Origin of the sequence: Nocardioides allogilvus (genome assembly GCF_003047285.1) — a bacterium.
GTDB classification, from domain to species: domain Bacteria; phylum Actinomycetota; class Actinomycetes; order Propionibacteriales; family Nocardioidaceae; genus Nocardioides; species Nocardioides allogilvus.
Genome location: NZ_PZYX01000015.1, coordinates 1 through 55,194, shown reverse-complemented (window position 1 = coordinate 55,194; position 55,194 = coordinate 1). Strand labels below are relative to the sequence as shown.

Sequence of the window (55,194 nt, the reverse complement as noted above, 5' to 3'; positions counted from 1 at the left end):
GGTGGCCGACGTCGCGCTCGACCTCGTCGCCACCCTGCTGCGCGACCTGCAACGGCGCAGCGAGCGGACCAGCCCGCCCGCGGATCCGCCCACGCGCCGGGAGCGCCTGCGCCAGGCGATCAAGGGCGTGTGACAACTCTCATGTGGGACGCCGACGTCTCGGCGAGCCACCCCGCCTAAACTCCCGCGAGTAACCCCCAGCCTCGACGAACACGAACGAAGGGACGCCCCATGGGTCGCCTGTGCCAGACCGACGGACTCAACGAGGACCAGACGGAGATCCTCAAGGCGGTGCGTCAGTTCGTCGACGAGCAGATCATCCCCGTCGCCCAGGAGCTCGAGCACGCTGACGAGTACCCCACCGACATCATCGAGGGGCTCAAGGAGCTCGGCGTCTTCGGCCTCACGATCCCGGAGGAGTTCGGTGGCCTCGGCGAGTCGCTGCTGACCTACGCGCTCGTGGTCGAGGAGATCGCGCGCGGCTGGATGAGCGTCTCGGGCGTCATCAACACGCACTTCATCGTGGCCTACCTGCTGATGCAGCACGGCACCGACGAGCAGAAGCAGAAGTACCTCCCGCGGATGGCGACCGGCGACGTGCGCGGCGCCTTCTCGATGTCCGAGCCGGGCCTCGGCTCCGACGTCTCGGCCGTGTCCACCAAGGGCACCAAGCTCGACGACGGCTCCTACTCCATCACCGGCCAGAAGATGTGGCTGACGAACGGCGCGACGAGCACGCTGGTCGCCGTGCTCACCAAGACCGACGAGGGTGCCGAGTCGGTCTACAAGAACATGACCACCTTCCTGGTCGAGAAGGAAGCCGGCTTCGGCGAGACCGCCCAGGGCATCAACGTGCCCGGCAAGATCGACAAGATGGGCTACAAGGGCGTCGAGACGACCGAGCTCATCCTCGAGGACCACAAGATCTCCGCGGACCAGATCCTCGGCGGGGAGCCCGGCAAGGGCTTCTTCCAGATGATGGACGGCGTCGAGGTCGGTCGCGTCAACGTCGCGGCCCGCGCCTGCGGCCTGGCCTGGCGCGGCTTCGAGCTCGGTGTGGCCTACGCCCAGCAGCGCAAGACCTTCGGCAAGATCATCGCCGAGCACCAGGCGGTGCTGTTCCGCCTCGCCGACATGGCGACCAAGGTCGAGACCGCCCACACGATGATGGTGCGCGCTGCCCGCCTCAAGGACACCGGCGGTCGCGTGGACGTCGAGGCCGGCATGGCCAAGATGCTCGCCTCCGAGTTCGCCAACGAGGTCGTCGAGGACTCCTTCCGGATCCACGGCGGCTACGGCTACTCCAAGGAGTACGAGATCGAGCGCCTGATGCGCGAGGTCAAGTTCATGCTGATCGGTGAGGGCACCTCCGACATCCAGAAGATGATCATCGGTCGCAGCCTGCTCAAGGACTACAAGCTCAAGGGCTGAGGTCCTTGTACCTTCCGAGCACCCTTCGACGACGGCTCGAGGCCCGCGACGCGCGGGCCCGGGCCGACGGCGTGCGTGAGGGCCTGGAGCTGGCGCGGGCGCGGCGTGCGCGCGAGCGCCACTCCTACGTCTTCGTGGTGACCTTCGGACGGTCCGGATCGACCCTGGTCCAGGGCCTGCTCAACACGCTGCCGCGGACCCTGGTGCGGGGCGAGAACGACCTCTACCTGCTGCACTTCTACCGCGGCCTGGCCGCGCTGCGCGCGTTCCGCGAGGAGCACAAAGCACACGGGTCGTACGACGACGCGTCGGCCTTCTACGGCCTCAAGCAGATCCGTCGCAGCGCGTTCATGCAGGCGATGAACGACGTGGTGACCACCGGCGTCCTCGGCGGCGTCGAAGCGGACGACTACGACGTCGTGGGCTTCAAGGAAGTGACGTGGCACCGCATCGCGCCCGAGGAGACCGAGGACTTCTTCGCGGTGATGGACAAGGCCTTCCCGGGGGTGCGCTACGTCCTGAACACCCGCGACCCCGACCGGGCACTGGCGTCGGGCTTCTGGCGCCAGGAGGACGAGGCGGCAGCCCGGCAGAAGATCGCGCGCACCCTCGACATCCAGCAGCACCTGCGAGCCACCCGCCCGGACCGCGTGCTCGACGTCAGCTACGAGCAGCTGACGGGCGACGACGACGGCGTGCGTGACGCGCTCCTGGCCTCCCTCGGCGCGTTCGTGACCGGTCGGCCGGTCGATGAGTCGCTGATGGCCGACCTGCACCACACGCTGGCCCGGGGTTTCGGTCCCAACCCGTTCGGCGGCACCTCGTGAGTCGCTAGGGTGACGCGCATGTCGCGCCGCCTCGTGCTCCACGTCGGAGCCATGAAGTCGGGCACCTCGTTCATCCAGTCGCGGCTGTTCGCCAACAAGCGGATGCTGCTCACCGAGCGCGACATCCTCGTTCCCGGCATGAACTGGCTCTCGCAGGTGATGGCAGCCCGCGACGTCCTCGGGTCGGGCGAGCAGCAGTGGGCCAAGATGGCCGGCAAGGTGCACGCCCACGAGGGCACCTCGGTGATCTCGATGGAATACCTCGGCCCGGTGCGTCCGGTCGTGGCGCAACGGGTCGCCGCCACGTTCCCCGACCACGCGATCGAGGTCGTGGTCACCGCACGCGACCTCAACCGCACGATCGCCGCGATGTGGCAGGAGACGGTGCAGAACGGCCGCACCTGGACGTTCGCCGACTACCTCGCCGGCATCGAGGCCTGGCGCCCCGGCCACCGCGATGCCATCGAACCTCCCGAGGCCGGCCGGACCTTCTGGCGCCAGCAGAACCTCGTGCGCATCGCCCGGACCTGGGGCGAGCTCGCCCCGGTCACGGTCGTGACCGTGCCCCCGCCCGGCGCCCCGCGCGAGCTGTTGTGGGAACGCTTCTGCTCACTCCTGGGTACGGCGCCGACCGGCTTCGCCCCGGCCCGCATGGACAACGAGTCGGTCGGAGCGGCGTCGACCCTGGTCATCCGCCGGCTCAACGAGCTGCTCAACGAGGCCGGGCTGCCCTTCCCCGAGGGGACCGACCTGCGCAAGGGAGTGCTGGCCAAGCAGGTGCTCGCCGCCCGCAAGTCCGCAGAGCCGGCCATCGGGCTGCCGGTCGCTCCCTGGGTCGTCGCCCATGCCGCGCACCTCGTCTCGGCGTTGTCGGAGGCGGGCGTCTCCCTCGTGGGCTCGTGGGACGACCTGACGCCGGTGGACGTGCCGGGCGTCGATCCCGCGTCGCTGGACTCCGCCGAGGTGCTCGACGCCGCCATCGCGGGCCTGGCCGGGTTCCTGGCCGCGCAGATCCGGGAGTCGGCGTGAGCATCGTCGACCAGTCCCTGTCCCCGCGCGGTCCCTCGATGCTGCTGCAGATCGTGCGCGAGCTCGACCTCCGGCCGGACTCGGTCGCGCTCGACGTCGGGTGTGGCGCGGGCTCGACCTCCTTCCGGCTCGCCACCCACTTCGGGCTGCAGGTGCTCGGCGTCGACCCGTCGCAGCACAACCTCGACGCTGCTCGCGAGGCCCGGCGCGACCTCCCGGAGGAGATCGCCTCGCGCGTCACGTTCGGCCGTGGGAGCGCGATCGAGCTGCCCGTCGCGGACTCCTCGGTCGACCTGGTGTGGTGCAGCGACCGGCTCGCGCGCGTGCGTCATCTCGACAGCGCCTACGCCGAGATCGCGCGAGTCCTGCGACCGGGAGGCCGGGCCGTGATCCACCAGGTCGTGGCCACGCCGCTGCTCGCGCCCTTCGAGGCGGACGCCCTCTTCCCGGTGCTGGGGGTCGTGCAGTCCTCCCTCGACCCGGCCGTCACCGACGCCGCGGTCGCCGCCTCGGGGCTGGTCGTCGACGCGTCCTTGGACATCGGTTCGGAGTGGGGCGAGCACGCCGAGGAGGAGTCCGGCAGCGCCGGCCGCGCGCTGCTCCGCGCCTCCCGGCTCCAGCGGGCGCCGGAGCACTATCGCTCGGCGATGGGCGAGGCGGCGTACGACCAGGTGCTGGGGGACTCGCTGTGGCAGGTCTACCTGATGCTCGCCAAGCTGTCGGGCCGGATCCTGGTGCTGAGCCGCCGGTGAGCCGGCCGCACTGCGGCGGCACACCACCGCAGTGCGGTGCTGGTGTCGCTCCTGCGGTGTCCTGCCACCGCACCAGCGTCACCATCACCGCATAGGTCGCGCTCGACCCGAGGCGGCCGGGAGGGCTCCCGCAGGAGAACCCCCTCGACCGAGGGGCGGCCCTGCTGGCAGGGTGGGCACCTGACCCAGGAGGAGGACGAATGTCGAACGATGACCTCAAGGCCAAGATGCGCGAGGCCCTGGACAAGAAGAACAACAAGGAGAAGGGCGTCCACCAGGACGGCCCCGTTCCGGAGAAGGCCCACGGTGCCGAGGTGGAAGGTGGCGCGGCGCCGAAGATGCACCGCCGCAAGGCCGGTGGCGGCGGCAGCTGAGCCGGCCGTGAGAAGAGCCACGTGAGCACCCGCGCCCATCCGGGCGCGGGTGCGGCACGATATGCCCCATGAGTGGGACGAGCGCAGGCAAGACGAACGCGGGCAACTTCTTCGAGGACTTCACCGTCGGGCAGGTGATCGAGCACGCGACGCCGCGCACGATCACCGAGGGCGACCGAGCGCTCTACCAGGCGCTCTACCCGACCCGGTTCGCCCTGCCGAGCAGCGCGGAGTTCGCCAGGAGCGTCGGCCTGGCGCAGCACCCGGTCGAGGAGCTCATCGGCTTCCACGTCGCGTTCGGCAAGACCGTCCCCGACGTCTCCCTCAACGCCGTCGCCAACCTCGGCTACGCCGAGTGCCGCTTCCACCAGCCGGTAGCGCCGGGCGACACGCTGCGCACCAGCAGCGAGGTCATCGGCCTCAAGCAGAACTCCAACGGCAAGACGGGCGTCGTCTACGTCCGCTCCACCGCGACCAACCAGCGCGGCGAGGTCGCGATCGACTGGTGCCGCTGGGTGATGGTCCACAAGCGCGACACCGACGCACCCACGCCCGAGACGGTCGTGCCCGACCTCAAGGACGCGCTCGAGGCGCAGGACCTGAAGATCCCGGCCGGCCTCGACTTCACGGCCTACGACCAGGCGGCCGCGGGGGAGCAGCACCGACTCGGTGACTACGAGGTCGGCGAGAAGATCGACCACGTCGACGGTGTCACGCTGACCGATCCCGAGCACATGCTCGCGACGCGCCTGTGGCAGAACACCGCGAAGGTGCACTTCAACGCCGAGGCCCGCCCCGACGGCAACCGGCTGATCTACGGCGGCCACGTCATCTCCATGGCCCGCGCGCTGTCCTTCAACGGCCTGGCCAATGCCCAGCTGATCGCCGCGATCAACGCCGGCGCGCACACCTCCCCGGCCTTCGCGGGCGACACCGTCTATGCCTGGTCCGAGGTGCTCGACAAGGCCGAGACCGCTGCCCCCGGCGTCGGTGCGATGCGCCTGCGCCTCGTCGCCACCAAGGGTCGTGACGAGTCGATGACGCTGCGCGGCGAGGACGGCAAGTACGCCGACGGCGTGCTGCTCGACCTCGACTACTGGGTCCTCGTCCCGGCCTGAGCGACTCGGCGGACGACCTGTCCGACCTCGCGACGTGCGAAACTCGCAGCCATGTCCGCAGACGCGTCCCTGGCCAGTGAGCTCTGGCTCGTCCGACACGGGGAGACCGAGTGGAGCCGCGACGGGCGCCACACCTCGGTCACCGACCTCCCGCTGACCGACCACGGCGTCGAGGTCGCGCGCGGGCTGGCAGCGCGCCTCGCCGGCACCGAGTTCACCCAGGTCCTCACCAGTCCCCGCCAGCGTGCGCGGGTCACCGCCGAGCTCGTGGGCTTTGCGGACGCCGAGGTCGACGGCGACCTCGTCGAATGGGCGTACGGCGACTACGAGGGCGTCTCCACGGCAGTGATCCGCGAGACGGTGCCCGGCTGGACGGTGTGGTCACACCCCACGCCCGGCGGGGAGACGGCCGAGCAGGTCGGCGCCCGTCTCGACCGCGTGGTGGCACGGGCGCGAGCCTGCGCGGGCCGCACCCTCGTCTTCGGCCACGGGCACGCGCTGCGTGCGCTCACGGCCCGCTGGCTCGAGCAGCCGGTGACCGACGGCAAGCACTTCCGCCTCGACACCTCGACCCTGTCGGTGCTCGGCTGGGAGCGCGAGACGCCGGTGCTGCTGCGCTGGAACTCTTGACGGCTCCGGCGGCTCGGACCACCGTGGTCCCATGCTTCGCCCCGGCTGCCCGCGGTGCGGCCTCCCGCTGACGGAGACCGACGCGTCGTGGGCGTGTCCGGAGCACGGCCCCACGCCGCCCCTGTGGCGCCCGCAGGAGTCGACGTACGACGCCTTCGTGCGACACCTCGGCGCGGCGGCGGGCTTCCCGACCTACCTGCCCTGGCCGATGGGGCCGGGGTGGCGGGTGACCGACTTCGGGGTCGTCGTGCAGGAGGGTTCCGTGCCGCGCGCGACGATGAGCTGCGTGTCGGGGACGAGCGTGCTGGACGGGCCCGTGGACGTGCTCGTGGTGTCGGAGGAGCCGGGCACCGGCCTCGGGGCCCGCGCAGCGCGCCTGGCCAGTCCCGACCCTCGCGACATCGGCGAGGGACCGCCCGTGGTGAAGGTGCGGCTCGGGCACGGGCCGGTGTCGCTGTGGGCGGTCTCCACGAGCGACGCGGACGAGGAGTTCGACCGCTACGTCATGGTGGGGGAGGCGGCCGGGCGCTGGCTGTGGCTGGTGCTGCGACCGGCCTCGGCGATGCTGCTGATGCGCGACGAGTGGATCCTGCGGGACGTGGCGGAGGTGGGCGCCCCGCTGATCGAGATGCCGTTCGGCGGCCCGCCGCCGGCCTGGTGAGGCCTCGCCGAAGCCCCTCACACGCTCCGACCCCGTTAGCCTTCGAGGGTGCGCATCGACCTCCACACCCACTCGTCGGTCAGCGACGGGACGGATGATCCGACCACCCTCGTGCGCCACGCGGCCGCGTCGGGACTCGACGTCGTCGCCCTGACCGACCACGACACCGCCGAAGGCTGGTCGGAGGCCGCGGCGGCCGCGGCCGAGGTCGGCATCACCCTGGTCCGCGGCATGGAGATCAGCACGGCCCTGGGACACGCGAGCGTCCACCTGCTCGGCTATCTCCCCGACCCGACCTACCCGCCGCTCGCGACCGCCCTCGACAAGATCCTCGACGGCCGCAACTCCCGGGTGCCCGGGATCTGCGCCAGGCTGCAGGCCCTCGGCTTCGACGTGACTGCCGAGGACGTACGCCGCCGCGCGATCGACGCCGCGGCCACCGGCCGTCCGCACGTGGCGGACGTGATGGTCGCGGCCGGGATGGTCGCGAGCCGCGACGAGGCCTTCGAGCGGTTCCTCAACCCCGGGCGGCCGGCCTACGTCGACCGCTACGCCGTACCCCTGCACGAGGCGATCTCCCTCGTGGCCGCCTCGGGCGGCGTCAGCGTGCTCGCGCACCCGTGGGGGCGTGGCCGCGCAGTGGTGCTGCCGGAGGCGAGGCTCTCCGAGCTGCGTGACGCGGGACTGGTCGGCATCGAGGTCGACCACCAGGACCACCCACCGGCGGCCCGCGACGCGCTGCGCGCGATCGCCCGCAACCTCGACCTCGTCGTCACAGGTTCCAGCGACCACCACGGCACGGGCAAGACCGACCACGACCTCGGCTGCAACACGACGGCGCCCGAGGAATACGCGCGGCTCCTCGACCTGGCGGCGGAGTCGGCTCGCGCCAGCGGCCGTCCGGCGCCGGGCGTGCTCGCCTGACCCCTACTTGCGACCCATCGACTGGAACCGCTGCAGCACCCGGCTGGGTACGGCGCGGGTGAGGGCGACCACGGTCTTGTACTGCGCGCCGGGGATCGAGAAGGCGCGGCCCTTGTCGAAGTCGGCCAGCGCGGTCCGCACCAGGAACTCGACGTCGAGCCACATGAAGTTGTCGCCGCGCTTGACCTCCATGCGCTCGTGGAACTCGGTCTTGGTGAAGCCCGGGCACAGCGCCATGACGCTCACGCCCTGCGGCTTGTACTCGTGGTGCGCCCACTCGCTGAAGCTGTTCACCCAGGCCTTGGCCGCCGAGTAGGTGCCACGGGGCAGGAACGCCGCCACCGACGAAACGTTGATGATGCCGCCGCGGCCGCGCTCGGCCATGGGCCCGAGGGCGGCGTGCGAGAGCCGCAGCACCGAGGTCACGAGCACGTCCAGCATGCCCGCCTCCTGCTCGACGGTGTTGTCGAGGAAGCGCTGCTTGAGCCCGAAGCCGGCGTTGTTGACCAGCAGGTCGATCGGCCGGGAGCGGTCGGCGAGGCGGGCCTCCACCGTCGCGCACTGCGCCGGGTCGACGAGATCAGCGACCAGCACCTCGACCTCGACCCCGTGGGCCGCCCGGAGGTCGTCAGCCACGGCCTCGAGTCGGGCCTCGTTGCGGGCGACCAGCACGAGGCCGTGGCCACGGGCCGCGAGCTGACGGGCGAATTCCAGGCCGATGCCGGCGGTGGCGCCGGTGACGAGTGCGAAAGTCATGGGCACAGCAAACAGGTGTCGTCACGACGTGGGCAACCGGGGTCGGGCATGATGGGGCGCGATGACCACGACACTCGCGATCGCCAACCAGAAGGGCGGCGTCGCCAAGACCACCTCGGTGGCCTCGATCGGTGCTGCCCTCGTCGAGCTCGGCCACTCGGTGCTGCTCGTCGACCTGGACCCGCAGGCCTGCCTGACCTTCTCGCTCGGCATCGACCCGGAGGACCTCGACGTCTCGGTCCACCACGTCCTCACCAAGGGCCTCGACCCGAGTGAGGTCATCATCGCCACCGACGACGGCGTCGACCTGCTGCCGGCCACGATCGAGCTCGCCCGGGCCGAGGCCGACCTGCTCACCCGCACCGGCCGCGAACACGTCATCAAGACCGCGATCGAGGCCTTGGCCGAGGGCGACGTCCACTACGACTGGGTGCTGCTCGACTGCCCGCCCTCCCTGGGCGTGCTGACCGTGGCGGCGCTCACGGCGGCCGACGGTGTCCTGATCCCGTTGCAGTGCGAGACGCTCTCGCACCGCGGGGTCGGCCAGCTGCTCGACACCGTGCACGACGTGCGCCGCTTCACCAACCGCAAGCTCGAGGTCTGGGGAGTGCTGCCGACGCTCTACGACGGTCGCACCAACCACGCCCGCACCGTCCTGGAGACGATCAGCGACACCTACGACCTCGAGGTCGTCGAGCCGCCGATCCCCAAGACGATCAAGTTCGCCGAAGCACCGGCCGCCGGCCGGTCGATCCTCTCGACCAGCCGCAGCAGCAAGGGCGCCCAGGCCTACCGCGAGGTGGCCGCCAACCTCGTCAAGCGTGCCGAGCGGCCCAAGGCATCGCGGGGCACGAAGGCATCGAAGGCCTGACCCATGAGTCGTCACCGGTCCGCTCGTCCGCGCTACGGCCGGATCGTGGTGGCGATGGCGGCGGTGGTCGTCACCGGCCTGTCCGTGCTCGGGGGAGTGGGGGTCATCGCGTCCTCACCGTCCGCTGCGCGGGGCGACGGACTCGCAGCTGCGATCGAGCCGTCGCCGTCCCCCAGCGGGCTCGCACCGTCCGCGTCTGCCGCCGCTGAGCCGACGCTGCCCGGGCCCAGCGCTCCTGCCCAGGCGCGAGCCGAGATCGACGCCGAGGCACTGCCGGACGGTTCGGGGCAGGGACGGCGGGTGGTCTTCAGCGAGGAGGCCCAGCGGGTCTGGCTGGTGCGCAAGGACGGCAGCGTACGGCGCACCTATCTCGTCTCCGGCAGCCTCCTCGACAACCTCGACCCGGGCCGCTACTCCGTCTTCTCGACCTCGCGCTGGGCGGTCGGCGTCGACGACTCCGGGGTGATGGAGTACTTCGTCCGTTTCGCCCACGGCGAGAACGCGGCCATCGGCTTCCACACCATCCCGACCAAGCTCGGCACCGCCCTCCAGAGCCGTGCGCAGCTCGGGACGCCGCAGTCGCACGGCTGCATCCGGCAGGCCAGGGCCGACGCCATCGCACTGTGGAAGTTCGCCCCCGAGGGATCCAGCGTCGTTGTGATCTGAGCCGCTTGTACCACCGGCGACGATTTGGCGACGCGCGGGGGGTCTTGCCAAGGTGTCCGGATGGCACCCACCCCCAAGGCCTTCGCTGCCGCCTGCGCACTCACCGTCAGCCTCGCACTGACGCCCGTCATCGCGACCCCCGTAGCCGGGGCCGAGCCGACGAGCACGGAGACGACGACCGAGGCGCCGGCCGCCCCGGCCAAGCCGCGCAACGGCTACGGCCTGCGGCTGACGACCTTCAACATCTTGAGCAGCTCGATCGCCCGTGGTGGCATCGACCGCGCCACCCGCGCCGCTCGCTGGGTGCAGGACCAGGGCGCTGACGCGGCCGCCTTCCAGGAGGTCGCCAAGGACCAGCTGCGCCAGATGCAGTCGGTGATGCCGAAGTACAACTTCTTCCCGCGCCGCGGCCTCGGCACGCGCGGTTCGGCCATCCAGATCGCGTGGAACACCACGACCGTCAAGCAGCTCGAGACGGGCTACATCATGCGCCCGTTCCTCGGCTGGTCGCGGCCGATCCCCTACGTCCGCCTGCGCGACCGCGAGACCGGCCGTGGCTTCTGGGTCATCGCGATCCACAACGCCCCGGGTGGGCAGGAGCACGAGCGAGACGTGTCCACGGCGGCCGAGATCAAGCTGATCAAGAAGCTGCTCTCGCGCGGTGACCGCCCGGTGTTCGTCATCGGTGACGTCAACGAGCGCGAGGAGTTCTGCCAGAAGGTCGCGGCCGCGACCCCGCTGATCTCGATGAACGGCGGCACCGACAAGCGCCCGTGCCCGGTCCCGCGCTTCGGCGGGCCCGACTGGATGCTCGGCTCCGGCGCGGAGTTCTCGGACTTCGAGAAGGACTACAACGGCATCAGCGACCACCCCGCGCTGACCGCGCGAGCCTGGGTGCCCTCGAGCAACTGAGCGGGCACACAGACACAGCAAATCAGTCCGACCGGGCACAAAGTTCTTCGACTTTGTGCCCGGTCGGCGTTTGCACTGGGTGACTTCGTGCCCGCTCAGGGCACGTGTGGCTGACTCAGGCTTCGCTGGTCGTGGCCGCCGAGGCGGAGCCACCCCCGGAGCGGGTGCGGCGGCGACGGTTGGTGCGGGCGACGACCGGCTGGTCCCCGGTCGCGGCGGGCTCGGTCGCGGGTGCCTGGGTCGCGGCGCCCTGGGTCGTGGCGGCACCGTCCTTGGCCGCGGGAGCACCACTGCGGGTGCGGCTGCGGTTGCGCTCGCGGTTGCGGGCGGGACGCTCGGAGCCCTTGTCGTCGCGGCGACCCCGGTCACCGGACCGGTCCTCGCGCGGCTTGCGCTCGACCGGGGCGGCGTCGACGATGCGGCCCTTGGTGCCCGCCGGGATGCCCTGGTCGTGGAAGAGGTGCTCCGAGGTGGAGTAGGTCTCCGTCGGGTCCGGGAACGGCAGGTCGAGCGTCTTGTTGATCATCTTCCAGCGCGCGATGTCCGGCCAGTCGACCAGCGTGATCGCGGTGCCGGACGCGCCGGCGCGGCCCGTGCGGCCGATGCGGTGGACGTAGGTCTTGTCGTCCTCGGGGCAGGTGTAGTTGACGACGTGGGACACGCCGCGGACGTCGATGCCGCGGGCGGCGACGTCGGTGCACACCAGCACCTTGAGCTTGTCCTCACGGAACTTGGCGAGCGCCTTCTCGCGGGCGATCTGCGCCATGTCACCGTGCAGGGGAGCGGAGGCGAAGCCACGCTCTGCCAGGTCGTCGGCGATGCGCTGGGCCTGGCGCTTGGTGCGGGTGAAGACGATCATCTTCTCCGCGTCGTCGGCCTGCAGCACCCGGCCGATGATCTCCGGCTTGTCGAGGTCGTGGGCGAGGTAGATGAACTGCGCCGTCGCGGGCACGGTCGAGTTCTCGTAGGAGGACTCGGCGCGGATGTTCATCGGGTGGCGCATGTGGGTGCGCGCCAGCGCCACGATCGCGGCCGGCATGGTGGCCGAGAACAGCATCGTCTGCCGGGTCTCGGGGGTGAGGCTGAGCAGGCGCTCCACGTCGGGCAGGAAGCCGAGGTCGAGCATCTCGTCGGCCTCGTCCAGCACGAGGGCGTGGACGTGGGAGAGGTCGAGGGCCTTGCGGTTGGCCAGGTCGATCAGGCGACCGGGCGTGCCGACGACGACGTCGACGCCCGACTCGAGGGTGTCGAGCTGGGTGTCGTAGCCCACGCCGCCGTAGACGGTAAGGACGCGCAGGCCGAGGTCCTTGCTGGCGATCGCGAGGTCGCTGGAGACCTGGATCGCGAGCTCGCGGGTCGGGGCGACGATCAGGGCCTGCGGCTTGCCCTGCGGCAGGTCGGCGTAGGCCGGGTCGTCCTTGGTGACGCTGCGCTGCAGCACCGGGATGCCGAAGGCGAGCGTCTTGCCGGTGCCCGTGCGGGCCTGGCCGATCAGGTCGGTGCCCATCAGGGCGACCGAGAGGGTCATCTCCTGGATGGCGAAGGGGGTGGTGATGCCGGCGCGCTCAAGGGCGTCGCAGATCTCGGGGAGCACCCCGAGTTCACGGAACGTGGTCACGTCTATGTCGCTTTCTGTTCAATCCTCGTCGTGCGGCGGACTCGGAAGGAGAAAGCCAGCCGCGCACATGCGTCGGGGCCGGTTCAGAGCGTGTTCACAAACGGCTCAAGTCAAAACACGGCCCTCGATGGTGACAGTCTATCGCCTAGGGTTCGAGCATGACTGAATCGTCGGCCCCCACGTCGGCCCAGACGTCGACCCAGCCCCCGCAGGATCCCGCCTACACCGCGGCTGTGATCGACCTCCTCGGCGCGATCTCCTACGGCGAGCTCAGTGCCTTCGAGCGGCTGGCGGAGGACGCCAAGCTGGCCCCCACGCTCGAGGACAAGGTGGCGATCGGGTCGATGGCGGCCGCCGAGTTCTCCCACCTCGAGCGGCTGCACGTGCGGCTGCGCGAGCTGGGTGGAGACCCCTATGCCGCGATGGCTTCCTTCCAGGTGGGCTTCGACCAGTTCCACGCGCACACCCAGCCCGCCGACTGGTACGAAGGCCTGATCAAGGCCTACGTCGGCGAGGGCATCGCCGCCGACTTCTACCGCGAGATCGCCGCCTACCTCGACCCCGCCACCCGCGACCTGATCGTGGCGTCGCTGGCCGACACCGGGCAGTCCGCGTTCGTGGTCGACCGGGTGCGCGCCGGGATCGCCGACGACCACCGCCTCGGTGGCCGGCTGGCGCTGTGGGGCCGCCGGTTGATGGGGGAGGCGCTCACCCAGGCCCAGCGGGTCGCGGCTGAGCGGGACGCGCTGACGGCCCTGCTGGCCGGCGGAGTCGACCGTCCCGGGCTCGACCTCGCGGCCCTGGGCCGGATGTTCGCCCGGTTGACCGAGAACCACGCCCAGCGGATGGCCGACCTGGGCCTCGACGCCTGAGACGCACGCAGGGCCCCACACCGTCGGTGTGGGGCCCTGCGTGATGGGTCGTGGTCAGACGGTGCGCTTGCCGCGGCCCGTGACGGCGGCCGCGATGACGACCAGCACGGCTGCGGTCAGGATCTGCCACACGTGGCGCCACCAGTCGATGCCCTTGCTGGTGTCGTACATGTCGCCACCGGGGTTGTTGCCCGCGACGCCGAAGATCGCGAAGTAGATGTAGGAGCCGACGAAGGCGCCCACGATGCCGCAGACGATCGTGAGCCAGACCGGGATGTTGTCGCGGTCACCGGGAGCCACCGCCTTGCCCAAAAAGCCAATAATCGTTCCCACGATCAGCGTGACAATGATGGTTCCGAGCATCTTTGGATTCCTTTCAGGTGCCACGCCGGTATGGCGCGGTCTGGTCGAGCAGTGCCGACGTTCAACCCATCATGAGCCCCGGGGCGGCGTCGATCAATCACCGCCACCCGCGGGGTGTCAGCGGAAGCCGACCGTGCCGTGGCTGCCCGAGCCGATCTCGACGTAGGCGATCTTGCTGGCGGACACCGCGATCCGGCGGCCCCGGGTGTCGGTGAAGGCGAGGATGCCGCCGGAGCCGACGGCTTCGGTCAGCTGGGCCTCGAAGTCCTCGGGGCTGAGCTCGGTCTCCACGACCAGCTCGCGCGGGGCGTGCTGGACGCCGATCTTGACCTCCATGGGTCACTCCTTGTGTCTGTACGTCGATGGGTGGGTGGTGCTTCAGTGGTCTTCGGTCTTGGGGTAGCCCCGGATGCCGCGCCACGCCAGGCCGGACACGAGGGCGGCGGCGTCCGTGAGAGGGATCGCCCCGCTGCTCACGCCCGCCTCGGCCAGCCAGAACCGCGCACTGACCTGAGCCATTCCCACCAGCGACACCGCGAGCAGTCGCGAGGCCTCGTCGGGCAGGCCGGTGTCCTCGTGGATGACGTCGGTGATCATCGCCGCGCACTCGGTGGTGACGCGGTCGACGTGCTCGCGCACGGCGGGCTCGCTGGTCAGGTCGGACTCGAAGACCAGCCGGAAGGCGCCGGTCTCGGCCGAGACGTACTCGAAGAACGCCTGCATGGTCGCCTGCACGCGCAGCTTGTTGTCGGTGGTCGAGGCCAGTGCGACGCGACAGTTGTCGATGATCGTGTCGCACGAGGAGTCGAGCAGCGCGAGGTAGAGGTCGAGCTTGCCGGGGAAGTGCTGGTAGAGCACGGGCTTGGACACGCCGGCACGATCAGCGATGTCGTCCATCGCGGCGGAGTGGTAACCCTGCGCGACGAAGACCTCGAGGGCCGACTCCATCAGCTGGGCGCGACGCTCGCGCCGCGGCATCCGGGCACCGCGGGGACGGGGCTCGCCGGAGTCGAATCGATCAACGCTCACGTGTTGTTTCCTCCCAGGGATTCACTGAAGTCGCAGCCTACTCATAGTGAGCGCAAGGGCCCCGCGGCGACGCGGGGCCCTTGCGTTGTGGAGCTGCACCTCAGGCGCATCGATCAGGGCGTGACCGGCCCCGGGTTGGCGACGTCGACGGTCAGGAAGCCGTCGGTCTCACCGGTCACCGTCGCGGTGACGCCGGCACCGGCGACCTTGACGGAGTTCTGCGGCGCGGCTGCGTCGTAGTAGGCCAGCGGGTCGCTGTCGTCGAACGTCGCCGTGGACGGTACGCCGCCGGCGCACGCCTCCAGGGTCTCGACGGTCGGCGCCTGGCGGGTGCCTCCGGCGACCTCCTTGTGCAGGCAGACCCGGTCGACGGTGTCGACGTCGAACGTCGCGTCGAACGGCTCGCGACGGTTGCTGGGGCTGCTGCCGTCGGGGTAGGTCAGCGAGTTGGGCGAGGCGTCCACGACCATCGCGTAGCCAGCACCGGGGTGCGTGGCGACGTTGTTGTCGGTGTAGGAGTTGTCGACCAGCCAGACCAGCATGCCGTCCTGGACCGGGAAGAACTCGACCCAGTTGGGCTTGGTGACCCCCTGGGAGAACTGGTAGCCACCCTCCTGCAGGGTCGCGTCGAACCCGACGTACTGGCGGTTCTCCAGCAGGTAGTAGCGCGTCGCGTTGGTCGTCTCGGTGCCGGTCGAGATCGTCCAGCCGTCGGCCGTCCAGCCGTTGGCGCCGGACTCGGCGCCGTCGGTGAAGGTCGTGCCGGCCTTGATGGCGATGTCGTCGAGGAACGCGCCGGCCTCGTTGTAGCCGCCGTCGGTCTTGTAGAGGAAGCGGAACTGCGACTCGGCGCCACCGGCCTTGTAGTTGTAGCGCAGGCCGGTCCAGCGACCCCGCGAGGAGCCGTCGAGGGGCTGGCCGATCGTCGTCCAGTTGGCCCCGTTGTCGAGGGAGTACTGGGCGTAGAGGTAGTCGTAGCCGGCTTCGATCTCGTGCCAGGCCTTGGCCGTCACGGTCACCGACGCCGCGGCCGGGACGGTGCGGGTCAGCGAGCTGGACAGGTCGTCACCACGACCCGACCACCAGGCGTGGGTGCCCGCGACCGGGGTCGTGTAGGCGTGGGTGATCGAGGAGTTGGGCAGGTTGACCTTGAGCGCCTGGTCGGCGTCGGCGTAGGTGTGCTGCGAGGGGCCCAGCTTGTAGGTGCCGCTCTCGCCCGCGTCGACCTCGGTGTAGTCGAGCCAGCCGAGGTAGAGCTTCTCCTCAGGACCCATCAGGCCGGGGATCGTGCCGATGCCCTCCTCGCCGGGGGCGGCGTTGGTGCCGTGGCTGAGCCACGAGCCGCTCGACATCAGCGTCCAGAACGACGTGCCGTTCTCGCCGCCCGCGGTGTCGTAGAAGTCGGGCAGGCCGAGGTCGTGGCCGAACTCGTGGGCGAAGACGCCCAGGCCGCCGTTCTCGGGCTCGACGGTGTAGTCGCCGATGAAGTACTTGCTGCCACCGATCTGCGCGCCGCCACCCAGGTTGTTGGTGCCGCCGACCGCGGGGCCGGTGGTGCCGTAGCCCGAGCCGACGTACCAGCGGTGGGACCAGATGGCGTCCGCGTCGGCGCCGGCCTCCTCGCCCTCGCCGGCGTGCACGGCCTGGAAGTGGTCGATGTAGCCGTCGGCCTCGTTGAAGTTGCCGTTGCCGTTGAAGTCGTAGCGGTCCCACACGTCGAACTGCGCGAGGTAGTCGTCGATCTGCGCAGCCGTCTGCCCGGCCGCGAGCTGCGCGGCATACCAGGAGTCGGCGGAGTCGTCGATGAAGGCCCACGAGCCGCCGTCGTCCTCGACCGTGTTGTCGCCGTACGTCGATGCGTTGCCCGGCACCTTGACCCAGTCGGTCACGGTGTTGATCGCGGTGTAGCGACCCGAGGAGAGCTGCGAGTAGTAGTTCTTGAACGACTCGCCGTCGCCGTTGAACATCTCGTCGTAGTGCGCCTTGTCGAAGTCGGGCTGCCAGAACGTCGAGTTGTCGCTCGCCCGGTCGGGCTTCGGGATCTCGTTGTGCAGCGGGCCGGGAGTGGTGCCGAGCCGGCCCGAGCCGGTCGCGCCGAACTCGGAGAGGATGGTGAAGATCTTGTCGGTCTTCTCGACCGGGAACTCGACGTACTCACCGCCGCCGAGCGCGACGGTGGCGCCCTCGGAGCGCTGCTCGAGCTGGGCGGAGCCGTTGGCCAGCATGGCCAGCGCCTTCTCGCGCTTGCGCTGCATCTCCGCGGTGCGTGGGCCGGGACGGTTGTCCTCGCGGTGTGCGGACGCGACCCTGGGGGAGTCGCTGGAGGGGCCGGCCTGGGCCGAGGTGGCGGTGAGGGTGGCCGCCATGGTGGCCGACAGGGCCAGCGTGGTGCCTCCGGCGAGGAGGCGTCTGGTGACGGGCTTCAACGTGTGACCTTCCGGGAAAGTCCGGGAGATCTTGCGGTGGCGGGCGGACTGTGGTCCGACGATTGCCGCGCGAGCCCGCCCGGACGGGAAAATGCGAACCTGCCGACCCTCGCCCATCGGGTCCTGCCTGTAAAGGACCCGGGTCCAGGTTTTACCCGTCCGTGACGCGGCGGTCCGGATGGCGGGACGTGGTCGGGCGTCGTGGGACACGCGGGGAACATGGAGGAGGGCCCGGAGGTTGTGCCGGGACCGCCATTCTTCGAAGGAGTCCGCAGTGTCGTTCCCAGCGCTCGTCGAGCCAGCCGCCGAGCTCAGCATCGATGAGGTCCGCCGCTACAGCCGCCACCTGATCATCCCCGACGTCGGGATGACGGGGCAGAAGCGCCTCAAGAACGCCAAGGTGCTCGTGATCGGCGCCGGCGGCCTCGGCTCGCCCGCCCTGCTCTACCTCGCGGCTGCCGGTGTCGGCACCCTGGGGATCGCCGAGTTCGACACCGTCGACGAGTCCAACCTGCAGCGCCAGGTCATCCACGGCGTCAGCGACATCGACAAGCCCAAGGGCCAGTCGGCCAAGGAGTCGATCGCCGAGATCAACCCGTACGTCGAGGTGATCCTGCACCCCGAGCGCCTGGACAACGACAACGTGCTCGAGGTGTTCAAGGGCTACGACCTGATCGTCGACGGCACCGACAACTTCGCCACGCGCTACATGGTCAACGACGCGGCGTACTTCTTGAAGATCCCCTACGTCTGGGGCTCGATCTACCGCTTCGACGGCCAGGCCTCGGTCTTCGCGCCGATGCTGGGCGAGGACCTGCCCTGCTACCGCTGCCTCTACCCCGAGCCGCCGCCGCCGGGCATGGTCCCGAGCTGCGCCGAGGGCGGCGTCCTCGGCGTGCTCTGCGCGAGCATCGGTGCCATCCAGGTCAACGAGGCGATCAAGCTGCTGACCGGCATCGGCGACCCGATCGCGGGCAAGCTGATGATCTACGACGCGCTCGAGATGGAGTACCGCAAGCTCAAGGTGCGCAAGGACCCCAACTGCGTCCTGTGCGGTGAGAACGCGACGGTGTCCGAGCTGATCGACTACGACGCCTTCTGTGGCGCCGTGTCCGACGAGGCCGCCGAGGCTGCTGCCGGCTCGACCATCTCGGTCACCCAGCTCGAGCACATGCTCAAGGAGCGCGAGAACGGCGAGCGTGACTTCGTGCTCGTCGACGTGCGCGAGCCCAACGAGTACGAGATCAACAAGATCCCGGGCTCGGTGCTCATCCCCAAGGGTGAGTTCCTCAACGGCAACGCGCTGAGCCAGCTGCCGAGCGACAAGCAGATCGTCATGCACTGCAAGTCGGGCGTGCGCTCGGCCGAGACGCTCGCGATCGTCAAGGGCGCGGGCTACGCCGACGCGGTGCACGTCGGCGGCGGCGTCGTGGCCTGGGTCAGCCAGATCGACCCGAGCCAGCCGACCTACTGACGCAACCCGAGTGTGCCCGCATGGCCCCAACGGGCCATGCGGGCATAACTCGTTCGGGCCACTCTCGTTCAACCCAGTGAACGCCCGCGGCGCATCCTCAGCCGCGGGAACAACTGGGAGAGGAACCCTGTCGCATGCGACTCAACAAGACCCTGCTCGCTGTCGCCTCCAGTGCGGTGCTCGTCACCGCCGTCGCCACGAGCGCTCCGGCCGTCGCCGCCAAGGGCGGCAAGGGCAAGCCGACTGCTGCTCAGACCTGGGCGCCGGCTGCCACGGCCACGATCACCCCCGGTGTGCAGATGTACACCGACGGTGCCCAGTGCACCGCCAACTTCGTCTACACCGACGGCTCGGGCGCCACCTACGTCGGCTACGCCGCCCACTGCGCCGGTCTCGGTGCCGCGACCGACACCAACGGCTGTGACGCCGGCTCCCTGCCGCTCGGCACTCGGGTGCAGTTCGTGACCGGCGGCTCGCTGCTGACCGAGGGCACCGAGGTCGGCCAGGGCACCTTGGCCTACTCCTCGTGGCTGACCATGCAGAACAAGGACGAGTCCGACGAGAACGCCTGCGCCTACAACGACCTGGCCCTGGTCAAGGTCGACGCCGCGGACGTCGCCAAGGTGAACCCCTCGGTGCCCTTCTGGGGTGGCCCGGTCGGCATCAACACCGCTGGCACCGCCGCCGGTGACGACGTCTACTCCTACGGCAACTCCAGCCTCCGCGGCGGGATCACCGAGCTCTCGCCCAAGCAGGGCACGAGCGTCGGCACCGAGGGCGACGGCTGGTCGCACCCGGTCTACACCGTGAGCCCGGGCGTCCCCGGAGACTCGGGCAGCGCGTTCCTCGACGCCGAGGGCAACGCCCTGGGCACGCTGTCGACGCTCGCGATCGCGCCGCTCGCCGGCTCCAACGGTGTCGGTGACCTCAACCACGAGCTCACCTACGCCCAGCAGAACGGCGGCATCGCCGGCCTGAGCCTGGTGCCGGGCACGGAGCCGTTCAGCCCGCTCTTCTGAGCGAGCGCAACACCTGAGAATTCCGGCGGTGCCGTCTGTGGGGGACGGTGCCGCCGGTCTCATTTGAGCACCCGTCGCCGGGGCTAGGGTGGCGCCATGACTCCGGGGGCGAGGCAGGCATGGCGCGCTGTCGCGGCGACCGCCGGCGCGTGCCTGCTCGTCACCCTGGTCGGGTGGGCCGCCCTGGTCGGCCCGTCGCCCGTGCTCACCGGCCGCGGTCCCGTGATGAGCACCGAGACGACCAGCACGCCCCAGGCTCCTGTCGAGGAGCTCCCCGACCAGGAATTCGGCCCAGCCGAGCAGGACGCGGACGGCATCGCCGCCCGGATCGGGCAGGCCGTCGGGGTCGCCCTCACGGTGGTCGTCGCCGTCGTCATGGTGCTCGTCGTCCTCCTCGTCGGGCGCCGGGTCGTGACGCTCTGGCGGCTGCGTCGTCGCCACGAGCCGCCTCCTTCCGTCGACTTCGAGACCGTCGAGACGGGCGACGCTCAGCAGGTGCGCCGGTCGATGGCCACCGATGAGCGAGAACAGCTGCGGGTGCTGCTCGACGGCGCGCCGCGCAACGCGATCGTCGCGTGCTGGCACCGCTTCGAGCTGCAGGCCGTGGAGGCGGGACTCGTGCGCCACGCCTGGGAGACCTCCTCGGAGCTCGCCCTGCGGCTGCTCGAGCGCGCGGAGGTCGATCCCGTCGCGGTGACCCGGCTGCTCGAGCTCTACCGCGAGGCCCGCTTCTCCGAGCACGACCTGGGCGAGGACGCCCGGGAGGCGGCCGTGGCTGCTTTGCGCCGGATCCAGTCGGGGGTCGTCGACCGGTGATGCGCAGATGGCTGCCGCGGCTCGGCGCGCTCGCCCTGGTGGTCGCGGGCGGCGAGCTCGCCCTCAGCCTGATCGACTCCGACCCCCAGCTGCTCGAGTGGGCGCTGACCGCCACCGTCGTCGTGGTCCTGCTCTGGCTCGCCTCGGACGTCTTCGGGGTGGCCGACGCGCGCTGGGGCAAGCCGCTGGCGCCGTACACACGACCGGATGCCGCCGATGACAGCGTCCATCACCGCGTGCTGACCAACCACCTCGCCGCCCGCGAGCCCTCGCCGGCATTGGCCGAGCGGCTCCTCGACCTCGCCCGCCGCCGCGACCCGGACCTCACCGATCCCGTGCTGCGCTCCCTCGCGGACCAGCCGACGCGACGTCTCACCCCCACCGACATCGACCGCATCCTGACCCGCATCGAGGAGCCACGTGACCACGAGTGAAGCCACCCTGACCGCAGCCGAAGCCACCGCCGTCGCGCAGGGAGTGCTGGCGCAGGTCGGGCGTGCCGTCGTCGGCAAGCAGCAGCCCCTGAGCCTGGTGCTGGCGGCGATCCTGGCGAAGGGACACGTGCTGATCGAGGACTTCCCGGGGCTCGGCAAGACGCTGGCGGCGCGCACCTTCGCCCAGGCCCTCGGGCTCGACTTCTCGCGCGCGCAGTTCACCCCCGACCTGCTGCCGGCCGACCTGACCGGCTCCTACATCTACGACCAGCGGGTGGGCGAGTTCTCCTTCCGCCGCGGACCGCTGTTCGCCGGCCTGCTGCTCGCCGACGAGATCAACCGGACGCCGCCCAAGACGCAGGCCGCACTGCTCGAGGCCATGCAGGAGGGCCAGGTCACCGTCGAGGGCGAGACGCACCTGCTGCCGAAGCCCTTCCACGTGCTGGCGACCGCCAACCCGGTGGAGTACGAAGGCACCTACCCGCTGCCGGAGGCGCAGCTCGACCGCTTCCTGCTGCGGGTCGCCTTCGGCTACCCGACGGCGGACGAGGAGTACGACGTCGTCGCGCGTCGCCTCGAGCGGCAGCGCGAGGAGGTGTCGGTCGAGGCCGTCACCGACGCCGCCGGCCTGCGCGCGGTGCAGGCAGCCGTCGAGCGGGTCCAGGTCGACCAGAGCGTGGGGCGCTACTGCGTCGCCCTCGCCGAGGCGACCCGTGCCCACCCCGACGTGCTCATCGGCGCCTCCCCGCGCGGCAGCCTCGGCCTCGTCCTGGCCGCGCGCGGGTGGGCCCTGATCCGGGGGCGTGACTACGTCATCCCCGAGGACGTCAAGGCCGTCGCCGGCTCCGTGCTGGCGCACCGGATCACCGTGAAGCCCGAGCTCTGGATGACCCAGGCCTCGGGGTCGCGCGTCGTCGAGGCGGTGCTGTCGAGCGTGCCGGCGCCCGGAGCGCTGGAGCGCCGGTGACTCCCGCATGAGCAGCACCTGGGTGCCTACTCCGGCGCTCGGCCGAGCGACGCTGGTGGCGGCAGCAGGGCTCGTCGGCGCCGCGCTCGCAGGCTCCCCGGTGCTCCTGGTGCTGGCCGCGCCGTTCCTGGTGCCGGCCCTGCTCGGACTGCTCGGTCGGCCGACCTCCGATCCCCGCCTCGCCTTGGAGCTGGGCGGGATCCGGCTGCACGAGGGACAGGGCACCACCGCGACCCTGCAGGTCACGGGGACCGACCGGGTCGAGCAGGTCACCCGCGTCCTTCCGAGGGTGGCCCACGTGGCCACCAGACCGGCGTCGGGTGCGGTGAGCGTCCTCGCGGGGGCCGACGCCAGCGTGGTCGCGCTCGGGCCGCGCCGCTGGGGACGGCCGACCGTCGGGGACGAGCAGGTCGCGCTCACCAGCGCCTGGGCCGGCTACCGCCACGGCCCGGTCCGGCTGTCGCCACAGGTGCTGACGGTGTGGCCACAGGCTGCGCCGTACGACTCGACAGCGGAGGCGCCGCAGCCGGACGGACTCGTCGGCGCGCACCGATCGAGGAGGGTCGGCAGCGGCACCGAGTTCGCCGGGATCCGATCGTTCGCTCCCGGCGACCGGTTGCGCCGGATCAGCTGGCCGGTGTCACTGCGCACCCGTGAGCTGCAGGTGGTCACGACCCGGGCCGAGCAGGACACGTCGGTGCTCATCGTGGTCGATGCCCTGCGTGACATCGGCATCTCGGGCGGCATCGACGGCCGCGCCAGCAGCCTCGACCTGACGGTGCGCGCGGCCTCGGCGCTGGCGGACCACCACGTCCGGCGCGGTGACCGCGTCGGCATGCGGGTGGTCGGGCCCGGCGATGCGCGGGTGCCCTTCGGCAGCGGGCCGCGCCACCTGCACCGCATCACCGGCACCCTCACGCGGGTCGTGGCGGAGACCGCGTCGGTGCCCGACCAGACGCTGGAGCTGGGTGTCACCGGCGGCAGCGTGGTCTACGTGCTGTCCACCATGCTGCACGCCCCGATCGTCAACGCCGCCGCGCTGCTCTCGGCCCGAGGTGTCCCGGTCGTGGTCATCGACACCCTCGGCGAGCGCTCGCTCGACGAGCTGGGCGGGCGCGTCTCGCCGGCGGGACTCGCCTGGCGGATGCGCATGCTGGAGCGGTCCGCGCTGCTCCAGCAGCTGGCCGCCCTCGGCTGCCCGATCGTGCCGTGGCGCGGACGGGGGACCGTCGACGAGGTGCTGCGCCAGCAGAGCCGGCGCGGCCAGGTGCCACAGGTGCGGGTCCGATGACGTCCTGGCGCTCCTGGAGCCGCAGCCAGGTGGCCTGCCGCATCCTGCTGGCCGTCCTGCCGTCGGTCGCGTTCCTCGTCGCGCCGGTGCAGCCGCCGGTCCTGCTCGTGCTGCTGGTCGTGGGGGCGTCGTGCGCCTGGGCCGTCCTCCCTGAGCTGCCCGTCGGGCCGCTCGTGCTGCTGACGGTGATGGGGTGGTGGGCGCTCAAGGTGCCCGATCCGGTGCGGCCGGGCGTCCTCCTGGTCGCCCTGGCGCTGACCGGCGCCCACGTCGCCGGGCTGCTGGCGGCGTACGGGCCCGTGCGCGCAGCGCTGGACCGGAGGCTCGTGACGATGTGGGTACGCCGCGGGCTGCTCGCCTACGTGCCGGCCCCGGTCGCCTATGCCGTCGTCGTGGGACACGGCGAGGGCGTGCAGCCGCTGATGTGGCCGCTCGCCGTCGGGGTGCTGGCGGTGCTGGGGCTCGTCGTCGGCATGCAGTTCAGGGAGCCGTCCGACGCCGAGACGTCCTAGGTGACAATGGCGAGCATGTTCTTCGCCGCGGTCCACACGGTCGTCCCACCGATCGCCCGCGCGATCTGGCGTCCGACCATCACCGGCCTCGAGCACGTGCCCCGCTCGGGCGCCGTGATCCTGGCCAGCAACCACCTGAGCTTCATCGACAGCACGATGATCCCGATCGTGGTGCCGCGCAAGGTGGTGTTCCTGGCGAAGTCCGACTACTTCACCGGCCCGGGCATCAAGGGCGCGCTGGTGCGGGCCTGGTTCGAGGGCATGGGCATGCTGCCGGTGGACCGCGACGACAGCAAGGCGGCCATCGCCAGCCTGGACACGGCACTCGAGGTGCTCGGGCGTGGCGAGGCGTTCGGCATCTATCCCGAGGGCACCCGCTCCCGCGACGGGCGCCTCTACCGCGGACGCACCGGCGTCGCGCACCTCGCGCTGAGCGCGGGGGTGCCGGTCGTGCCGGTCGGCCTGACGGGCACCCAGGACGTGCAGCCCGTCGATGCCTCCCTGCCGCGGATCGCGCCGGTGAGCGTCGCGTTCGGGCCGCCGATCTCGCCCGCGGGGTACGGCGACCTGCCGCTGGGCAAGGCCCGCCGCCTGCTCACCGACGAGATCATGACCGCGATCGCCGGGCTGAGCGGGCAGGAAGAGGCCGGGACCTACAACGACCGCGGCGCCGAGGCGTGAGGCACTGAGGCCAGTGTCGGTGGCGTCTGTTTGAGTGCAGCCATGGCCGCGACCCCCACCCCGAGCACGCGCTATCGCCTCGTCCGGGCGACGGCGTCGGTCGTGGCACCGCCGACCCTCGACGAGCACCAGCAGGCGGTCGTCGACCACGCCGGGGGGCCGCTGCTCGTGCTGGCCGGTCCCGGCACCGGCAAGACGACCACGATGGTCGAGGCGATCGCGGAGCTGATCGAGCAGCGCGGCGTGCACCCCGACCAGGTCCTGGCCCTGACCTTCTCCCGCAAGGCGGCCGAGCAGCTGCGCGACCGGGTGATCGCCCGCGTCGGGCGCACCACCTCGGCGGCGACCTGCTCGACGTTCCACTCCTTCGCCTATGCGCTGATCCGGACCTACAGCCCGGCCGACCTCTACGACGCGCCCCTGCGGCTGCTGTCGGCGCCCGAGGCCGATGTCGTGCTCCGCGAGCTGCTGAGCGACAACCCCGAGGCCATCACCTGGCCCGAGTCCCTCACGAGCGCCCTCGGCACCCGCGGCTTCACCCGGGAGGTGCACGCCGTGCTCTCGCGCGCCCGGGAGAAGGGGCTGGACCCGGACGGGCTGGCGGCGCTGGGCGCGGCCAACGGTCTCCCGGAGTTCGTCGCGGCCGGCCACTTCCTCGAGCAATACCTGACGATCCTCGACAACCTCGGTGCGACCGACTACCCCGACCTGATCCGCCGCGCGGTCATCACCGCCGAGGCCCATCGCGACGAGCTGCGGGCGCGGTTCAGCCACGTGTTCGTCGACGAATACCAGGACACCGACCCCGGACAGGTCGCGCTGCTGCGTGCGCTGGCCGGGGACGGGCGCAACCTCACGGTGGTCGGTGATCCCCACCAGTCGATCTACGGCTTCCGCGGTACCGACGTGCGCGGCATCCTCGACTTCCCCGGCCAGTTCCCGACGGCGGCGGGGGAGCGGGCCCCGGTCCTGGTCCTGCGGCGCACGCGCCGGTTCGGGCCGCGCCTGCTGCTCGCGGCCGGCCGGATCGCGGCGAGGCTGCCGCTGACCGGCAGCATCGGTCCTGAGGCGCGCGAGGCGTTCCTGACCCCGGAGGCCGTGCCCGGGCCCCACGGCGACGGCCGGGTCGAGGTGCACACCTTCGACACCGACCGCGCCGAGTCCGAGCACCTCGCCGACCTGCTGCGCCGCGCTCACCTCGAGGACGGCATCGACTGGTCGCAGATGGCCGTCCTCGTCCGGTCCGGCCAGGCCTCCATCCCGCCGTTGCGCCGCGCCCTCGCCGCCGCCGGGGTGCCGGTCGAGGTCGCCTCCGACGACGTGCCGCTCGTGCGTGACCCGGCCGTGCTCCCGCTGCTCGACGGGCTCCGCGCGGTGGTCAACCTCGACAACACCGACCCCGACTCGCCCGACTTCCTCGACCCGGGACGCATCGAGTCCCTGTTGCTCTCCCCGCTCGGCGGGCTCGACGCGGGTGACCTGCGCGCGCTCGTGCGCCGCCTGCGTGCGCGCGACAAGGCCGGTGACGCGCCGCGCACGAGCCGCGAGCTGTTGCGGCTCGCGGTCGTCGCCGACGACTTCCTGTCCGGCCTCGACGGCCCGGAGGTCGAGCGCTGCCGTGCCCTGGCCGCCCTGCTGCGCTCGGGTTCGGCGCTGCTCGAGCAGCGCGCCGGCGTCGAGGACGTGCTCTGGCACCTCTGGTCGGGCACCGGCTGGCCGGAGCGGCTGCGCCGCCAGGTCGACCAGGGCGGTGCCGGCGCCCGCCGCGCCCACAAGGACCTCGACTCGATCTGCGCGCTCTTCGAGGTGGCGGCCCGCGCGGTCGAGCACCGCGACCACGTCGGCGTCGGAGCCTTCTTCGCCAACCTCATCGCCCAGCAGATCCCCGGCGACACGCTCGCCGAGCGCGGGGTGCGTGGCTCGGCGGTGCGGCTGCTGACAGCCCACCGGTCCAAGGGCCTCGAGTGGGAGCTCGTCGTCGTCGCCCACGTGCAGCAGGAGGGCTGGCCCGACCTGCGTCGTCGCTCCAGCCTGCTGGGTGCCGACCGCATCGGCCTCGACCCGTCGGGTGCGCCCGACCTCGTGCCTCCCGTCACCGCCCGGGCCCTGCTGATGGAGGAGCGCCGCCTCTTCTACGTCGCCTGCACCCGCGCCCGCAAGCGCCTGGTCGTCACGGCCGTGCGGTCGACCGATGACGAGGGCGAGCAGCCCTCACGCTTCCTGGCCGAGCTCGAGATCAGTCCGGTCCACCGCGACGGCCGCCCGCCCCGGCCGCTGTCCCTCGGCGGGCTGGTGGCCGAGCTGCGCCGGACCGCCGCCGACCCGGCCACCTCACCGCCGCTGCGCGAGGCCGCGGCGCGCCGGCTCGCGGCGCTGGCCGCCGAGGAGGTCGGCGGTCGCCAGCTCGTGCCGCAGGCCGACCCGGCCTCCTGGTGGGGCACCCGCTCCGCGACCAGGTCCCCACGACCGGTGCGCGACCCCGACCGGCCGGTGCCGGTCTCGGCGAGCATGCTCGAGTCCCTGTTGACGTGCCCCGCCCAGTGGTTCTTCGCCCGGGAGGCGGGGGGCGTCTCGGCCGCCCACCAGGCCGCCAACGTGGGGCAGATCGTGCACGCGCTCGCGGAGCGGGTGGCGACCCGGGAGCTCGCCGCCGACGTCGACGTCCTGATGCTCGAGGTCGACGCGGTCTGGGGACGGCTCGCGTTCCGCACGCCGTGGTCGCGCAAGCGCGAGCACGACCGCATCCGCAAGGCCCTGACCCGCTTCGTGGAGTGGCACCGCTCCAACCCGCGCGAGTTCGTCGACTCGGAGACGCGGTTCAAGACCGTGGTCGAGGTCGACGGGCAGGAGATTGCCCTCAACGGCACCGCCGACCGGCTCGAGCTCACCGCCGACGGCGAGGTCGTCGTGGTCGACTTCAAGACCAGTCGCGGGGCCCCGACCGCACCGGCGGTCAAGGGCAACCTCCAGCTCGCCCTCTACCAGTACGCCGTGGACGCCGGCGCCCTCGACGAGCGCCTCGGACGGCCCACGCGCTCCGGCGGCGCCGAGCTGGTCCAGCTCGGCCTCCAGGACGACACGACGACGGCCAAGGTCCAGGTCCAGGAGACGCATGCCGACGACGGACCCGAGCGTGCCGTGCTGCGAGCAGGGCTCGCCCGCGCAGCCACCCTCGTCCGCGAGGAGACGTTCCCCGCAGTGCCCGGCCAGCACTGCCGTGAGTGCACCTTCGTCTCGATCTGCCCGGCCAAGGGCGCAGGCTCGGTGACCGTCCAGTGAACGCCGCGACCCCGATCCGACTCGACACCCCCGCCGACCTGCAGGCCCTGATGGGCGGCCACGCCCCGAGCCCGGAGCAGTGGGAGGCGATCACCGCCGAGCTGCGACCCACCGTCGTGGTGGCCGGCGCCGGCAGCGGCAAGACCACCCTCATGGCCCAGCGCGTCGTCTACCTCGTCGCGACCGGCCTGGTCCGGCCCGAGGAGGTCCTCGGGCTCACCTTCACCACCAAGGCCGCCGCCGAGCTGCGCAGCCGGATCAACCTCGCCCTGACCAAGGCCGGCCTCCTCGACCAGTCGGTCGTCGACGACGGCGAGGACGTGCTCGAACCCGTGGTGGCGACCTACCACGCCTATGCCGGCAACCTGCTGACCGATCACGGCCTGCGCATCGGCCACGAGCCCGACACCCGCGTCGTCTCGGATGCATCGCGCTACCAGCTCGGTGCCCGGGTGATCGACCGCTTCACCGGTCGCATCGAGCTGCTCTCCGACCACCCGGCGACCGTCATCCAAAACCTGCTCGCCCTCGACGGGGCGATGAGTGAGCACCTCGTGGAGGCCGACGACGTGCGGCGGGTCGACGGCGAGGCCCGGCGCGGCTTCGAGCTCGCCCGGGCGGAGGAGATGCAGGGCAAGGCCCGCAAGACCTACCTCGACGCGATCGACAAGGCCGTCAACGCCCTCGACCGGCGCGCGGAGCTGCTCGAGCTCGTGGGCGGCTATCGCCGGCTCAAGGCCGACCTGGGCCTGATGGACTTCGGCGACCAGATCGCGCTGGCGGCCCGGCTGGTCGCCCAGCAGCCCGACGTCGGGGTGGTGGAGCGGTCCCGGTTCAAGGTCGTCCTGCTCGACGAATACCAGGACACCTCGGTGGCCCAGGCCACCATGCTCGCGCGGCTCTTCTCCGGCCCCGACCGTGAGTCCGGCCTCGGCCACCCGGTCATGGCCGTCGGCGACCCCAACCAGGCGATCTACGGCTGGCGTGGTGCCTCGGTCTCCAACATCCTCAACTTCGCGGAGACGTTCCCGGCCGCCGACGGCGAGCCCGGCCGGCTGCCGCTGACGGTCAACCGACGCTCCGATCGCCGCATCCTCGACGTCGCCAACCGTCTGGCCGAGCCGCTGCTGGCGACGTACGGCGACAAGGTGGCCAGGCTCCGGGCGCCGGACGGCACCCCCGACGGCGTGGTCGAGACGCACGTCTTCGAGCGTGCCGTCGACGAGCTCGAGTGGCTCGCCCGGGCCGTGCACGGCGTGCACGACGCCGGCACCCCGTGGGCCGAGATCGGGGTGCTCAGCCGCGACAACGCCCAGGCCGAGGAGGTCTACGACGCCCTGACCGGTGCGGGCATCCCGGTGGAGATCGTCGGCCTCTCCGGGCTGATCCGGCTGCCGGAGGTGGCCGAGGTCGTCGCGACCCTGTCGCTGCTCCACGACGTCACCGCCAACTCCGCGATGCTGACCCTGCTGGCCGGTCCCCGGTGGGCCATCGGGCCACGCGACCTGCGGTTGCTCGCCCAGCGCGCCGGCGAGATCGGCGGCGGTCGCAACCGTGGCGACGCAGCCTCGATCGCCCAGCAGCTGCTCCGGATCGCCGACGGCGTGGACGTCTCCGAGCTGCCGGCCCTCAGCGACGCCCTCGCCGACCCGGGTGACGCGCCCTACTCGCCCGAGGCCCGCGAGCGCTTCGAGCTGCTGGCCGGCGAGCTGCGGCGACTCCGCAGCCATGTCGGCGACCCGCTGCTCGACGTCGTCCGCCGGGTCATCGACACCACGGGTGTCGACGTCGAGCTCGCCTCGGCGACCGCGCCGGCCGCAGCGGCTCGTCGCGACAACCTCGACCTCTTCGTGAAGGCCGTCGCGGAGTTCCAGTCCGTCGACGGCGACGTCACCTTGCCGGCGCTGCTCGCCTACCTCACCGCCGAGGACGACCAGGGCAACGGGCTCGACGTGGCCACGCCCACGGCCGCCGACTCGGTCAAGCTGTTGACCGTCCACCGCGCCAAGGGGCTCGAGTGGTCCTCGGTGTTCTGCGTCGGTGTCGGTGAGACACGCTTCCCGAGCAACCGCTCGCGCACCTTGTGGACGTCGTCGCCGGCTGTGCTGCCCGCACCGCTGCGCGGCGACCGCGCCGACCAGCCTCAGCTGCAGGGCCACGACAAGGCGGCCCTCGACGCCTACCGCGCCGCGACCCGCGAGCACGACGCCGAGGAGGAGCTCCGCCTGGGCTATGTCGCGTTCACCCGCGCCGCCCACCACCTCGCCGTCACGTCCTACGTCTGGGCCCAGCGGGCGACTCCGTTCGGGCCCTCCGCCTACCAGCAGGTCGTGCGCGAGCAGCTGGACGAGTGGGGCGCCCCCGTCGGAGCGTGGCTCGACAAGCCTGCCGGGCGTCCGCCCAACCCCAACGACGACGTCGACCCGTCGCGCCCCTGGCCGGTGCCGGGTCCCGGCGAGGAGGCCCGGCGTCGGCTGGCCGCGGCCGAGCTCGTCCGCGCCAGCGACCCGACGGCTCCCGACACCGGTCTCGACCTGGTCGAGTCGGCGCGCGTCGCCGACTGGGACGACGACCTCGCCCAGCTGCTGGCCGAGGCCAGGGCTGCTCGTGCCACGGACGTGTCGGTGCCGTTGCCGTCGAGCCTGTCGGCCACCGCGCTGGGCCGGTTGCACGACGATCCCGACGCGCTCGCTCGTGAGCTGGCCAGGCCGATGCCGCGGCCGCCGTCACACCAGGCCCGCTTCGGCACCGACTTCCACGCGTGGGTCGAGGCGCGCTTCGGCCAGCAGGCGCTGATCGAGCCCGACGACCTCTGGGGGCGTGCCGACGCCGGCATCGACGACGCGGGGGAGCTGCGCGACGTCATCCGCAGCTTCGAGGACGGCCCCTTCGCCGACCGCGCACCCCATTCCGTGGAGGCGCCGTTCGCGCTGGTGCTGGCCGGGCAGGTGGTTCGCGGGCGGATCGACGCGGTCTACCGCGAGGACGACGGGACCTTCCTGATCGTCGACTGGAAGACCAGCCGCAACGAGACCGCCGACCCGCTCCAGCTCGCGGTCTACCGCCTCGCCTGGGCCGAGATCCACGACCTGCCGCTGGCCTCGGTGCGCGCGGCCTTCCACTACGTCCGGACCGGGCGCACGGTCGAGCCCGACTCCTTGCCGGGTCGCGCCGAGCTCGAGGGGCTGGTCTCGGGCTGAGCCCGGCTCAGTCCTCCAGAGCAGCCGAGAGCGCGATCTCGACCATGGCGCCGAAGGTCTGCTCGCGCTCCGTCGAGGTGGTCTCCTCACCGGTGACGATGTGGTCGCTGACCGTGCACACGACCAGCGCCTTCCGGTCGTACGCCGCTGCGAGCGTGTAGAGCGCACTCGCCTCCATCTCCACGGCGAGCACGCCGTGGTCGACCATCGGCTTCACCAGCTCGGGTCGCGGCGAGTAGAACGAGTCGCTGGACATGATGAGCCCGACGTGGGTCGTGACGTCGGGCATGGCCAGCGCGGCGTCGTACGCGCGACGCAACAGGCCGAAGTCGGCCACCGGGGCGTAGTCGTAGCCGCCGAAGCGGTGCGTGTTCATCGAGGAGTCGGTGCAGGCACCGCTCGCCAGGATGACGTCGCGGACCGCGACCTTCTCCGTGAGCGCCCCGCACGAACCGACCCGGACGATCGACTCGACGCCGTAGTCGCGCAACAGCTCGTTGACGTAGATCGCCAGCGACGGCTGGCCCATGCCGGAGCCCTGCACCGAGACCGGGCGGCCGCGCCAGGTGCCGGTGAAGCCGAGCATGCCGCGCACCTCGTTGTAGCACTCGGCGTCGTCGAGGAACGTCTCGGCGATCCACTTCGCGCGCAACGGGTCGCCGGGCATCAGGACGACCGGCGCGATGTCACCGGGCTGGGCGGAGATGTGGATGCTCATGGATGGCACCCTAGGACCCGTGACCCGCGAGCTGCCCCACGTCGCCCTGTCGGCCCACGCGCACGACCGGGAGGGGATGCGCCGCACGGACGAGGCCTGGCTGGCCGAGCGGTGGGCGGAGGAGTCGACGCGGGTGCTGGTGCTCGCCGGGACGAGGCTGCGCCCGGTCGACGGGGCGGTGCACTGGATCAAGCCCGCCGAGGCGCCCGAGGGACGCCGCGTCCTGCTGGGCCACGCCGACGGCGTGACCCGGTTCGCGGTGATCGCCGACCCCGGCGACGTGCCGGGTGAGCGGGACGAGTGGATCGGGTTGCGCGGGCTCTTCCCGCGGCTGGTGGCGGGGGAGGAGTCCCTGGCCGCCGAGATCCCGTGGCTCTTCCACGCGATCGGTCTCGCCGAGTGGCACTGGGCGACCCGGTTCTGTCCTCGCTGCGGCGGCGGGCTCGAGTCGACCCATGCCGGTCACGAGCTGACGTGCACCGCGTGCGGGAAGTCGCAGTTCCCGCGCACCGACCCGGCGGTGATCATGGCCGTCACCTCGGGGGAGCCGGGCAGCGACGAGGAGAGGATCCTGCTCGGGCGGCAGGCGAGCTGGCCCGAGGGCAGGTTCTCCACGCTGGCCGGCTTCTGCGAGCCGGGCGAGACGCTCGAGGACGCCGTCCGGCGCGAGGTGATGGAGGAGACGGGCGTGCTCGTCGGCGACGTCGCCTACTTCGGCAACCAGCCGTGGCCGCTGCCGGGGAGCCTGATGCTGGGGTTCACCGCGCGGGCTCTCACCCACGAGATCGAGGTCGACGGCACCGAGCTCGCCGAGGCGCGCTGGTTCAGCCGAGCCGACCTGCGGGGCGAGACCACCGACAGCATCCGGGTGCCGAGCGGTGTCTCGATCTCGTCGTCGTTGATGGAGAGCTGGCTGGGGGAGTCACTGGTCGACGGCTGGTGATCTACGCTCCGGCCCATGATCGACGTGTGGCAGACCGTGGCAGCCGAACGAGGCGCCCTCGCTGACGACCTGGCCGGCATCTCCGCGGAGCAGTGGGACACCCCCTCGCTCAACCACGAGTGGACGGTCCACCACACGCTGGCGCACATGACCAGCACCGCTCACACGGGTCCCGCCCGCTTCGTGGGCGGAATGGTGGCCAGCGGCTTCCGCTTCGGGGAGTTCACCGAGCGGGGGATCGTGCGTCACCACGGGCTGACGGCGGCGGAGACGCTCGCCAACTTCCGTGCGATCCAGGGGTCGAGGAAGTCGCCGCCCGGACCCCGGACCTCGTGGCTGGGCGAGACGCTCATCCACGCCGAGGACATCCGGCGCCCGCTCGGGATCAGCCACGACTACCCCGCCGAGGCCGTCGCGCTGTGCCTCGACTTCTTCAAGCGCTCCAACCTGCTGATCGGCGCCAAGCGCCGTATCGACGGGCTCTCGCTCGCCGCCACGGACCAGGACTGGCAGTACGGCGCGGGCACGACCGTGCGAGGTCGCGGGATCGACCTCCTGATGGCCATGACCGGGCGCGGCGCTGCCTGCGCCGACCTGACCGGCTCGGGGGTCGCGACGCTGCAGTCGCGCTGCTGATCAGGCCAGCGACGCGAGCTTGGCCTTGACCTGGGCCAGGGACGGGTTGGTCTGGGCCGACCCATCGGCGAACACCAGCGTCGGCACGGTCTGGTTGCCGTTGTTGGCCTGCTCCACGATGAAGGCTGCGTCGGGCGTCTGCTCGATGTCGACGACCTCGTAGGTGATCCCCTCGCGGTCGAGCTGTCCCCTGAGCCGGTGGCAGTAGCCACACCAGGGAGTGCTGTACATCGTGAAGCTCGACTCGCTCATGAGGAGTTGTCCGTCCTGACGTCTAGGGTTTCGGGTGTTCGTAGAGCCCAACCTTCCACCCATTGGAGTTGTTCCGCACCGATGCCCACGCCCGATGAGCTGTTGGCCGCTCTCGACCCCGAGCAGCGCCAGGTTGCAGAGGCCATCCGCGGTCCGGTGCGCGTGCTCGCCGGCGCCGGGACGGGCAAGACCCGGGCGATCACCCACCGCATCGCCTACGGCGTCGCGACCGGGGTCTACGCGCCGACCGAGGTGCTCGCGGTCACCTTCACGACGCGCGCGGCCGGCGAGATGCGAGGCCGGCTCCGCACCCTCGGCGCCGGCGGCGTGCAGGCCCGGACCTTCCACTCCGCCGCCCTGCGCCAGCTGCGCTACTTCTGGCCGCGCGTGCACGGCCACGAGCTGCCCGAGCTGATCGACTCCAAGATCGGCCTGCTCGCCGGGGCGGCCAGGCGACAGCGGGTCCAGACCGACCAGGCGACGCTGCGCGACCTCGCCAGCGAGGTCGAGTGGGCCAAGGTCAGCAACGTCTCGCCCGACGACTACGCGCGGGTGGCCGACCAGCGCGGCCGCTCCGTCTCCCACCTCGACGCCGACTCGGTCGCCCGGATCTACCAGGGCTACGAGGAGATCAAGCGCGGCCAGACCCGCATGGACATGGAGGACGTGCTGCTCTTCGCAGCTGGCCTGCTGGCCGACGAGGAGGCGGTCGCGGCCCAGGTCCGCCGCCAGTACAAGTGGCTCGTCGTCGACGAGTTCCAGGACGTGTCGCCACTCCAGTCGGCGCTGCTCGACCTGTGGCTGGGTGGGCGCGACGAGATCTGCGTGGTCGGCGACCCCGCCCAGACGATCTACTCCTTCGCCGGTGCCAACGCCTCCTACCTGCGCGACTTCGGCAAGAAGTTCCCTGCCGCGACGTCGGTCGAGCTGGTCCGCAACTACCGCTCGACGCCGCAGATCGTCGGCGCCGCCAACCAGATGCTGGCCGGCACGCCCAGCAAGGGAGTCGAGCTGCTCGCCCAGCAGCCGGCAGGGCCCGAGGTCACCTACCGCGCCCACCCCGACGAGGTCGCCGAGGCAGCGGCCGCCGCGGACAAGATCGCCACCCTGCGCTCCGCCGGCATCCCGGCCGGCGAGATCGCGATCCTGTTCCGGATCAACGCGCAGTCCGAGACCTTCGAGGACGCGCTGACCCAGCGCAAGATCCCCTACGTCGTCCGCGGCGCCGCCCGCTTCTTCGACCGGGCCGAGGTCCGGCAGGCCGTCACCCTGCTCCGTGGCACCGCCCGCTCGGGACAGGCCGAGGGCTCGGTCGTCGAGCTGGTGCAGGCCACCTTGTCCGGGATGGGGTGGAACACCGAGCCGCCCAGCACCCGGGGCGAGACCCGCAACCGCTGGGAGTCCCTGCAGGCACTGGTCGACCAGGCGGCCGAGTTCGTCCGCGAGCACCCGGGTGCCGAGCTGGGCGATCTCGTCGACGACCTCGACCGCCGAGCAGCCGAGCAGCACGCGCCGCTGGCCGACGGCGTCACCCTCGCCACGCTTCACACCGCCAAGGGCCTGGAGTGGGACGCGGTGTTCCTGTGCGGCATGCAGGACGGCACCCTCCCCATCACCTACGCCGACACCCCGGCCGCGATCGAGGAGGAGCGCCGTCTCCTCTACGTCGGCGTCACCCGGGCCCGCAAGCACCTCGCCATCTCGTGGTCGCTGGCCCGCAACCCCGGCGGCCGTGGCTCGCGCAAGCCGTCGCGCTTCCTCAACGGCGTGGCCGAGGTCGAGCGCTCGGCCGCGGTGTCCACGAGCGTGAGCCGCAACCGCAAGGCACGGCACTGCCGCGAGTGCGGGGGAGCGCTGGCGTCACCGTCGGAGAAGAAGATCGGCCGCTGCAGCGACTGCCCGGCCTCCTACGACGAGGCACTCTTCGAGCGCCTGCGTGAGTGGCGGCTGGCGCGGGCCGCCGACGACAGCGTGCCGGCCTTCGTCGTGTTCACCGACGCGACCCTCCAGCTGATCGCCGAGCACTGCCCCAGCGACGAGCGCGGACTGCTCAAGATCAGCGGAGTCGGGGCTTCCAAGCTGGCGAAGTACGGCGACGACGTGCTCGCCGTCCTGGCCGGAAAAGAAATCTGAAGAAATACCCATAAAATGGTTTGCCCATTACACGGAGCAGCCGCTACTTTTGTTCCCATCACCCGTCGCGCACCACGACCACTGACACCGGTCGGCGCCCCATCACCTGAGGAGGTGGACCGCATGAAGAACATCACCTGGCAGAAGCCGGCGCTCACGCCGGACTTTGGCATGCCCATTTGCGCTCCGACCTCCCACGTCGGGCGCGGCCGGGTCGCCGCTGTCCGCGTGACGGGCCTCGCTGCCGCCTACGGCACGACCGGATCTGACGCCTGGAGTCCGCCGATCAGTTGACAACACTGAATCGGCTCACCTCCAGGCCGCGGATCCCCACCGGGATTCGCGGCCTTTGTGTTTCTCAAGGGCCGCGGACCTCGATCCCAGAATTTTCTGCACCAGCGATCAGGTCAACGAGAAGGAGGTGACACACATGACCATCAGTGTTCTCGACCGCAACCGAGCCGATGAAGCCGTCCAGGGTGATCTGGGCGACCTCCACGACGCGGCTGCCGAGGTGGATGACGAGCTGCTGCCCTGCCGCACCAACGACGCAGAGCTGTGGTTTGCCGAGTCCCCGTCCGATGTGGAGTACGCCAAGACCCTGTGCCAGGACTGCCCGGTCCAGGCGATGTGCCTCAGCGGCGCCCTCGAACGGCGCGAGCCGTGGGGCGTCTGGGGCGGCGAGCTCTTCTTGCAGGGCGTGGTGATCCCGCGCAAGCGTCCCCGCGGTCGACCCCGCAAGACCGAAGCCGCAGCGTGACGCTCGTCGGCACCTTCTCACGATCCAACCGGAGCTCTACCCAGCCATGAACACAACTTTCACGAAGGACACTCACATGTACACGATGCAGGAAGACCTGGCGCGCGCACAGATGGCCGCGCGCCTGGGAGAGGCGCAGAACCTGCGACGCGGCCACCAGCTGGCCCTGGCTCGTCGCTTGAGCCGCAAGGCCGAACAGGCCGCGCAGCAGGCGCGTCTCGCCCTCGCCCGCGCGATCTAGCCTGAGCTCGAACCAACGGGGGCTCGCCCTGATCGCGGGTGATGCAGCAGAACCGGCACGACCACCCGGTCGTGTCGGTTCTGGCGATTTCGGGGCACCCCCGCACGCCGTGGGGCGTAGCCTGCGAGCATGCGAAGCTGCGACTTCTGCGGACGGCAGGCCGAGGAGGCCGAGACCCTGACCTGGACGACGTCGGTCGAGAACGGCCGCCAGCGCACCTACTGCGACGAGTGCTCGCGCACCCACCTGCGCGCGATCGAGGGCAAGCTGGACAGCGCCTGGTGGTGAGGGGCGCGGTCAGCCGACGTCGACGCCCAGCCCCCAGGAGCAGCCGCAGTGCGGGTGCCGCGGCCAGCGGGTGACCTCGGGGCGCAGGTCGGCGCCGAGCAGCACCGTGGTCGACCACGTGGTCGGGAGCCCACCGGCCTGCCAGGTCGCGAGGTCACGCACCGCCCAGGCCAGGGCGATGCTCATCAGGGCCGGGTCCACATCGCCGTACGCCGCGGGTCGGGAGTCGACCACCAGGCCACCGACCGTCAGGCAGTGCAGGCAGGCGGTCACCCCGGGGTGCACGAAGGGACCGACGCGGACCGACCCGGCACCGAGGCGCACGACCAGGTGGGGGAGCGAGTCGACCGCCCACCGGTCCGTCATCGCGGGCTCGTCGCGGTCGGCGACGAGGAGGGCGACGCCGGCGGTCGGAGTCGGGCGCAGGCCGGCCAGCTCGGCGACCGTACTGACGTGGGGGAGGTAGGTGGGCGGCGCGTGCAGCTGTGCCCGGATCCGGGTCGACGTCGAGGCCATGACGACACTCAAGCAAGGTCGGGCCCGGCCCGCACCCGCTCATCCACAGGCGGGGAAATGGCAGCGGCGGCGCCACCGCGAGGGTGACGCCGCCGACTGCTCAGCTCAGGGGGTGCAGGTCATGCCTTGCCGAGGATGCGGTTGAGGTTGGTGCTGCAGACGGGGCAGACGGCCTTGGCCATCCGGGTGCCCTTGTCGTTGACCCTGACCTCGCCCTCCGCCTCGCGCTTCTCCTTGCACTTGACGCAGTAGAACTCGCCGCTCCAGGTCTCCGCCATGACGGCCTCCTTGTTTTCTCGCCTCGTCACGACGGGATTGGTGGGGAAGCCCGTCGGGGACGTGCGGCGTGGGGCCGCTGGTCCGCGATCGACATTACGCCAAGCGCGCTCCCGCACCGGCTCAACACGCGAGATCAGTAGGGTGGCGCCCATGTCTGACAATACGGCCGCCTACACCGATCTCCGCCTCGATCGACCTTCTCCCGGCGTCGTCCGGCTCACCCTCGACAACCCCGACATGCGCAACGCGATGAGCGACGAGATGACCGCTTCGTGGGCGCGGGCCATCGACGACATCGCCGCCGACCGGTCCGTGCGGGCCGTCGTGGTGACCGGTGCGGGCCCGGCGTTCTGCTCGGGCGGCAACACGGGCTGGCTCTCCAGCGAACCCGACGCGAGCGTCGACCACCTCCGCAACCGCATGCTGCCCTTCTACCGGGCCTGGCTCTCGATCCGGAAGCTCGAGGTGCCGACGATCGCGGCCATCAACGGCCACGCCATCGGCGCCGGGCTCTGCCTCGCGCTCGCGTGCGACGTCCGCTACGCCGCGACCGGGGCCAAGCTCGGCGTGCCGTTCGTCAAGCTGGGCATGCACGCCGGGATGGCGGGGACCTTCCTCCTGCCCACCGTCGTGGGCCACGCGCACGCGCGAGACCTGCTGCTCACCGGCCGAGTGGTGGAGGCCGAGGAGGCGCTGCGCATCGGCCTGGTCTCGCGGGTGATCGACAGCGCGTCCTTCGAGGACGAGATGCTCGCCGTGGCCGCCGACATCGCCGCCAACGCGCCGATCGCGACCCGGCTCACCAAGATCGCGCTGGCCGACGGCGGGCACGCCGACTTCGAGAGCGCCCTGCAGTGGGAGGCGCTGGCCCAGCCGATGACGCTGGCGACCGCCGACCTCCAGGAGGGCATCCGGGCCAGCCAGGAGAAGCGGGCGCCCGAGTTCAACGGCTCCTGAGCCGGACGTAGAAGAGGCCCTCGATCCGCTGGCGTCCGACCGAGCGCTTCCCCACGCTGGTCGAGCCCGACAGGCCGAGGGCCTCATCTGGGGCAAACCTATGAGACACCGGTCGGCGCGGTCAATGCGGGTCCCTCCACGGCTGTGGAGTGGCCTGTGGACAACGTGTGCATGACCAGGCAGGAGCGGGGGACAACCTGTGTCGTGCGGGGGACGAGGTTGTGGGGGACACGCCCGGCCACCCGGCGTACCGACCCTGTGACCAGCCACAATGATGAGCAGCGGCCTGTGGACCGAAATCTGTGCCGCCCACGAGGCAGAGAGCGAGAGACGCGATGAGTGAGTACGCCGGTGGGCCGGTCGCCGCACTGCGGCGCATCGCCTTCCTGCTCGAGCGCGCCCGCGAGGACACCCGTCGCATCCAGGCCTTCCGCTCGGCCGCCGCCGTGATCTTGCCGCTCGGCGGCGACGAGGTCACCGCGCGGGCGGAGGCCGGCACGCTGACCGACCTGGCCGGCATCGGACCGAGCACGGCCGCCGTCATCGCCGACGCGTGCCGCGGGGTGGTGCCAGCCCGTCTCGCCGCCCTCGAGGCAGAGCACGCCGGGCCGCTGGCCAGCGGCGGACGCGAGCTCCGCGCCCGGCTGCGCGGCGACTGCCACTCCCACTCCGACTGGTCCGACGGCGGTTCGCCCATCGAGGAGATGGCGATGACCGCGATGGAGCTGGGCCACGACTACCTCGTGCTCACCGACCACTCGCCACGCCTCAAGGTGGCCCGCGGCCTCAGCGCCGAGCGCCTGACCCGCCAGCTCGGCGTGGTCGAGGCGATCAACGCGCACCTCGGTGGCGCGTTCACCCTGCTCAAGGGGATCGAGGTCGACATCCTCGACGACGGCTCCCTCGACCAGACCGATGAGCTGCTCGCCCAGCTGGACGTGCGTGTGGCGAGCGTCCACTCCAAGCTGGCCATGGACGCCGATGCGATGACGCGACGGATGATCGGCGCCGTACGCAACCCGCGCACCAACGTGCTGGGGCACTGCACCGGGCGCCTGGTGACGGGCAACCGCGGCACCCGCAAGCAGAGCCAGTTCGACGCCCGCGCCGTGTTCGAGGCGTGCCGCGACAACGACACCGCGGTCGAGATCAACTCCCGTCCAGAGCGGCGCGACCCACCGACCGAGCTGCTGGAGCTCGCCCGCGACCTCGGCTGCCTGTTCTCGATCGACTCCGACGCACACGCGCCCGGCCAGCTCGACATGCTCGACTACGGCTGCGAGCGCGCCGAGGAGGCGGGCATCGACGCCGACCGGATCGTCAACACGTGGCCGCGCGAACGGCTGCTCGAGTGGGCGAACCATGGCTGAGGTCGAGGTCCGCCGCTCCAAGCGGCGGCGCCGGACGGTGTCGGCCTACCGCGAGGGCGACGTCATCGTGGTGCTCATCCCCGCCTCGATGAGCAAGCGCGAGGAGGCCAAGTGGGTCGCGGACATGGTGGCGCGCATCGAGCGCAAGGAGTCGCGGCGCAAGCCGAGCGACGAGGAGCTGCTGGCCCGTGCGACCACCCTCAACGACACCTGGCTCGGCGGCCTGGCCACGCCCTCGAGCGTCCGCTGGGTCTCCAACCAGAAGTCGCGCTGGGGCTCGTGCACACCCGGCGAGCGGTCGATCCGCCTGTCCGCGCGGCTCCAGCAGATGCCGTCGTGGGTCGTGGACTACGTGCTCATCCACGAGCTGGCGCACCTGCTCGAGCCCGGCCACGGGCCGGAGTTCTGGGCCTGGGTGGACCGCTACCCCAAGTCCGAGCGCGCCAAGGGCTACCTCGCCGGCTGGTCGTCAGCCGCGCGCCTCGAGCTGCCCGACGGCTATGACGGCGACAGCGGCAAGATCGACTGAGCGACGCGGGTGATCGCCGCGTCGATCAGGCGATACATGTCGTCGAAGGTCTGCGGCAGCGCGTCGACCGGCCACCAGCGCACGTCGAGCGACTCGTCGCTGACCACGTGCTCGTCGTCGGGGACCGTGGTGGCCACGAACCGGACGTCGAGGTGGTGGACGGTGCCGCGGTCGGAGCAGAAGTCCACGGCGTGCTCGTCGAGCGAGAGCGGCGTCGGGTCGAAGTCGAAGACCGTCAACCCGGACTCCTCCACCAGCTCGCGCCGTGCCGCCGCGGCCAGCGTCGCGTCGCCGGGCTCGATGTGGCCGCCGAAGGCCAGCCACGCATCGGCCTTGCGGTGGTGGTTGAGGAGTACGGCGCTGGCGTCGGGTGACACGACGATCACCCCCGCGGTCAGGTGGTCGGGGAAGCAGGACTTCAGCAGTCCGTCGGGCCGGGAGCGCAGGTGCGCGAGGTAGCGATCGCGCAGCGTCTCGTCGTGGGGGCTCGGTGGGGTCCAGCTCGCCAGCAGGGCGAGCGCGTCGTCGTGGATCACTCGTCGGGCTGTGCGTCCGGGCCGGGGTCGGCCGGTCCGTCGAGCAGCTCGCGCAGCCCGGCGTCGAAGTCCTCGTCCGACAGCGACTCCGGCGACGCGGCGTCCTCCCGGAACCCGAGCGGGTCGTCGAGGTCGGCGGCCGTCGGGAGCAGGTCGGGGTGCATCCACACGCCGTCGCGGGCCTCGGTGCCCTGGCGGGTGCGCAACGAGCCCCACAGCGTGGAGGCGTCGCGCAGGCGGCGGGGACGCAGCTCGAGGCCGACGAGCGCGGCGAACGCGTCCTCGGCCGGGCCGCCGGCCGCGCGGCGGCGGCGGACGGTCTCCTGCAGCTTGGCGGCGGTGGGCATCCGGGTCTCGGTCGCCTGGGAGACGACCTCGTCGACCCAGCCCTCGACGAGCGCGAGCGTGATCTCGAGGCGCTCGAGCGCGGCCTGCTGGGCGGGCGACTTGGCGAGGTCGAAGAGCCCGCCCTCCATGGCCGACTGCATCGCCATCGGGTTGGTGGGGTCGATCTCGCGGAGCTTCTCCTCGATGCCGGCGGTGTTGATCTCGATGCCCTGGCCGTAGGCCGTCACCGCACCGATGAGGTGCTCGCGCAGCCACGGCGCGTTGGCGAACAGACGCTGGTGGGCGGCCTCGCGGAGCGCGAGGTAGAGCAGGACGTCGTCGGCGCTGACATCCAGCTCGGCCGCGAACGCGTCGACGTTGGCGGGCAGCAGCGCGGCCTTGCCGTCGGGGCCGAGGGGGAGTCCGATGTCGGACGCGCCGAGCACCTCGCTCGACAGCGCGCCCACACCCTGGCCGACCTGGGAGGCGACCATCGCGCCGGTGGCCTTGCCGAGCATGCCCAGCAGCGGACCGGCCATCGCCCGGGCCTCCTCGGGCAGGGCGTTGCCGAGGGCGCCGACCGCAGAGCCGGCGATCGGCTCGACGAGGCGCTTCCAGACGTCGGTGGTCTCCACGATCCACTCGGCGCGACTCCACGCCGCGGTGGTGCTCACCCCGGACGGGAATTCGGTCGCCTCGTCGAGCCAGTGGTCGGCCAGCCGCACGGCGTCCGCCACCGCGTCGCGCTGGGCCTGGCTGGGCGTGGGGTCCGCCTCCTGCGCCGAGACCTTGCGCGCGGTGTCGGTGACGACCGCCCAGTTGACCGGGCCGTCGTGGGGCTGCATGAAGGCCTGCATCTGGCTCATCAGCGCGCTCAGGTCGGGCATCCCTGCGCCGGCGCCGCCGAGGCCTCCGGCGAGGCCGCTGAACAGCTGCTCGAAGGGGGTGCCCTTGAAGGGGTTCTGCTCGTCCGGGCCGTCACCGGGTGTGTTGCTCATGCCTCAACCGTACTCACCGGGCCCAGCACGATAACTACACTCGGAGCATGACCCAGGCCTCACCGCACACCGCCGTTCGGCTCGTCGAGATCCGGGACGAGCCTCTCGACGTCGACGAGGTCGTGCGCGCCCTCGACGACGAGGCCGCCGGCGGGCTGACCCTGTTCGTCGGCCGCGTCCGCGACCACGACGGCGGGCAGGGCGTCACCTCGCTCGACTACAGCGCCCATCCGACGGCCCTGGACCGGTTGCGCGACGTCTGCGACCGCGTGGCGGGGGCCCACGACGTGCACGGGCTCGTCGCCGTACACCGCGTCGGACACCTGGAGATCGGGGACATCGCCGTCATCGTCGCGACCACGGCCAGCCACCGCGGCGTTGCCTTCGACGCCTCGCGGGCGCTGATCGACACCTTGAAGTCGGAGGTGCCGATCTGGAAGCACCAGCGTTTCGCGGACGGTGCGGAGGAGTGGGTCGGCCTACCCTGACGTCGTGGAGATCCTGTGGTGGCTCGTGCCGCCTGCCCTGGTGACTGTGGGCGCGATGGCATGGGTGGGCTGGCAGGGCCGCGAGGGTCGCGGCGAGGTCGACCGGGACGTCGCCGTACAACGCCTCCAGAAGGCGCTCGAGAAGGACCACCTCGCGAAGCTGCCTCCGCGACCGGCTCGGGTGGCCGACCGCAGCACGGGCATCGCCGTGCGCCCCACCCGCCGCTGAGGTCTCAGCAGGTGTGCGGGTCGAAGCCGTAGGGCAGCTCGAGCCGGTGGGACTTCATCATCGCGTCGTCGGTGAGGATGTCGATCGTGCGGCCCTGCGCGGCGACGATGCCGTCGGAGAGCACCACCGCCCGGGGGCACAGCTGCAAGGCGTAGGGCAGGTCGTGGGTGACCATCATCAGCGTCACGTCGAGGCTGGTGAGGATGTCGGCGAGCTCTCGGCGCGATGCCGGGTCGAGGTTGGAGCTCGGCTCGTCGAGCACGATGATCTCCGGCTCCATGACCAGCACCGTGGCCACGGCCACCCGGCGACGCTGGCCGAACGACAGGTGGTGCGGGGGACGGTCCACGAAGTCGGCCATCCCGACCATGTCGAGCGCCGTCATGACCCGGCGATCGAGCTCGGCCCCGCGCAGCCCCAGGTTGCGCGGTCCGAAGGCGACGTCGTCGCGCACGCTGCCCATGAAGAGCTGGTCGTCGGGGTCCTGGAAGACGATGCCGACCCGGCGGCGGATCTCGGCCAGGTTGTCCTTCACGACCGGGAGCCCGGACACCGTCACGGTGCCGCGGCCGGGGAGCAGGATGCCGTTGAGGTGCAGCACGAGCGTGGTCTTGCCGGCACCGTTGGGGCCGAGGACGGCGACGCGCTCGCCGCGGTGCACGTGCAGGTCGACGCCGAAGAGCGCCTGGTGGCCGTCGGGATAGGCGTAGGCCACCGACTGGAGGTCGAGCACTGGGGTGGTCATCGGCGCAGGCTCCCGTTGTGTCCGCGCGAGATCATCGCGAGGTGGACGCGCTCGCCACGTTCGAACGAGCGGATGAACAAGGCTCCGGCCGAGCGGCCGATCACCGGCCAGTGTCGCGGATTGCGGGCGGTGAAGCCTCGGGACTCGCGGGCGGTCTTCATTCGCCGGAGCTCGTCGGTCACGACGTCGAGGTAGCGCACCATGAACCCCATGATCTGGACCAGCTGGGCGGGCACCCGCAGGCGCTCCAGCCCGATGAGCAGGTCGCGCGGGTCGGTCGTCGCGGCGAGCAGCAGGCTGGCCAGCACGCCCAGGGTCGCCTTCATGACGAGACCCCCGCCCGCGACCAGCCCTGCCTCGGTCAGCGAGACCCCGAGCACCTCGACCTGCGGTCCCGTGGCGACGAACGGGAGGAGCGCGGCGAAGACGAGCACCGGCGTCTCGACGACCATCCGCCGCGCGAGGTAGGGCACCGGGACGCCGGAGAGCACGACGAGGACGGCCAGCACAGCGGCGTACGCAGCGAACGCGGGCAGCCAGGGGACGGGCGTCGCGACGACGACGAGCATGAAGCCCACGAGCCCGGCGACCTTGAGGTGGGCCGGAGCCCGGTGGAGGGGGGAGTGGCCGTGGTAGTGCAGCCGGTGCCCGTGCGGGGCGCCCACGTCACTCGCCCCGCGTCCGGGCCGGGCGCGGGGAGCGCTGGCGGACGAGGACCAGCACGGACATGAGGCCGAGCACGGCCAGGCACCCGATGACGCCGGCGAGGCCGCCCGAGAGACGACCGTGGTCGACGCCCGCGAGGTCGTAGCCGGCGAGCGGACCGTCCTGGGTCGCCGAAGCGGTCTCGGCCTCGGCGAAGCCCAGGTCCGTGGCGACCCGGTTGAGGCCGTCAGGACTGCTGGAGGCATGGAAGCTCAGGAAGCCGGCCAACGCCAGGGCGACCAGCAGCCCGACCACGAGGACGGTGCGCGTGGAGATGCGCTTCACGACGCCACCAGCCTGGTCTCGAGCTCGCGCACGACGAGCACGCGGCGGGCGCCGTGGACGAGGTCGGGTCGCACCGAGACGATGCTGGCGACCACCAGGAAGGTGATGGCGGCCTCGCCGAGGCCGATGACCGTGTGAACGCTGACCATCGCCGTCAGCAAGGTGTCGAAGGGGATCGCGATGACGCCGCCCACGGAGTAGAGGACGACGAACGTCGCGGCGCTGGCCACCACCGACGCCGCGGCTCCCAGCGCGGCAGCCGGCGCGACCATGGACAGGCGCTTGGGCAGCACGAGCTGCGCGGCCCGGAAGCCCACCCAGCCGACGACCACGGTCACGATGCCCATCAGTACGACGTTGGTGCCGAGCGCGGTGATCCCGCCGTCGGCGAACAGCAGCGACTGCACGACCAGGACCACGGTCAGGCAGAGCAGGCCGGTGTAGGGGCCGACGAGGATCGCCGCGAGGGCGCCGCCCATGAGGTGGCCGCTGGTCCCGCCCGCGACCGGGAAGTTGAGCATCTGGGTGGCGAAGACGAAGGTCGCCACCAGGCCGGCCAGCGGCGCGATGCGGTCGTCGAGCTCGCGCCGGGCACCACGCAGGGCGATGCCGATCGCGGCGGCGGCGACGGCCGCGGTGGCCAGCGACGTGGGGGCGTCGAGAAAACCGTCGGGGACGTGCATCGGTGGACCTCCCGGATCTTGTTGCACGCGATGTGCAACAACCAGAGTTCGGCGCGAACCCCTCGCCCGGATTGGCGAACGGCTCAGAAATTCACGAGCGTGCGGATGACCACTCCGGTCCCGACCGCGCAGATGCCGATCGCGGCGCCGTAGCGCAGGAACGTGCGGACGTTGCCGCCCAGGAAGCCGCGGCGCTCGGCCAGGCCCTCCAGGCGCAGCACCAGGTCGCGGGCCAGCAGCCCGACGGCGGCCAGCGAGAGCGCCATACCGACGCCGAAGGCGAAGACCAGGACGAAGCCGAACCAGGCGCGACCCAGCGCGACCGCGGCGAGGAGCAGGAGCAGGGCCGAGGGGCTCGGCACGAGTCCACCGACCAGGCCCATCACCCACACGCCCAGGCGACCGGGCGTGGCCTCCGGCTCGGCCGGGGCCGCGACGACCGCCGGTGCCAGCGCCACGGAGGACTGCTGCTCGGGCTCGGCGGACTGCTCGTGGCCATGGCCATGCCCGTGGCCGTGTCCGTGCCCGTGACCGTGACCATGGCCGTGTCCGTGCCCGCCGCCCTCGTTCGAGCGGAGGCGAGCCAGGAGGTAGAGACCGAGGCCGACGATCAGGAGCCCGGTGGCGAGGGTGAGCCAGGGATAGAGCCGCGCCGGCACGAAGGCACTGCTCAAGGAGACGAGCAGCCCGAGGAGCAGCACCGACCCGGTGTGCGCGGCGGTCACGGCGCTGCCGACCGCGAGCGCGGAGCGCACGGAGGAGTCGCCGCGCTGGGAGAGGTAGAACGCCATCACCGTCTTGCCGTGCCCGGGCGAGAGGGCGTGCGTGGCGCCGAGGGCGAGAGCGGCCAGCAGGGCGAGGACGGCTGCGAACCAGCCGTTGTCGCCCAGCAGGGCGGTGGCCTTCGACGACAACCAGCTGCCGTCGGTGGTCGTCGGGTCGGCGTCGCCGCTCCCGGGCAGCACGCCGGCGGGGCCGCCGGGGGAGACGAGGAGCGTCGCGGAGGTGACGTCGAGCGGTGACTGCAGCAGGTCCTCGGGGTAGGCGGTCAGGCGGTCGCTGGTGCTGACGGCAGGGACGTCCGAGCTGGTCAGGGTCATCTCGTCGCCGACGGCAGTGATCTCGCGCCAACCCACGGAGCCCGGTGCGCTGCGGTCCTCGAAGGTGATCTCGCCCGCGCCGATGTCGGCCTGGCCGCTGAAGGCACAGGTGATGCGCGTGATCGGCAGGCCGCCCTCGCCGTCGGCGATCGTGGCCTCGGAGCTGGTCAGCGTGAGGGGTACGGCGGTGCCCGCGGCCGAGAGGTCGAGGCCGCGAGCGGTGGTGGCGCACTCACGCCCGGCGAGCGCCGGCAGGTCGTCGATGGCCCGGCCCAGCTGGGCGGTCGGGATCTCGGCGAGGTCGACGACGTGGTCGACCTGGACGCCGGTCGGGGAGACGAGGATGCCGGTGTAGCGGTTGACGGTGAAGTTGCCGAGGGGGTGGGCCGAGGCCGGGGCCGCGGTCACGAACAGGCACGCGGTGATCGCGCCGAAGGCGAGCAGCAGGCGCAGCAGGGTCTTCATCGGGTGCCCTTCGTGGAGTCGCCGGGGCCGTCGGAGAGACGGGCGAGGGTCGCGCGGGCCCGGTCACGCTGCCACGGCGACAGGCCGGGGTCGGTGTCGAGCCCTCGACGCAGGTGGGTGCGGGCCGCGTCCGTCATGCCCAGGGCGGCCTCGATGGTGCCGCGGTGGATCCAGAACCTGGCCTCAGGGGTGTCGAGCCGGGTGGCGGCCCGGGAGATCCGCAGGGCGTCCTCGTCGCGACCGGCGCCGTGCAGCGCCCAGGCATAGGCGTCGGCGACGTGCACGCTCGTGCGGCGATCCCACTCGGCCCGGGCCTGCGTGAGTGCGCGGTCAGCGGAACCGTGGTCGGCCTCGAACAGGGCCGTCTCGAGGTCGGTGCCGACCCCGCTGGCGTCGAGCAGCTCGATGGTGGTCCGGACGACGTCGAACTGAGTCGCCGCCTCCTGGTCGCGGCCGAGGTGCTCGAGCAGCTCGCCGAGCTCGGTGAGGTATTCGGGCAGGGGCTGCTGGGAGACGACGTCGCGCCACGTCTCCACAGCCGCGTCGAGCTCACCTCGTGCGACCTGGAGGCGGGCGGTGGAGACGAGCGCAGGCAGGTGTCCGGGCACGGCCCGCAGGGCGGTGTCCAGGTCGCGACCGGCCGCCGGCAGACGACCCTGCTTGCGCAGGATGTCGGCGCGCAGGGTCAGGACGTAGGCCTGGTCGGCGCGGGTGGCCGAGGCCGCCGCGCGGCGCAGGATGTCGCCGGCCCGCTCCAGGTCGCCCCGGAGCTCGTAGGCGTAGGAGTAGCGGGCTGCGATCGCCGTACTGGGCTGAAGGCGGTCGGCGGTGCGCAGGGCCCGGAGCTGGGCGTCGTAGCGGCCGAGCTCGTTGAGGGCGTCGATGCGGACCGCCAGGGCGCCGAGGTCGCGGGGGTTGACGGCCAGCGCCTGCTCCGCGCTGTCGAGCGCCTGGCCGAAGTCGTGGCGAGCCGCCGCGATGGCGGCGTCGGCGGTGAGGGCGTGGAAGTTCTCGTCGGGCTCGATCTCGAAGGAGCGCGCAGCGGCCTCGTCGGCCTTGTCGTAGTAGGAGGCGAGTCCCGTGACGCGGGCCTGCTCGACGTAGGCGAGCGACAGGCCGGCCCAGGACACGTGGTCCTCGGGGACGCGCCGCAGGGTGGACTGCAGGGCGGTGATGGTCGCCGTGAGGTCCTGCCCCGAGTCGGGGACGACCTGAGCGGGCGATGACACGGTGGGCGCGGTCGTCTGGTCGGTCGTGCTCGCGACGCCGATGCCGCCCGAGACGGCGAGCGCCACGCCGATGCCGATCACGATCAAGCTTCTGCGCATGGGGACAGGGCTCCTGCCGAGACGATCGATTGGTTCCGCCCGGCCGCGCAGCTGAGGCCGCGCGGCCGGGCAGGTTGGGAGGGGTCAGGCCTTGCGGCGCCGTGCGGCGCCACCGATGCCGGCGAGCAGGGCGAAGAGCCCCACGCCGATCGCAGCCATGGAGCTGCTGCGGCTCGGCTCGATGCCGAGCAGGCCGCCCTTGTCGCTGGACTGCTTCGCCGCAGCACCCGTGGACGGGTGCGGGTCAGCGTTGCTGCCACTGGCCGGGAGGGCCAGGTAGGGGAAGGTGTCCCCGAAGGCGACATCGTTGCTGTCGACGCCGTCACCGAGGTCGTTGGCACTTCCGACGAGCTCACCCTCGACGACCTGGAGCGCGATGTCGATGACGTCGTCACCGAGCCTGCGGCCGTTGGGGAAGCCCTGGTTGTCGCCGCCGATCACACCGAGCCGGTTGGGCTCCTCGGTGACCGGGGTGGACATGTTGAGGCGAAGCTGCTCGCTCGGGGTGATCTTGCCCTTGGGCATGTTGAGGCCCTTGACACCGGTGAGGAACACCGAGACGAGGTCGTTACGAGGAGTCTTGGGGGCCTTGATCCCGTAGACGGCCTCGATGAGCTTGGGCAGCTCCGGGTGGGTGACGTACTTGAGCGCGGCTGCGTCACCGGTCGGCTTGAGGCCGTTGAACGCATCCTTGAGCTTCAGCGGGATGACGACCTCGTTGACCAGCGGGTTGCCCAGACGGGAGACCTGCTGGAACTTGCCGTTGGTCGACTTCTTGGACGTCGTCGACCAGACCCCGATCACCGGGTTCTTCTTGGCGTTGCCCTTCTTGGCGACCCAGCGCTGCGGCACCTGGAGGGCGACCGAGTTGACGTTGAAGCCGGCCAGGGTGTCGTCGCCGGCCTCGGAGAGGTCACCGCCGTAGAGCAGGTCGAAGACGCGCAGGTCGAGGAAGAACGAGTCCTCGGCCTGACCGACGAACGACTTGACGCTCTTGCCGACCTTGATCGTCGCCTCGTTGCGGAGCTTGGCGTAGTCGGGCATCGACGCGGCGCCGATGTTCGAGGGCGCCACACGCCGGTTGTTGACGATGGTCTTCGACTTGCCCTTCTTGATCCGGGCCAGCTTGTAGGTCTGGTAGTAGTTCAGGTTCTTGTCCTTGAGCGACGTCACCGGACCGGTCGCGGCCAGGAACGTGTCCTTGGAGACGTAGTGGTCCTTGAAGGTCCACCGGAACGTCACGTCGGGCTTGGCATCCGCGTTGTTGTCGACGTGGATGTCGTACTGCGCGTCGGTGGCGAAGCTGTAGAAGTTCGGACCACCTGCCGGCTCCTGGAACGGCAGCCAGTTGGCCGCCAGGGTGACGGTGCTCTGCTTCTCCGGACTCCGGAACGCATACACGTCAGTGGTGTCGTACTGGGGGGTGCCCGCGATGAGCGGGGCCTCGCGGTGGCTGGACGCGGTGGCCGAGAGCGGACCGAGCCCGGCGAAACCGACTGCGGTCAGCATGCCGCCGGCACAGGCGAGGGCTACTGCCCCTTGTCGCTTGGTGGGTCGTGAGCGAGTCATGGACAACTACTCCTTGGTGTCGGCACCGGTCGGCACTGCAGGGATTCGTACGCCGACCTGTGCTGCCCCGGACTCGTCTGTGAGCCGGGATGCGGTGTGTTCGGAGTCACCCACCCGCCGGATTGGTCGAGCTCGCGACCCGGTCAGGTGCCGGGGGCTTGCAGGCATTTGAGAGGGTGGGCCCATGAGTCAGCGGACGCTTGCGGGGTTGCTGGCCGTGCCCTTGCTCCTCGGGCTGTTCGTCTTCGTCGGCACGCAGCCGTTGCCCTATGTCACCTACCGCCCCGGACCGAGTGTCGACATCCTCGCCGCGCCGGAGGGCAAGGAGATCGTCGAGGTCTCCGGGCACGAGGCCTACCGCGACGACGGCGAGCTGCGGCTCACCACCATCTACGTCGACCAGCCGCAGGAGGACGTCACGCTCGAGGAGCTGATCAGGGCCTGGATCGCTCCCTCGGAAGCGGTCTATCCCTATGACGCCGTCTATGCGCCCGAGGAGACCGACGAGTCCAGCGACGCCGAGTCGGCGGTCCAGATGGTCTCATCGCAGGACGCCGCGATCGCGACGGCGCTGACCGAGCTGGGCTACGACGTCCAGCCCGAGGTCGAGGTCCTCTTCGTCGAGAAGGGCCTGCCGGCCGACGGCAAGCTCCAGGTTCGCGATGTCCTGGTCTCCGTCGGCGGGGTCGAGGTCGACTCCGCCGAGGACGTGGTCGAGGCCGTCGACCGGACGCCGCTGGGCCAGCCGCTGAGCTTCGTCGTCCTCCGCAAGGGCAAGGAGGTCAGCGTCGACGTCACGCCCCGCGAGGTGGAGGGCGACAAGCGGATCGGCATCACGCCCGGCCCCGGCTTCACCTTCCCCTTCGACGTCACGGTCGACATCGGCGACAACATCGGCGGACCGAGTGCCGGGCTGATGTTCTCGCTGGCGATCTACGACACCCTCACGCCCGGCTCGCTGAGCGGGGGAGAGGTGATCGCCGGCAGCGGCACCATCGACGCCGAGGGCAGGGCCGGCGCGATCGGCGGCATCGCCCAGAAGATCGCCGGCGCCGAGTCCGCCGGCGCCCGCCTGTTCATGGTGGCTGCCGACAACTGTGCGGACACCACGGACCTCGACACCGGTGACATGCGCCTGGTGCGGGTCGAGACCATGCACGACGCCGTCGAGGCCATCAGCACCTGGGCCGACGACCACGACGCCCCCCTGCCCACCTGTGAGGACCCTGCATGACGAAGGACGCCGCATGACCGAGATCTCCCTCCCGCAAGACCCGGCCCTGGCGGCCGCGGTGCTCGAGATCGAGTCCCACATCGCCGAGGCCGGCTGGGACCAGCCCGCCCGCCTCTATGCCCTGGTCGACACCGCTCGGATCGTGGCCCAGGAGCCGACGCTCGCCTCGCAGATGGGGCTGGACGCCGCGGCCGCCGAGGGTTCCTTCACCTCCGTCGAGCAGGACGCCCTCCCGGACCAGCCGCTCGAGGTGACGCTGGAGTCGATCGTGTGGCCTCCGGAGGTGACCGGGTGTGCCGCCGTGGTGGAGCGCCTGGTCCTGCCGCCCGACGTGGACGCCGAGATCCCCGACGACCCGGCCGCCGCCGAGGAGTTCGCCCGCGAGCACCCGCTGCGGCAGGAGGTGCGGATCGTCGCCGGTGCCACGCGCGCCGGCGCGACGTACTGTGCCCTGCGCCTGCGGGCCCACGACGACGACCAGTCGGTCGTTGACGGCACCGAGCTCGTGCCCGGCCTGCTCGAGCTGTTGCGAAGCACCTTGGAGGAATTGTGAGTGGGATGTTCGATGCCGAGCCCGAGCGCCATGCGGAGCAGCCTCCGCCCGCGCGGACGGGTCGCTCGCGCACGCTGATCATCGCCGCGGCCGTGCTGGTCGTGCTGTTCCTGAGCCTGACCGGCATCGCGTCGTTCTGGACCGAGCGGCTGTGGTTCAAGGCAGCCGGCTTCGGGTCGGTCTTCCAGACGCTGCTGTGGACGCGGATCGGGCTCTTCCTGGTCTTCGGTGGGGTGATGGCGGCAGTCGTCGCACTCAACCTCGCGCTGGCCTACCGCGCCCGCCCCATGCTGCTGAGCGGCGGTGACGCCAACCTCGCCCGCTACCGCGAGGCCGTGGCCCCGGTCATGGGCTGGCTCTTCGGCGGCGTCTCGGCGCTGATGGGCATCTTCGCCGGCGCCTCCGCCTCGGGCCAGTGGCGTGAGTTCTCCCTGTGGCGGCACTCCTCGCCCTTCGGCCACACCGACCCCTACTTCAACCGCGACGCCGGTTTCTACGTCTTCGAGCTGCCGTGGTGGCACTACCTCACCGACTTCGTGATGGCGCTGGCGGTGATCGGCCTGATGGCCGCTGCCCTGGTCCACTACCTGTACGGCGGCATCCGCCTGTCCGTCCCGCGCGACCGCCTCAGCGGGGCCGCCCAGGTGCACCTCTCCGCCCTGCTCGGCGTCTTCGTGCTGGCCAAGGCCGCCGACTACTGGCTCGACCGGTTCGACCTCGTGACCGGCTCGGGCTCGCTGTTCACCGGCATGGGCTACACCGACGACCACGCCGTGCTGCCGGCCAAGGAGATCCTCACCGGCATCGCGTTGATCTGTGCGGTGCTGTTCTTCCTCAACATCTGGCGGCGCACGTGGCTGCTGCCGTCGATGGGCATCGCGTTGCTCGCGCTGTCGGCGGTGCTGCTCGGACTGATCGTGCCCGGCGTGGTGCAGCAGTTCCAGGTCAGCCCCAACGTCCCGGACAAGGAGGGGTCCTACATCAAGGAGAACATCGATGCCACGCGGCTCGCCTTCAACCTCGATGACATCGAGGTGACGCCGTACTCCTCGGACCCCGCGACGTCTGGTGACGGCGACCTTGCTGCCCTGGACGCCGGGACGTCGTCGGTGCCGCTGGTGGACCCGAAGATCGTCAGCCAGACCTTCGAGCAGGAGCAGCAGGTGCGTGCCTACTACTCCGTGCCCAACGTGCTCGACGTCGATCGCTACGAGATCGACGGCACCGACCGGGCGCTGGTGCTCGGGGTGCGCGAGCTCGACCAAGCAGGACTGGCGGACAGCGACAAGAACTGGTCCAACCTGCACACGGTCTACACGCATGGCAACGGCGTCATCGCGGCGTACGCCAACCAGCGTCCGCAGGACGATGCCAAGCAGTCGCAGACGATCGAGTGGGCCGAGGGCCAGGAGACCGACGAGAGCGCGCTGACCAACCTCACCGAGACGGGCTATGAGTCGCGCGTCTACTACGGCGAGACGAGCCCGTCCTATTCGATCGTGGGTCAGAAGGAGGGAGGTAGCTCGGTCGAGCTCGACCTGCCCAAGGGCGAGCGGGACGACGAGAACCAGACCACCTCCTATGACGGTGCCGGTGGCGTGCCGATCGGCAACCTTCTCGACAAGGTGCTCTATGCCGTGAGGTTCGGCGAGCCGAACCTGGTGCTGTCGGGGCGCGTGCACGAGGACAGCAAGATCCTCTACGACCGCAATCCGCGGCGGATGGTGGAGAAGGTCGCACCGTGGCTGACGGTCGACTCCGACCCTTATCCCGCCGTGATCGACGGGAAGATCCAGTGGATCCTCGACGGCTACACCGTCACCGACCGCTTCCCGCTGTCCCAGCGCGAATCGCTCGAGGACATGACCGACGACTCGCTCACCGAGACGCCGGGCTTCCAGACGCTGCCGACCGACGAGATCAACTACATGCGCAACGCCGTCAAGGCGACGGTCGATGCCTATGACGGCACCGTGCACATCTACGCCTGGGACGAGGAGGACCCGATCCTCAAGGCGTGGAGCGAGGTCTTCCCCGACGTCGTGGAGCCGAAGTCGGCGATCCCGGACTCGCTGCTGTCGCACCTGCGCTACCCCGACGACCTGTTCAAGGCGCAGCGCCACCACTTCGCGCGCTACCACCTCACCGACGCCAAGGACTGGTACGACGGCGCGAACCGCTGGGCCGTCCCGAAGGACCCCCAGGACGACAGCACCCAGCAGCCGCCCTACCGGCTCTTCCTTGATGACACCTGGGCCCTCACCTCGGTCTACGTGCCGCGTGAGAAGAACAACCTGGCGTCGTTCATGTCCGTCAACAGTGACGCGGAGAGCGAGGACTACGGTCAGATCACCGTGCTCGAGCTCCCCAACGAGCGCACCGCCGGGCCGGGGCAGATCGCGAACGAGATCAGCTCGGACGAAGACGTGCGCGAAGAGGTCTTCTCGTTCAGCCAGGGCAACGTCACGCCGGTCTACGGCAACCTGCTGACGCTGCCGGTGAGCGACGGGTTGATGTATGTCCAGCCGCTGTATGCCAAGCGGTCGGGCAGCGAGTCGAGCTTCCCGATCCTCCGGTTCGTGCTCGTCTCCTACGGGGACAAGGTCGGGATCGGCAGATCCCTGCGCGAGGCGATCGCCGACGTGCTCGGTGTCTCGCCCGTCGTGACCGTCCCCGAGCCCGACCCGGAGCCGGACCCCGGCCCCGGCGAGCCCGAGCCCGAGCAGCCGACGGGATCAGTGGACGACCGGATCCGCTCGCTGCTGGCCCAGGCCGAGGCGAAGTTCGACGCCGCCGACCGCGCCCAGACCAACGGGAACTCGGTCGGTTGGGCACGGTTGATGGAAGAGGGTCGCGACCTCATCACGCAGGCCGTGGAGCTTGCGGAGTCGCGCGACTGACCCCGATTTGGGCTCCTCGCACTCCATCGCGTAAGGTTCTTTTCACCGGCGCGGGGTGGAGCAGCTCGGTAGCTCGCTGGGCTCATAACCCAGAGGTCGCAGGTTCAAATCCTGCCCCCGCTACAAAGCAAAAGTGCAGGTCAGAGGCGGTTTCCGGAGAGATCCGGGAGCCGTCTCTTGCTTTCCCAAGGGCCGCTTGTCCGCAACTTGTCCGCAAGCGCTGCCGTGTGAGTGCTCTTCAATTCGGTACTGGATGAGGCTGGATAGCCGTGGATGGGCCTGGAATTTGCAGCACGATGCGATGCGTTCCACCGACGTCTGCCCACGACGGGCTGGGGGTAGCGATGTCGCCCAATGGGTCATTGCAGAAGTCACGGCCCACTCATTGGCAGGCAGGCAAGGTCAAGTCCCAGGTAGTGGTGTAGCGCTGCGTTCTCCTTCGTTGGTGGTTCAGGCGGTGAGTGCGGGCAGGTCGTGGGCTCCGATCTCGGGTTC

58 protein-coding genes and 1 tRNA gene (1 of these 59 only partly in view) are annotated in these 55,194 nt (G+C 71.1%); 40 read left to right on the top strand and 19 right to left on the bottom strand.

Annotated elements, in window-relative coordinates; all coding sequences use genetic code 11:
* The 10 genes from C9J87_RS17700 to C9J87_RS17660 all read left to right on the top strand — a co-directional run.
* Window positions 1-133: the 3' end of a hypothetical protein gene (locus C9J87_RS17700; protein WP_107706188.1), read on the top strand. 950 nt of this gene lie to the left of the window's left edge; only the last 133 of its 1,083 coding nucleotides appear in the window; its start codon lies beyond the left edge, outside the window; its stop codon occupies window positions 131-133.
* 98 nt (window positions 134-231) lie between these two features.
* Window positions 232-1,431: an acyl-CoA dehydrogenase family protein gene (locus C9J87_RS17695; RefSeq protein WP_107706187.1), complete on the top strand. Its 1,200-nt coding sequence runs from the start codon at window positions 232-234 to the stop codon at window positions 1,429-1,431.
* 5 nt (window positions 1,432-1,436) lie between these two features.
* A complete protein-coding gene (locus tag C9J87_RS17690; protein WP_157953250.1) occupies window positions 1,437-2,258 on the top strand; it encodes a sulfotransferase in 822 nt (273 codons plus the stop codon).
* Window positions 2,259-2,276: 18 nt separating this feature from the next.
* Window positions 2,277-3,287 (top strand): hypothetical protein, encoded by a 1,011-nt coding sequence (locus C9J87_RS17685; RefSeq protein ID WP_107706185.1) that lies wholly within the window; start codon window positions 2,277-2,279, stop codon window positions 3,285-3,287.
* Entirely contained in the window at window positions 3,284-4,039 is a 756-nt protein-coding gene (locus C9J87_RS17680; protein ID WP_107706184.1) for a class I SAM-dependent methyltransferase, read from the top strand. The genes C9J87_RS17685 and C9J87_RS17680 overlap by 4 nt, the downstream gene beginning before the upstream one ends.
* 200 nt (window positions 4,040-4,239) lie before the next feature.
* Entirely contained in the window at window positions 4,240-4,413 is a 174-nt protein-coding gene (locus C9J87_RS19790; RefSeq protein WP_157953249.1) for a DUF5302 domain-containing protein, read from the top strand.
* Window positions 4,414-4,481: 68 nt separating this feature from the next.
* Window positions 4,482-5,531 (top strand): MaoC family dehydratase, encoded by a 1,050-nt coding sequence (locus tag C9J87_RS17675; protein WP_107706183.1) that lies wholly within the window; start codon window positions 4,482-4,484, stop codon window positions 5,529-5,531.
* A 51-nt stretch (window positions 5,532-5,582) separates the two neighbouring features.
* Window positions 5,583-6,161, top strand: coding sequence for a histidine phosphatase family protein (locus C9J87_RS17670; RefSeq protein WP_010832208.1), 579 nt, complete (start codon window positions 5,583-5,585; stop codon window positions 6,159-6,161).
* Window positions 6,162-6,192: 31 nt separating this feature from the next.
* Window positions 6,193-6,822: a DUF6758 family protein gene (locus tag C9J87_RS17665; RefSeq protein WP_010832209.1), complete on the top strand. Its 630-nt coding sequence runs from the start codon at window positions 6,193-6,195 to the stop codon at window positions 6,820-6,822.
* 48 nt (window positions 6,823-6,870) lie between these two features.
* On the top strand, window positions 6,871-7,746 hold the full coding sequence (locus tag C9J87_RS17660; RefSeq protein ID WP_010832210.1) for a PHP domain-containing protein: 876 nt from the start codon (window positions 6,871-6,873) through the stop codon (window positions 7,744-7,746).
* Between the two features lie 3 nt (window positions 7,747-7,749).
* Here the strand turns inward: C9J87_RS17660 and C9J87_RS17655 are convergent, their stop codons facing one another.
* Entirely contained in the window at window positions 7,750-8,502 is a 753-nt protein-coding gene (locus tag C9J87_RS17655; protein ID WP_010832211.1) for an SDR family NAD(P)-dependent oxidoreductase, read from the bottom strand.
* Window positions 8,503-8,563: 61 nt separating this feature from the next.
* On the opposite strand from C9J87_RS17655, the gene C9J87_RS17650 reads away from it, so the two are divergent.
* The 3 genes from C9J87_RS17650 to C9J87_RS17640 are packed head-to-tail and all read left to right on the top strand — an operon-like array spanning window position 8,564 to window position 10,951.
* Complete coding sequence (locus C9J87_RS17650; protein ID WP_010832212.1) at window positions 8,564-9,373, top strand: ParA family protein; 810 nt, start codon at window positions 8,564-8,566, stop codon at window positions 9,371-9,373.
* Between the two features lie 3 nt (window positions 9,374-9,376).
* The gene (locus tag C9J87_RS17645; protein WP_107706182.1) at window positions 9,377-10,039 is read left to right on the top strand and encodes a L,D-transpeptidase; all 663 of its coding nucleotides are present in this window, start codon (window positions 9,377-9,379) and stop codon (window positions 10,037-10,039) included.
* A 60-nt stretch (window positions 10,040-10,099) separates the two neighbouring features.
* Window positions 10,100-10,951, top strand: coding sequence for an endonuclease/exonuclease/phosphatase family protein (locus C9J87_RS17640; RefSeq protein ID WP_107706181.1), 852 nt, complete (start codon window positions 10,100-10,102; stop codon window positions 10,949-10,951).
* A 115-nt stretch (window positions 10,952-11,066) separates the two neighbouring features.
* Here C9J87_RS17640 and C9J87_RS17635 read toward each other — a convergent pair whose 3' ends face one another.
* Window positions 11,067-12,569, bottom strand: a complete 1,503-nt coding sequence (locus C9J87_RS17635; RefSeq protein WP_232820100.1) for a DEAD/DEAH box helicase — start codon at window positions 12,567-12,569, stop codon at window positions 11,067-11,069.
* 158 nt (window positions 12,570-12,727) lie between these two features.
* On the opposite strand from C9J87_RS17635, the gene C9J87_RS17630 reads away from it, so the two are divergent.
* Window positions 12,728-13,441 (top strand): ferritin-like fold-containing protein, encoded by a 714-nt coding sequence (locus C9J87_RS17630; RefSeq protein WP_107706180.1) that lies wholly within the window; start codon window positions 12,728-12,730, stop codon window positions 13,439-13,441.
* A gap of 54 nt (window positions 13,442-13,495) precedes the next feature.
* On the opposite strand, the gene C9J87_RS17625 is transcribed toward C9J87_RS17630, so the two are convergent.
* The 4 genes from C9J87_RS17625 to C9J87_RS17610 all read right to left on the bottom strand — a co-directional run bounded on the left by C9J87_RS17625 (window position 13,496) and on the right by C9J87_RS17610 (window position 17,259).
* Window positions 13,496-13,804, bottom strand: coding sequence for a GlsB/YeaQ/YmgE family stress response membrane protein (locus C9J87_RS17625; protein ID WP_036490369.1), 309 nt, complete (start codon window positions 13,802-13,804; stop codon window positions 13,496-13,498).
* Between the two features lie 117 nt (window positions 13,805-13,921).
* Complete coding sequence (locus C9J87_RS17620) at window positions 13,922-14,140, bottom strand: DUF3107 domain-containing protein (RefSeq protein ID WP_036490372.1); 219 nt, start codon at window positions 14,138-14,140, stop codon at window positions 13,922-13,924.
* A 42-nt stretch (window positions 14,141-14,182) separates the two neighbouring features.
* Complete coding sequence (locus C9J87_RS17615) at window positions 14,183-14,782, bottom strand: TetR/AcrR family transcriptional regulator (RefSeq protein WP_051204393.1); 600 nt, start codon at window positions 14,780-14,782, stop codon at window positions 14,183-14,185.
* Window positions 14,783-14,946: 164 nt separating this feature from the next.
* Entirely contained in the window at window positions 14,947-17,259 is a 2,313-nt protein-coding gene (locus C9J87_RS17610) for an immune inhibitor A domain-containing protein (protein WP_010832219.1), read from the bottom strand.
* 274 nt (window positions 17,260-17,533) lie between these two features.
* Between C9J87_RS17610 and moeZ the strand changes: the two genes are divergently transcribed.
* The 10 genes from moeZ (at window position 17,534) to C9J87_RS17560 (ending at window position 30,932) form a co-directional block, all read left to right on the top strand.
* Complete coding sequence (gene moeZ / locus C9J87_RS17605) at window positions 17,534-18,733, top strand: adenylyltransferase/sulfurtransferase MoeZ (RefSeq protein ID WP_107706179.1); 1,200 nt, start codon at window positions 17,534-17,536, stop codon at window positions 18,731-18,733.
* A 134-nt stretch (window positions 18,734-18,867) separates the two neighbouring features.
* Window positions 18,868-19,752, top strand: a complete 885-nt coding sequence (locus C9J87_RS17600) for a hypothetical protein (RefSeq protein WP_010832221.1) — start codon at window positions 18,868-18,870, stop codon at window positions 19,750-19,752.
* A gap of 96 nt (window positions 19,753-19,848) precedes the next feature.
* A complete protein-coding gene (locus tag C9J87_RS17595; RefSeq protein WP_010832222.1) occupies window positions 19,849-20,568 on the top strand; it encodes a DUF4129 domain-containing protein in 720 nt (239 codons plus the stop codon).
* Window positions 20,568-21,002 (top strand): hypothetical protein, encoded by a 435-nt coding sequence (locus C9J87_RS17590; protein ID WP_010832223.1) that lies wholly within the window; start codon window positions 20,568-20,570, stop codon window positions 21,000-21,002. The genes C9J87_RS17595 and C9J87_RS17590 overlap by 1 nt, the downstream gene beginning before the upstream one ends.
* Entirely contained in the window at window positions 20,989-21,969 is a 981-nt protein-coding gene (locus C9J87_RS17585; RefSeq protein ID WP_010832224.1) for an AAA family ATPase, read from the top strand. Before C9J87_RS17590 ends, C9J87_RS17585 begins: the two co-directional genes overlap by 14 nt.
* Window positions 21,970-21,976: 7 nt before the next feature.
* The gene (locus tag C9J87_RS17580; RefSeq protein WP_010832225.1) at window positions 21,977-23,260 is read left to right on the top strand and encodes a DUF58 domain-containing protein; all 1,284 of its coding nucleotides are present in this window, start codon (window positions 21,977-21,979) and stop codon (window positions 23,258-23,260) included.
* Window positions 23,257-23,772 (top strand): hypothetical protein, encoded by a 516-nt coding sequence (locus tag C9J87_RS17575; protein WP_010832226.1) that lies wholly within the window; start codon window positions 23,257-23,259, stop codon window positions 23,770-23,772. Before C9J87_RS17580 ends, C9J87_RS17575 begins: the two co-directional genes overlap by 4 nt.
* A gap of 15 nt (window positions 23,773-23,787) precedes the next feature.
* Window positions 23,788-24,453 (top strand): lysophospholipid acyltransferase family protein, encoded by a 666-nt coding sequence (locus C9J87_RS17570; protein ID WP_036492320.1) that lies wholly within the window; start codon window positions 23,788-23,790, stop codon window positions 24,451-24,453.
* Between the two features lie 42 nt (window positions 24,454-24,495).
* Complete coding sequence (locus tag C9J87_RS17565) at window positions 24,496-27,732, top strand: ATP-dependent helicase (RefSeq protein ID WP_232820099.1); 3,237 nt, start codon at window positions 24,496-24,498, stop codon at window positions 27,730-27,732.
* Window positions 27,729-30,932, top strand: coding sequence for an ATP-dependent helicase (locus C9J87_RS17560; RefSeq protein ID WP_232820098.1), 3,204 nt, complete (start codon window positions 27,729-27,731; stop codon window positions 30,930-30,932). The genes C9J87_RS17565 and C9J87_RS17560 overlap by 4 nt, the downstream gene beginning before the upstream one ends.
* 7 nt (window positions 30,933-30,939) lie before the next feature.
* Here C9J87_RS17560 and deoD read toward each other — a convergent pair whose 3' ends face one another.
* Window positions 30,940-31,650 (bottom strand): purine-nucleoside phosphorylase, encoded by a 711-nt coding sequence (gene deoD / locus C9J87_RS17555; RefSeq protein WP_010832230.1) that lies wholly within the window; start codon window positions 31,648-31,650, stop codon window positions 30,940-30,942.
* A gap of 19 nt (window positions 31,651-31,669) precedes the next feature.
* On the opposite strand from deoD, the gene nudC reads away from it, so the two are divergent.
* Window positions 31,670-32,593 (top strand): NAD(+) diphosphatase, encoded by a 924-nt coding sequence (gene nudC / locus C9J87_RS17550; RefSeq protein WP_010832231.1) that lies wholly within the window; start codon window positions 31,670-31,672, stop codon window positions 32,591-32,593.
* A gap of 15 nt (window positions 32,594-32,608) precedes the next feature.
* Window positions 32,609-33,229, top strand: coding sequence for a maleylpyruvate isomerase family mycothiol-dependent enzyme (locus tag C9J87_RS17545; RefSeq protein ID WP_010832232.1), 621 nt, complete (start codon window positions 32,609-32,611; stop codon window positions 33,227-33,229).
* Here the strand turns inward: C9J87_RS17545 and C9J87_RS17540 are convergent, their stop codons facing one another.
* The gene (locus C9J87_RS17540; protein WP_010832233.1) at window positions 33,230-33,481 is read right to left on the bottom strand and encodes a mycoredoxin; all 252 of its coding nucleotides are present in this window, start codon (window positions 33,479-33,481) and stop codon (window positions 33,230-33,232) included.
* A gap of 81 nt (window positions 33,482-33,562) precedes the next feature.
* On the opposite strand from C9J87_RS17540, the gene C9J87_RS17535 reads away from it, so the two are divergent.
* From C9J87_RS17535 to C9J87_RS20060, 5 genes are all read left to right on the top strand, one after another.
* On the top strand, window positions 33,563-35,614 hold the full coding sequence (locus C9J87_RS17535) for an ATP-dependent DNA helicase UvrD2 (RefSeq protein WP_010832234.1): 2,052 nt from the start codon (window positions 33,563-33,565) through the stop codon (window positions 35,612-35,614).
* 123 nt (window positions 35,615-35,737) lie between these two features.
* Entirely contained in the window at window positions 35,738-35,908 is a 171-nt protein-coding gene (locus tag C9J87_RS19785) for a hypothetical protein (RefSeq protein ID WP_156887162.1), read from the top strand.
* Between the two features lie 136 nt (window positions 35,909-36,044).
* On the top strand, window positions 36,045-36,374 hold the full coding sequence (locus C9J87_RS17530; protein ID WP_051204127.1) for a WhiB family transcriptional regulator: 330 nt from the start codon (window positions 36,045-36,047) through the stop codon (window positions 36,372-36,374).
* Window positions 36,375-36,450: 76 nt separating this feature from the next.
* On the top strand, window positions 36,451-36,615 hold the full coding sequence (locus tag C9J87_RS17525) for a hypothetical protein (RefSeq protein WP_232211583.1): 165 nt from the start codon (window positions 36,451-36,453) through the stop codon (window positions 36,613-36,615).
* A gap of 129 nt (window positions 36,616-36,744) precedes the next feature.
* A complete protein-coding gene (locus tag C9J87_RS20060; RefSeq protein ID WP_198016956.1) occupies window positions 36,745-36,903 on the top strand; it encodes a hypothetical protein in 159 nt (52 codons plus the stop codon).
* A gap of 9 nt (window positions 36,904-36,912) precedes the next feature.
* Here the strand turns inward: C9J87_RS20060 and C9J87_RS17520 are convergent, their stop codons facing one another.
* On the bottom strand, window positions 36,913-37,419 hold the full coding sequence (locus tag C9J87_RS17520; RefSeq protein ID WP_010832236.1) for a hypothetical protein: 507 nt from the start codon (window positions 37,417-37,419) through the stop codon (window positions 36,913-36,915).
* Between the two features lie 119 nt (window positions 37,420-37,538).
* Complete coding sequence (locus tag C9J87_RS20055; RefSeq protein ID WP_091026547.1) at window positions 37,539-37,697, bottom strand: DUF5679 domain-containing protein; 159 nt, start codon at window positions 37,695-37,697, stop codon at window positions 37,539-37,541.
* A 151-nt stretch (window positions 37,698-37,848) separates the two neighbouring features.
* Here C9J87_RS20055 and C9J87_RS17515 point away from each other — a divergent pair, with 151 nt between their 5' ends.
* The 3 genes from C9J87_RS17515 to C9J87_RS17505 all read left to right on the top strand — a co-directional run bounded on the left by C9J87_RS17515 (window position 37,849) and on the right by C9J87_RS17505 (window position 40,554).
* Complete coding sequence (locus tag C9J87_RS17515; RefSeq protein WP_107706178.1) at window positions 37,849-38,655, top strand: enoyl-CoA hydratase/isomerase family protein; 807 nt, start codon at window positions 37,849-37,851, stop codon at window positions 38,653-38,655.
* 335 nt (window positions 38,656-38,990) lie between these two features.
* On the top strand, window positions 38,991-40,025 hold the full coding sequence (locus tag C9J87_RS17510) for a PHP domain-containing protein (protein WP_010832238.1): 1,035 nt from the start codon (window positions 38,991-38,993) through the stop codon (window positions 40,023-40,025).
* On the top strand, window positions 40,018-40,554 hold the full coding sequence (locus C9J87_RS17505; protein WP_107706177.1) for a M48 metallopeptidase family protein: 537 nt from the start codon (window positions 40,018-40,020) through the stop codon (window positions 40,552-40,554). Before C9J87_RS17510 ends, C9J87_RS17505 begins: the two co-directional genes overlap by 8 nt.
* Here the strand turns inward: C9J87_RS17505 and C9J87_RS17500 are convergent.
* Window positions 40,524-41,090, bottom strand: coding sequence for an NUDIX hydrolase (locus tag C9J87_RS17500; protein ID WP_107706176.1), 567 nt, complete (start codon window positions 41,088-41,090; stop codon window positions 40,524-40,526). The two genes, C9J87_RS17505 and C9J87_RS17500, sit on opposite strands and share 31 nt — an antisense overlap.
* Window positions 41,087-42,415, bottom strand: a complete 1,329-nt coding sequence (locus tag C9J87_RS17495) for a zinc-dependent metalloprotease (protein ID WP_107706175.1) — start codon at window positions 42,413-42,415, stop codon at window positions 41,087-41,089. Before C9J87_RS17495 ends, C9J87_RS17500 begins: the two co-directional genes overlap by 4 nt.
* A 47-nt stretch (window positions 42,416-42,462) precedes the next feature.
* Between C9J87_RS17495 and C9J87_RS17490 the strand changes: the two genes are divergently transcribed.
* Both C9J87_RS17490 and C9J87_RS17485 read left to right on the top strand, forming a co-directional pair.
* Window positions 42,463-42,903 (top strand): molybdenum cofactor biosynthesis protein MoaE, encoded by a 441-nt coding sequence (locus C9J87_RS17490; protein ID WP_107706174.1) that lies wholly within the window; start codon window positions 42,463-42,465, stop codon window positions 42,901-42,903.
* A gap of 4 nt (window positions 42,904-42,907) precedes the next feature.
* Window positions 42,908-43,132 (top strand): hypothetical protein, encoded by a 225-nt coding sequence (locus C9J87_RS17485; RefSeq protein WP_036490384.1) that lies wholly within the window; start codon window positions 42,908-42,910, stop codon window positions 43,130-43,132.
* A 4-nt stretch (window positions 43,133-43,136) separates the two neighbouring features.
* Here the strand turns inward: C9J87_RS17485 and C9J87_RS17480 are convergent, their stop codons facing one another.
* From C9J87_RS17480 to C9J87_RS17450, 7 genes are all read right to left on the bottom strand, one after another.
* On the bottom strand, window positions 43,137-43,877 hold the full coding sequence (locus C9J87_RS17480) for an energy-coupling factor ABC transporter ATP-binding protein (RefSeq protein WP_107706173.1): 741 nt from the start codon (window positions 43,875-43,877) through the stop codon (window positions 43,137-43,139).
* Window positions 43,874-44,542 carry a cobalt ECF transporter T component CbiQ gene (cbiQ, locus tag C9J87_RS17475; RefSeq protein ID WP_107706172.1) on the bottom strand — a complete coding sequence of 223 codons (669 nt, stop codon included), beginning with the start codon at window positions 44,540-44,542 and terminating at the stop codon, window positions 43,874-43,876. Before cbiQ ends, C9J87_RS17480 begins: the two co-directional genes overlap by 4 nt.
* A gap of 1 nt (window position 44,543) precedes the next feature.
* Window positions 44,544-44,867 (bottom strand): PDGLE domain-containing protein, encoded by a 324-nt coding sequence (locus tag C9J87_RS17470; protein WP_107706171.1) that lies wholly within the window; start codon window positions 44,865-44,867, stop codon window positions 44,544-44,546.
* Complete coding sequence (locus C9J87_RS17465) at window positions 44,864-45,550, bottom strand: energy-coupling factor ABC transporter permease (RefSeq protein WP_107706170.1); 687 nt, start codon at window positions 45,548-45,550, stop codon at window positions 44,864-44,866. The genes C9J87_RS17470 and C9J87_RS17465 overlap by 4 nt, the downstream gene beginning before the upstream one ends.
* An 83-nt stretch (window positions 45,551-45,633) precedes the next feature.
* Entirely contained in the window at window positions 45,634-47,115 is a 1,482-nt protein-coding gene (locus C9J87_RS17460; protein WP_107706169.1) for a High-affinity nickel-transporter, read from the bottom strand.
* Window positions 47,112-48,443 (bottom strand): tetratricopeptide repeat protein, encoded by a 1,332-nt coding sequence (locus tag C9J87_RS17455; protein ID WP_107706168.1) that lies wholly within the window; start codon window positions 48,441-48,443, stop codon window positions 47,112-47,114. The genes C9J87_RS17460 and C9J87_RS17455 overlap by 4 nt, the downstream gene beginning before the upstream one ends.
* Before the next feature lie 84 nt (window positions 48,444-48,527).
* A complete protein-coding gene (locus C9J87_RS17450; RefSeq protein WP_051204128.1) occupies window positions 48,528-50,012 on the bottom strand; it encodes a DUF4331 domain-containing protein in 1,485 nt (494 codons plus the stop codon).
* 184 nt (window positions 50,013-50,196) lie between these two features.
* Between C9J87_RS17450 and C9J87_RS17445 the strand changes: the two genes are divergently transcribed.
* The 4 genes from C9J87_RS17445 (at window position 50,197) to C9J87_RS17430 (ending at window position 54,822) form a co-directional block, all read left to right on the top strand.
* Window positions 50,197-51,246 carry a YlbL family protein gene (locus C9J87_RS17445; protein WP_036490389.1) on the top strand — a complete coding sequence of 350 codons (1,050 nt, stop codon included), beginning with the start codon at window positions 50,197-50,199 and terminating at the stop codon, window positions 51,244-51,246.
* A 13-nt stretch (window positions 51,247-51,259) separates the two neighbouring features.
* Window positions 51,260-51,799, top strand: a complete 540-nt coding sequence (locus C9J87_RS17440) for a PPA1309 family protein (protein WP_010832251.1) — start codon at window positions 51,260-51,262, stop codon at window positions 51,797-51,799.
* A 5-nt stretch (window positions 51,800-51,804) separates the two neighbouring features.
* Window positions 51,805-54,699: a UPF0182 family membrane protein gene (locus C9J87_RS17435; RefSeq protein ID WP_010832252.1), complete on the top strand. Its 2,895-nt coding sequence runs from the start codon at window positions 51,805-51,807 to the stop codon at window positions 54,697-54,699.
* A gap of 49 nt (window positions 54,700-54,748) precedes the next feature.
* Window positions 54,749-54,822: transfer RNA gene (locus C9J87_RS17430), tRNA-Met, on the top strand.
* The last annotated feature ends 372 nt before the right edge of the window (window positions 54,823-55,194 follow it).

Bases quoted from the DNA above. Each gene is read 5' to 3' on its own strand.
- C9J87_RS17570 (WP_036492320.1), top strand. From the start codon at position 23,788: ATGTTCTTCGCCGCGGTCCACACGGTCGTCCCACCGATCGCCCGCGCG.
- C9J87_RS17655 (WP_010832211.1), bottom strand. From the start codon at position 8,502: ATGACTTTCGCACTCGTCACCGGCGCCACCGCCGGCATCGGCCTGGAA.
- C9J87_RS17495 (WP_107706175.1), bottom strand. From the start codon at position 42,415: ATGAGCAACACACCCGGTGACGGCCCGGACGAGCAGAACCCCTTCAAG.
- C9J87_RS17480 (WP_107706173.1), bottom strand. From the start codon at position 43,877: ATGACCACCCCAGTGCTCGACCTCCAGTCGGTGGCCTACGCCTATCCC.
- C9J87_RS17620 (WP_036490372.1), bottom strand. From the start codon at position 14,140: ATGGAGGTCAAGATCGGCGTCCAGCACGCCCCGCGCGAGCTGGTCGTG.
- C9J87_RS20060 (WP_198016956.1), top strand. From the start codon at position 36,745: ATGCGAAGCTGCGACTTCTGCGGACGGCAGGCCGAGGAGGCCGAGACC.
- C9J87_RS17695 (WP_107706187.1), top strand. From the start codon at position 232: ATGGGTCGCCTGTGCCAGACCGACGGACTCAACGAGGACCAGACGGAG.
- C9J87_RS19790 (WP_157953249.1), top strand. From the start codon at position 4,240: ATGTCGAACGATGACCTCAAGGCCAAGATGCGCGAGGCCCTGGACAAG.
- C9J87_RS17575 (WP_010832226.1), top strand. From the start codon at position 23,257: ATGACGTCCTGGCGCTCCTGGAGCCGCAGCCAGGTGGCCTGCCGCATC.
- C9J87_RS17490 (WP_107706174.1), top strand. From the start codon at position 42,463: ATGACCCAGGCCTCACCGCACACCGCCGTTCGGCTCGTCGAGATCCGG.
- C9J87_RS17505 (WP_107706177.1), top strand. From the start codon at position 40,018: ATGGCTGAGGTCGAGGTCCGCCGCTCCAAGCGGCGGCGCCGGACGGTG.
- C9J87_RS17615 (WP_051204393.1), bottom strand. From the start codon at position 14,782: ATGCCGCGGCGCGAGCGTCGCGCCCAGCTGATGGAGTCGGCCCTCGAG.
- C9J87_RS17455 (WP_107706168.1), bottom strand. From the start codon at position 48,443: ATGCGCAGAAGCTTGATCGTGATCGGCATCGGCGTGGCGCTCGCCGTC.
- C9J87_RS17540 (WP_010832233.1), bottom strand. From the start codon at position 33,481: ATGAGCGAGTCGAGCTTCACGATGTACAGCACTCCCTGGTGTGGCTAC.
- C9J87_RS17670 (WP_010832208.1), top strand. From the start codon at position 5,583: ATGTCCGCAGACGCGTCCCTGGCCAGTGAGCTCTGGCTCGTCCGACAC.
- C9J87_RS17600 (WP_010832221.1), top strand. From the start codon at position 18,868: ATGCGACTCAACAAGACCCTGCTCGCTGTCGCCTCCAGTGCGGTGCTC.
- C9J87_RS17510 (WP_010832238.1), top strand. From the start codon at position 38,991: ATGAGTGAGTACGCCGGTGGGCCGGTCGCCGCACTGCGGCGCATCGCC.
- C9J87_RS17630 (WP_107706180.1), top strand. From the start codon at position 12,728: ATGACTGAATCGTCGGCCCCCACGTCGGCCCAGACGTCGACCCAGCCC.
- C9J87_RS17515 (WP_107706178.1), top strand. From the start codon at position 37,849: ATGTCTGACAATACGGCCGCCTACACCGATCTCCGCCTCGATCGACCT.
- C9J87_RS17465 (WP_107706170.1), bottom strand. From the start codon at position 45,550: ATGCACGTCCCCGACGGTTTTCTCGACGCCCCCACGTCGCTGGCCACC.
- C9J87_RS17530 (WP_051204127.1), top strand. From the start codon at position 36,045: ATGACCATCAGTGTTCTCGACCGCAACCGAGCCGATGAAGCCGTCCAG.
- C9J87_RS17625 (WP_036490369.1), bottom strand. From the start codon at position 13,804: ATGCTCGGAACCATCATTGTCACGCTGATCGTGGGAACGATTATTGGC.
- C9J87_RS17685 (WP_107706185.1), top strand. From the start codon at position 2,277: ATGTCGCGCCGCCTCGTGCTCCACGTCGGAGCCATGAAGTCGGGCACC.
- C9J87_RS17665 (WP_010832209.1), top strand. From the start codon at position 6,193: ATGCTTCGCCCCGGCTGCCCGCGGTGCGGCCTCCCGCTGACGGAGACC.
- C9J87_RS17645 (WP_107706182.1), top strand. From the start codon at position 9,377: ATGAGTCGTCACCGGTCCGCTCGTCCGCGCTACGGCCGGATCGTGGTG.
- deoD (WP_010832230.1), bottom strand. From the start codon at position 31,650: ATGAGCATCCACATCTCCGCCCAGCCCGGTGACATCGCGCCGGTCGTC.
- C9J87_RS17595 (WP_010832222.1), top strand. From the start codon at position 19,849: ATGACTCCGGGGGCGAGGCAGGCATGGCGCGCTGTCGCGGCGACCGCC.
- C9J87_RS20055 (WP_091026547.1), bottom strand. From the start codon at position 37,697: ATGGCGGAGACCTGGAGCGGCGAGTTCTACTGCGTCAAGTGCAAGGAG.
- C9J87_RS17520 (WP_010832236.1), bottom strand. From the start codon at position 37,419: ATGGCCTCGACGTCGACCCGGATCCGGGCACAGCTGCACGCGCCGCCC.
- C9J87_RS17525 (WP_232211583.1), top strand. From the start codon at position 36,451: ATGTACACGATGCAGGAAGACCTGGCGCGCGCACAGATGGCCGCGCGC.
- C9J87_RS17445 (WP_036490389.1), top strand. From the start codon at position 50,197: ATGAGTCAGCGGACGCTTGCGGGGTTGCTGGCCGTGCCCTTGCTCCTC.
- C9J87_RS17565 (WP_232820099.1), top strand. From the start codon at position 24,496: ATGGCCGCGACCCCCACCCCGAGCACGCGCTATCGCCTCGTCCGGGCG.
- C9J87_RS17590 (WP_010832223.1), top strand. From the start codon at position 20,568: ATGCGCAGATGGCTGCCGCGGCTCGGCGCGCTCGCCCTGGTGGTCGCG.
- C9J87_RS17460 (WP_107706169.1), bottom strand. From the start codon at position 47,115: ATGAAGACCCTGCTGCGCCTGCTGCTCGCCTTCGGCGCGATCACCGCG.
- C9J87_RS17675 (WP_107706183.1), top strand. From the start codon at position 4,482: ATGAGTGGGACGAGCGCAGGCAAGACGAACGCGGGCAACTTCTTCGAG.
- C9J87_RS17535 (WP_010832234.1), top strand. From the start codon at position 33,563: ATGCCCACGCCCGATGAGCTGTTGGCCGCTCTCGACCCCGAGCAGCGC.
- C9J87_RS17650 (WP_010832212.1), top strand. From the start codon at position 8,564: ATGACCACGACACTCGCGATCGCCAACCAGAAGGGCGGCGTCGCCAAG.
- C9J87_RS17450 (WP_051204128.1), bottom strand. From the start codon at position 50,012: ATGACTCGCTCACGACCCACCAAGCGACAAGGGGCAGTAGCCCTCGCC.
- C9J87_RS17640 (WP_107706181.1), top strand. From the start codon at position 10,100: ATGGCACCCACCCCCAAGGCCTTCGCTGCCGCCTGCGCACTCACCGTC.
- C9J87_RS17545 (WP_010832232.1), top strand. From the start codon at position 32,609: ATGATCGACGTGTGGCAGACCGTGGCAGCCGAACGAGGCGCCCTCGCT.
- C9J87_RS17440 (WP_010832251.1), top strand. From the start codon at position 51,260: ATGACCGAGATCTCCCTCCCGCAAGACCCGGCCCTGGCGGCCGCGGTG.
- C9J87_RS19785 (WP_156887162.1), top strand. From the start codon at position 35,738: ATGAAGAACATCACCTGGCAGAAGCCGGCGCTCACGCCGGACTTTGGC.
- C9J87_RS17580 (WP_010832225.1), top strand. From the start codon at position 21,977: ATGAGCAGCACCTGGGTGCCTACTCCGGCGCTCGGCCGAGCGACGCTG.
- C9J87_RS17435 (WP_010832252.1), top strand. From the start codon at position 51,805: ATGTTCGATGCCGAGCCCGAGCGCCATGCGGAGCAGCCTCCGCCCGCG.